Raw genomic sequence first — 57,671 nt, 5'->3', positions numbered from 1 at the left:
GACGGCCCTGCCCGTGTTCTCTACGAGAAGTTCGGTTTCGCGGATACCGCGACGCACGATTCGATCGGTATGTACCGGGTGATGGGCGCCTGATGACGGGGAAGCGGAAGGCCGGTCCGGCGGAGGGGGCGTCGGCGCCACTGATGTGAGGGCCGGGCTGGGAGAGCTGCCGGGCCTGTGGATAGGGAGTTTCGGTCAGTGATCACTGATTGGGCGGGACCGACTCGCGGTTTCTTTCGTCTTCGGCCTGCCACCGTGCCGTGTCCCGCCGGTGTGCCTGTACGACGGCGCCGGCCATGAGCACGACCGTGGCCGCGAACGATGCCGCCAGGGCGGGGTTGAGCCAAGCGGGGACGACCTGGCTGTTGAAGAGTCTTCCGTCCGTGGTGCGGCACATGATGTTCAAGGGGATCAACCGCACCTCGTGCCCCAACACTTGCGCGTCCTGCGGGCGATTGGGTGTGTAGCGGCATTGGTGCATGGGCGTGGAATCCGCTCCTTCCCCGACCTGGCTGACGGTGAGTCCGACCAGCAGGAGGCCGAGGAGGTATACGCAGGCGGTGACGACGGCGGCGAAAATCGCCGTGCCGCGTATGAATGTCGAGTCACTTCGGTCAGGCTGGATCACGGGCTCACAGTATCGGTGTGGTGGACACACCTCATACGCCTGCCGCCGGGCTCCAGGTTGTTCTGGCCTGATCGTTCCTCTACTACGACGCCGACGGACTGATCGAGGCGCGGCTCCCGCGCGACCGCGAACTGTACGAGTGCCTCGTCAAGGCCCTTCTCGCGTGGACCGGCGAGGACATGGTCGCGACGCGCGACTATGGGCGGATCGCGCTTCAACTGACCTGCCAGGCCCGGACGGTCGCCTCCGACGTGCGGTGTTGGGGGTTGGTGTGGTGGTGGAGGAGTTTGGTGTTTGGGTGGGTGGTTGTGGGGATGTGGTGGTGTCGGCTCAGTTGGCGCGTTGTCGGGCTTTGTTGGCTTCTGGGGGTGAGGCGGGGTGGTGGTTTGAGGAGGCGTTGCGTCGGCATGGGTGTGTGTCTGGTGATTTTGAGCGTGGTCGTACGTTGCTTCTTTATGGGCATTGGTTGCGGCGTCGTCGCAGGACTCGTGAGGCCAGGGGGCCGTTGCGGGATGCTCTTGTTGCTTTTGAGCGGTGTGGTGCGGATTTGTGGTTGGGGCGGGTGCGTGGTGAGTTGCGTGCTGCGGGTGAGGCGGTGTCCGATCCGGCGGGGGAGCGGTTTCGCGGGGTGGGTGTGTTGCGTATGCTGACGCCTCAGCAGCAGCGGATTGCCCGTTGTGTGGCGGAGGGTGCCACTAATCGTGAGGTGGCGCTGCGCTTGTCGTTGAGTCCCCGTACGGTGGATCACCATCTGCGTAATGTGTTCGCTACCCTGGGCATCCGTTCCCGCATCGAACTCGTCCGGTGGCTCGACCAGGCCTAGGGGGTGTCTTTCTGGTCATCGGGTTGTTGGTCTGGTCGTGAGGGGTGGGGAGATTTCTGATGCTGTGTGGGCGGTGATTGCGCTGTTGTTGCCGCCGGTGGGCCGGGGTCGTGGCCGGTGGCGGGGTCATCGCCAGGTCCTTGGGGGCATCGTGTTCGCGTTCCGCATCGGGCTGTCCTGGAGGGATCTGCCCGAGCGGTTCGGTCCGTGGCAGAGCGTCTACGGACGTTTCGGCCGCTGGGCCGTCGACGGTACCTTCGGCCGCCTGCTGGCCGCGGCGCTGGCGCGGTCGGAGGTGGGCTGGCTGGTTGCGATCGGTTCCACGATCGTGTGCGCGCACCAGCACGCGGCCGTCGAAGGGGGCTTGAGGAACGCGGACCGGGATGCTCCCGCGGGGGGCTGACCAGCTTGCTCGACCTTGTCTGCGGCGGCCGTGGCCGGTTCCTGGCTTTCCTGGTCACCGGCGGCAACGGTAACGACTGTACCCGGGCCGGAGCTGTCATCGGCGGGATCCGCGTGCCGCGGCCGGGCCCGGGAGGGCCTGGGACCCGGCCTGGCCACGTTGTCGCTGGCAAGGGCTACTCGGCCCGTGCTTTTCGGGCTTGCCTCCGCCGGCGTGGGATCAAGGCGACGATTCCCGGACGCGTTGAGCAGGTCGCCGGACGCAGAGGACGCCGCGAACGGCCCTGCCGGTTCGACTCGGCCGCCTACCGGCGGCGCAACGTCGTCGAACGCTGCTTCCACCGCCTCAAGCGATGGCGCGCCATTGCTACCCGCTGCGACAAACGCCCAGACCGCTACCTCGCCGCCATCACCCTCGTCAGCACACTCATCTGGCTCAACACGTGATCGACAAGACACCCCCTGGGGCGTGTCCGCGAAGTGGGTTCTGGCTCGCGGCGTCTGGCACGCGGGCTTGCGGCGTTGTCGGACCCACTCCGTACATCCGGTACGGGGTGGGTCCTCCGCCTTGCGATCGTACGCACCGGGCGCGGCGGGCCAGGCCCTGCGGGCGGACGGCCCTACTTCGCGGACACGCTCTGGGCTGTGGGGCATCCTCTGTGGTGCTGGAAGCGGGTGGGGTTTTCGGGTGTGTTGTCCGGGTGTGGGGTGAGGTCGTTCGTCGGTGAGGGAAGTTGGTGTGCTGCGTTCGGGCCCGGTGAACGCTTTTCCGTCCTTGCCTGTCTGGCGGGTATGGGCCGTATGCGTGGCGTGGGCGCCCGGGCGGTGTCCGGCCGGGCGCGTCGTCTCCTGGACCGCGTGGTGTTCGTGGCGCTGTGCGTTTGGTGGCCGGCCGGGGTGCGGGCGGGGCGGCGGCTGGGTGTTCTTGTGGGTGTGGGTGTGGGTTTAGGTGGGTGGTGTGTGTTGGGTGTTGGTGGGGTTGGGGGGTGGGGGGTAGTGGCCTTGGTCGATGAAGAATTGGATGTAGGTGGTGAGGAGTTGGGGGGTGATGGGGGGGCAGTGGATGTTGGTTCCGGTGAGTGCCCGGGTTGTTTCTGTGGTGTCGATGGGGGGGTAGAAGGCGTCGGTGTGGTTGGTCATCATGTCGAAGGCGTGGAGGAGGGGTTGGAGGGCGTTGTCGGGGTTGTTCTGGATGGTTTGGGTGAATTGGTGGCGGGTGGTGTTGTGGAGTGGGTAGCCGAGGGTGCGGAGGTGTTCGATGCAGTCGGTGAGGGTGAGGGGGTGGGGGTTGTGGAGGTGGTAGGTGTGGCCGGTGGTGTGGGGGTTGTCGGCGAGGGCGAGGATGGCGGCGCTGACGTAGTCGGCGGGGAGGAGGTGGAAGCGGCTTTGGGTGTGGGTGGGGGCGGTTTGTGTCTGGAGGATGCCTTTGAGGGTGAGCCAGACGAAGTCGCGGGTTTGGCAGGCGCCGTTTTTCTGGTCGCCGGAGATGACGTCGACGCGGTAGGTGGTGACGGGGATGCCGCGGGTGCGGGCGATGTCGAGGATTTGTTCGGCGACCCATTTGGTTTTGAGGTAGCCGCTGGGGAGGTGTTGGGGGGGTCCGGTGGGGTCGGTTGGTTTGAGGGGGGTGCCGGGTGTGCGGGGGCCGTTGAAGACGCCGACGGTGGAGACGTGGTGGACGGGGATGGTGTGGTGGCGGGTGGCGAGGCGGAGGATTTCTTGTGTGCCGCCGACGTTGGCGGGTTTGAGGGTGGTGTAGGGGTGGAGCCAGTGGACGGTGGCTCCGGCGTGGTGGATGACGTCGAGGGTGCGGGCGAGGGTGTTGAAGGTGTTTTCGGTGAGTCCGAGGAGGGGTTGGGCGAGGTCGCCGGGGTGGACGGTGAGGCGCTGGGGGTCGATGTCGTCCCAGACCCGGTACCACTTCAGGCTGGTGGTGAGGCGTTGGAGGGCGGTGGTGGTGTCGGTGCCGCGGACGAGGCAGTGGATGTGGGCGGTGGTGGTGCGCATGAGGTCGCGCAGGAGGAATGTGCCGAGGAAGCCGGTGGCGCCGGTGAGGAGTATGTGGCGTGGTGGGGTGGTGCGGGGGGTGTGGGGGGTGGTGGGGCGGATGTCGTCGTCGAGGTGGATGTCGGCGGTGTAGTCGGTGGTGTCGGGGGTGTTGGTGGTGTCGGCGGGTTGGGTGCTGGTGGTGTGGGGGGTGAGGCGGGTGAGGAGGTGGGTGGCGAGGGCGTGGGGGTGGGGGTGGTCGAAGACGAGGGTGGCGGGGAGTTTGAGGTGGGTGCGGGTGGTGAGGCGGTTGCGTAGTTCGACGGAGGTCAGGGAGTCGAGGCCGAGTTGCTGGAAGGGGCGGTGGGGGTCGATGTGCTGGGGGGTGGTGTGTCCGAGTGTTCCGGCGATTTCTTCGAGGATGGTGCGGGTGACCGCTTCGTGGCGTTGTTCGCCGGTGAGGTGGGTGAGTTGTTCGGTGAGCGGGGGGGTGTGGGGGGTGTCGCTGTGGACGTGTGGGCGTGGGGGGCGGTGGGCGAGGGTGGTGAGGACGGTGGGGATGTGGGGTTGTGCGCTCAGGGCGGTCAGGTCGAGGGGGGTGGCCACGGTGTCGGGGCGGCCGGTGCGCAGGGCGAGGTCGAGGAGGGTGGGGCCCTGGGTGGTGGGGACGGGGAGCAGGCCGGTGCGGGCGATGCGTTTGAGGTCGGTTTCGCTGAGGTTGCCGGTGAGTCCGGTGCTTTGGGCCCATAGGCCCCAGGCGATGGAGGTGGCGGGCAGGCCGGTGGCGGCGCGGTGGTGGGCCAGGGCGTCGAGGGAGGCGTTGGCGGCGGCGTAGTTGGCCTGGCCGGGGCCGCCGATGAGGGCGGCGACGGAGGAGAACAGGACGAAGGCGGTGAGGGGGAGGTGGCGGGTGAGGTCGTGCAGGTGCCAGGCGGCGTCTGCTTTGGGGGTGAGGACCGCGGCCAGGCGTTGGGGGGTCATCGCGGGGATGAGCCCGTCGTCCAGGATGCCGGCGGTGTGGATGACGCCGGTCAGGGGCCGGTTTGCGGGGATCGCGTCGATGAGGGCGGCGAGCTGGTCGCGGTCGCCGGCGTCGCAGGCTTTGATCGTGACGCTCGCGCCGAGGCGGTTGAGTTCCTGTGCGAGTTCCTGGGCTCCGTGTGCCCGGGGGCCCTGGCGGCCGGCGAGCAGGAGGTGGCGTACGCCGTGTGAGGTGGCGAGGTGGCGGGCGAAGAGGGAGCCCAGGGTTCCGGTGCCGCCGGTGATCAGGACGGTTCCCCCGGGGGTGAAGGCGGGTGTGGTGGGGGGCTGGGGGCGGGTGGCCCGGGTCAGGCGGGGCACGGTCATGGTGCCCTGGCGGATCGCGGCCTGGGGTTCGCCGGAGGCGGCGGCCGCGGCGATGAGGGCGGGGTCGGTGCCGGGTTCGGCGTCGATGAGGATGATACGGCCGGGTGCTTCGGACTGGGCGGAGCGCAGGAGGCCCCAGGCCGCGGCGGCGCCCGGATCGGTGATCGGCTCCCCGGGGGTGGTGCTGACGGCCCCGCGGGTCAGGACGGTCAGGGTGTGGGTGCTGTCCTCGTCGGCGAGGTGGCGCTGGGCCAGCTGGAGTGCGCGCAGGGTCGTCTCGTGCAGCGAGGCCAGGGGATCGGCCGGGTCGGCGGAGCGCAGGCGCTCGATCACGTTGCCGGCCGGCATGCCACCGGCCGGCATGCCACCGGCCGGTACGCCACCTGCCGGTATGCCGTCGGCCGGTACGCCACCTGCCGGTGCGCCGGCGGCCGGCGTGTGGGTGGCCGGTATGCCGTCGGCCGGTGTTCCGCCGGCCGGTATGCCGTCGGCGGGTGTTCCGTCGGCGGGTGTGTGGGGGGCGGGTGTTCCGGTGGTGGGGGTGAGGTGGTGGGGTGTCCAGTCGAGGTGGAAGAGCGCTTCGTGGTCGCGGGCGGCCGCGGCCGCGAGTGCGGTCAGGTCCAGGGGCTCCACGGTGACGGCCGTGATGTCCGCGACGGGCTGTCCCGCGGGGGTGGCCAGCCGTACGCTCGCGGTGCCTTCGCCGCCGCGGGCCAGGTGTACGCGCAGGGTGGTCGCTCCGGCGGCGTGGAGCCGCACGTTGTGCCAGGCGGTGACAATGCCCGCCCCCGCCCCCGCCCCCGCCTCGGTCTCGGCTCCGGCTCCGGTCTCGGCTCCGGCCTCGGCCTCGGCGTCGGCTCCGGCCTCGGCCTCGGCGTCGGCTCCGGCCTCGGCCTCGGCGTCGGCTCCGGCCCCGGTCTCGGCTCCGGCCCCGGTCTCGGCTCCGGCCCCGGTCTCGGCTCCGGCCCCGGTCTCGGCTCCGGCCCCGGTCTCGGCTCCGGCCCCGGTCTCGGCTCCGGCCCCGGCCTCGGTCCCGGCCCCGGCCCCGGCCCCGGCCCCGGCCTCGGCCTCGGCCCCGGTCTCGGCTCCGGCTCCGGCCTCGGTTCCGGCTTCCCCGGCCCCGGCGTCGGTCTCGGCCTCGGTTTCCCTGTTCCCTGTGTCGGTTCGGGTTTCCCCGGCTCCGGTTTCCCCGGTCTCGGCTTTTGGTTGGGTGCTGGTTTTTGTTGGGGTGGGGGTGAGGAGGGGGAGCAGGGCGGCGTCGAGGAGGAGGGGGTGTAGTGCGTAGGGGTTTGTTTCTGTGGGTGTGCCGGGTGGCAGTTCTACTTCGGCGTACAGGTCGTGTCCGTGTTGCCAGAGGCGGGTCAGGGCCCGGGTCTGTGGGTCGTGTGTGATTCCGTTTTTGGTGGATTGTTCGTAGAGGGTGTGGGGGTCGAGGGGGGTGGCGCCGGCGGGTGGCCATGGGCCGGGGTGGGGTGAGGGGGTGTTGGGTGTGGTGGCCGGGGTGGGGTGGGGTGTGGTGCTGAGCAGGCCGTGGGCGTGGGGGGTCCAGGGGGTTTGGGTGTGGTCGGGGCGGGTGTGGAAGGTGAGGGTGCGTTGTCCGTTGGTGTCGGGGGCGCCGAGGCGGATCTGGAGGTGGATGGCTCCTTCGGCGGGCAGGGTGATGGGTTGGGTGATGTGGAGTTCGTCCAGGGTGGTGCAGTGTGCTTCGTCGCCGGCGCGTATGGCGAGTTCTACGAGGGCGGATTCGGGCAGGACGGGGATTCCGCCGCGGGTGTGGCCGGCCGGCCAGGGGGTTGTGGTGCGGGTCAGGCGGCTGGTGAACACGGTTTCCTGGGTGCCGCTGAGGGGGAGTGCGGCACCGAGCAGGGGGTGTGCGGCGGGGAGGAGTCCGAGTCCGTTGGCGTCGGCGGGTGTGGTGGCGGGGTCGATCCAGTACCGCTCGTGCTGGAAGGCGTAGGTGGGCAGGGGGATGTGCCGGGCGCCGGTGCCGGCGAAGTAGGCCTTCCAGTTGGGTCCTGCTCCGGTGTGGTGGAGCCGGCCGAGGGCGGTGGCCAGTGTCCGGGCCTCGGGCCGGCCGTGGTGGAGCAGGGCGGTGGTGGTGAGGGTGTCGGGGGTCCCGTGGAACGCGTTTTGTGCGAGGGCGGTGAGTACGCTGTCGGGTCCCAGTTCGACCAGGGTGGTGACGCCGCGTTCTTTGAGGGTGTGGAGTGCGTCGTTGTAGCGGACGGTGTGGCGGACCTGGTTGGCCCAGTAGTCGGGGGTGCGCAGGTCCTCTCCCTCGGCGGGGCGGCCGGTGAGGGTGGAGACGACGGGGATGGCCGGGGGGTGGTAGGTGAGTTGTTTGGCGGTGGTACGGAAGTCGTCGAGCATGCCGTCCATATGAGGGGAGTGGAAGGCGTGCGACACCGTGAGCCGCCGCGTCCGGTATCCCTGTTCGGCCAGCCGGGCGGCCACCTCCTCGGCTGCTTGTGTGTCGCCGGAGATGACGACGGAGGCGGGCCCGTTGACAGCCGCGACACCGATCTCGCTCTCGCGTCCCGTGAGGAGGGGGCGGACCTGGTCCTCGGGCGCCTGGACGGCGATCATGGCCCCGTTGGGGGGCATGGCCTGCATGAGGCGGGCCCGTGCGGTGACGAGGCGGGCGGCGTCGGCCAGGGTCAGGACACCTGCCAGATGAGCCGCGGTCACTTCACCGATGGAGTGCCCGGCGAGGTAGTCGGGGACGATGCCCCAGCTTTCCACCAGCCGGTAGAGGGCGGCTTCGAGGGCGAAGAGGGCCGGCTGGGTGTGGGCGGTGTCGTCGAGGCCTTCACCGGTGGTGATGATCTCCCGCAGGGGGCGTGGGAGGTGGGGGTCGAAGTGGGCGCAAATAGTATCGAAGGCTTCGGCGTAGGCGGGGTAGGCGGCGTAGAGTTCCATGCCCATGCCGGTGTGCTGGGCGCCTTGCCCGGTGAACAGGAACGCGATCCGTCCCACCGCCGGCCGCCCGCCCCCCGCCGGCACCCCTTCCGCGAGCGCCCGTAGTTCCGCGAGGAGTTCGTCGCGGGTGCTGCCGGTTATGACGGCGCCGTGGTCGAGGGTGGTGCGGGTGGTGGCCAGCGAGTACCCGATGTCCCCCACGCGCAGCGAGGCATCGGCCTCGACATGCGCCAACAGCCGTTGTGCCTGCCCGGCAAGCGCCTCCGGGGTCTTGCCGGAGAGGATCCAGGGCACCACCCCCGCCGGACGCACCACCCCGGCGCCCGGCTCCCGCGACAGGACCGACAGGGCTTGCGGGGCCGCCACTTGCGGGGCCGACAGGGCCTGCGGGGCTTGCGGGGCCTGTGGGGTTGGTGGGGCTTCCTCCAGGATCACGTGCGCGTTGGTGCCGCTGACTCCGAACGCGGAGACGGCGGCGCGCCGGGGTTGGCCGCCGCGGGTGGGCCAGGGGCGTTTTTCCCTGAGTAGTTCCACGGCGCCCAGGGACCAGTTGACCATGGGGGTGGGTTCGTCGATGTGGAGGGTGGGGGGCAGGACGCGGTGGCGCAGGGCCTGGACCATTTTGATGACGCCGCCGACGCCGGCCGCCGCGACGGTGTGGCCGATGTTGGATTTCAGTGAGCCGAGCAGGAGGGGTTGTCCGGTGGGGCGGTTCTGGCCGTAGGTGGCGAGGAGGGCTTGTGCTTCGATGGGGTCGCCGAGGCGGGTGCCGGTGCCGTGGGCTTCGACGGCGTCCACATCGGTGGGGGTGAGGCGGGCGTTGGCGAGGGCTTGGCGGATGACGCGTTCTTGTGAGGGGCCGTTGGGGGCGGTGAGGCCGTTGCTGGCGCCGTCCTGGTTGACGGCGCTGCCCCGCAGCACGGCGAGCACCCGGTGGCCGTTCTTCTGGGCGTCGGAGAGGCGTTCGATGACCAGGATGCCGGCGCCTTCGGACCATGAGGTGCCGTCGGCCGCGGCGGCGAAGGATTTGATGCGTCCGTCGGGGGCCAGGCCTTTTTGCCGGGAGAAGTCGACGAAGCCGCCGGGGGTGGCGGTGATGGTGGCGCCGCCGGCCAGTGCGAGTGTGGATTCCCCGCTGCGTAGTGACTGTGCGGCGAGATGCAGGGCGACCAGGGACGAGGAGCAGGCGGTGTCGATGGAGACGGCCGGGCCTTCGAGGCCCAGGGTGTAGGCGATACGGCCGGAGGCGACGCTGCTGAGGCGGCCGGTCATGAGGTGGCCTTCGAGTTCCTGGGGTCCTTCGAGGCCGAGGTAGCTCTGTTCCACCAGGCCCGCGAACACGCCGGTGCTGGAGCCTTTGAGTGAGGCCGGGTCGATCCCGGCGTCCTCCAGTGCCTCCCACGCGGTTTCCAGGAGCACGCGCTGCTGGGGGTCCATCGCCCTGGCCTCGCGGGGGGACACGCCGAAGAAGCCGGCGTCGAAGAGGGCGGCCCCGTCGAGGAATCCGCCTTCCCTGGTGTAGGAGGTGCCGGGGGTGTCGGCGTCGGGGGAGTAGAGCTGTTCGAGGTCCCAGCCCCGGTCGGTGGGGAAGCCGCCGATGGCGTCGGTGCCTTCGGCGACCAGGTCCCACAGGCCGTCGGGTGAGGTGACGCCGCCGGGGAACCGGCAGGCCATCCCGACGATGGCGACCGGTTCCTCACCGGCGTTCTCCAGCTCGGTGATGCGCTCACGGGCCTTTTGCAGATCCGCGGTGACCCACTTCAGGTAGTCGACCAGCTTCTGCTCTTTGGACGGGTCAGCGGACATGCGGGATCAGTCTCTCCTCGTCGGTGCCGGTGGGCCGGTAGGCCGGCGGGCCGGTGCCGCCACCAGAACAGCAGTGGTGGCGGCGGTGGCGGAAACGGCGGCGGCGGTGGTGGCAGTGGTGGGGGTGGGGGTGGTGGCGGAAACGGCGGCAGTGGTGGGGTGGTGGGGTGTGCTCCGGGCCGGTGGGCCGGTGGTGGCCGGGTGTCAGCCGGTACCGCGGCCGAGTTGGTTGTCGATGAAGTCGAAGATGTCGTCGGTCGAGGCGGCCGCGAACGGCTCGCCGGGTTCCCCGCCGTCCCCTTCGGGTGTTTTGGCGTTGAGTTTTCCCAGCAGCGCGTGCAGGCGTACGGAGAGGGCGGGGCGGGATTCGTCCTGGGGTGGCAGGGCGGCCAGGGAGGCTTCCAGCCGGTCGAGTTCGGCCAGGACGGTTTTGGCGGGGTCTTCGGCGGGGGGTGCGGCCAGGGTGAGGAGGAACGCGGCGAGTGCCGCGGGGGTGGGGTGGTCGAAGACGAGGGTGGCGGGCAGGGGGAGGCGGGCGGCGGCGCTGAGCCGGTTGCGTAGTTCCACAGCGGTCAGGGAGTTGAAGCCGAGTTCCTGCAGGGGCCTGCCGGGGGTGAGAGCTGTGGCCGAGGCGTGGCCCAGTACGGAGGCGATCTCCTTGGTGACCATGGCGGACAGGTACGGTTCCCGTTCGGTCGCGGGGAGGTTCGCGAGCCGTTGGGTGAGGGCGGCCGGTGCGGTGCCGGCCGGTGCCCGTGCGGGGCCCCGCACGGGGGCCGCCGCGCTCACGCCGGCGATCAGTGCCGGGCGTCCTGAGGCCAGGGCGTCGTCGAGCAGGGCCAGTCCCTCCTGGTCGGTGAGGGCCCGGAAGCCTTCTCGCGCCGAGCGGGTCAGCTCTCTCTCGTCGAGGTCCGCGTTGATTCCTCCTGTTTGCCACAGGCCCCAGGCGACGGAGGTGGCGGGCTGGTTGTGGGCGGCGCGGTGTTCGGCGAGCGCGTCGAGATACGCGCTGGCGGCGGCGTAGTTGGACTGGCCGGGTGCGCCGAACACCCCGGCGGCCGAGGAGAACAGGATGAACGCGCTCAGGTCCAGGTGCCGGGTCAGTTCGTGCAGGTGCCGGGCGCCGTCGGCTTTCGGTGCGAGGACCGCGGCCAGGCGCGGGGAGGTCATCGCGGAGAGGAGGCCGTTGTCGAGGATGCCCGCGGTGTGGACGACCGCGTTCAGGGGGTGGCCGGCCGGGATGTGGGTGATCAGTGCGGCGAGCGCGTCGCGGTCGGTGACGTCGCAGGCGGTGACCGTGACCGTGGCGCCCAGAGCGGACAGTGCGGATACCAGGTCCTGTGCCCCGGGGGCCTGGTCTCCCCGGCGGCTGGTCAGCAGCAGGTGGCGCACGCCGTGTGAGGTCACGAGGTGGCGGGCGACCAGCGAGCCCAGGGTCCCGGTGCCGCCGGTGATCAGGACGGTGCCGGCGGGGTCGAACACGGGGGCGGAGGGGGTGGTGGGGGTGGTGGGCAGGGGGCGCAGCCGGGGTGCGAGGACCCCTTGGGGGCGTATGGCCGTGCGGGCGTGGCCGGAGGCGACGATGGCGTCCAGGACGGCGGGATCCGCGTCCTGGGAGGCGTCGATGTCGATGAGGATGATGCGGCCCGGTGCCTCGGACTGTGCCGAGCTGAGCAGTGCCCAGGCGGCGGCGGTGTACGGATCGGGGACCTGGCCGGCGGGGACGGCGTTGTCGGTCAGCACGATGAGGGGGATGTCCGCCAGCCGGTCCTCCGCGAGCCACTGCCGGGCGAGAGCCAGTGCCTGGTGCGGTGCCTCCTTGGAGGCGGTGAGGTGGTGGAGTACGGCGGTGGGCCCCGCCCCGCCTTCTGCCTGGGCCGCGAGGTCCGCGACCCGCGAGAAACGCGCCGCCCCCACCAGCACCCCGGCCGGTGTCCCGCCCAGCGCCCCGGCCGGTGTGCCGGGTTCTTCCGGGGTCAGTACGGCCCAGCGCGCCGTTGCGGCGGGCTCGGGCAGTTCGAGGGGCTCCCAGGTGCGGTGGACCAGCCCGCCTTCCTGGGCGCCGTCGTCCGCGGCGGGGATTTCGGGTGTGAGCCAGAAGGGTTCGTGCTGGAAGGCGTAGGTGGGCAGGGGGATGTGCCGGGCGCCGGTGCCGGCGAAGGAGGCCTCCCAGTCCACCCGTACCCCGCTCAGATGCAAGGTGCCGATCGCGCCTGCCAGGGTCCGGGCCTGCGGCTGCCCCCGGCGCAGTGCCGGCACGGCCGTCAGCGCCTCGGGCCGCTCCGCGCCCGCCACCGCGAGCGCGCTCAGCACACCGTCGGGCCCCAGCTCCAGCAGCGTGGTGACCCCTTGCGATTGCAGGGTGTGGAGTGCGTCGTTGTAGCGGACGGTGTGGCGGACCTGGTTGGCCCAGTAGTCGGGGGTGCGCAGGTCCTCTCCCTCGGCGGGGCGGCCGGTGAGGGTGGAGACGACGGGGATGGCCGGGGGGTGGTAGGTGAGTTGTTTGGCGGTGGTGCGGAAGTCGTCGAGCATGCCGTCCATATGAGGGGAGTGGAAGGCATGCGACACCGTGAGGCGCCGCGTCCGGTATCCCTGTTCGGCCAGCCGGGCGGCCACCTCCTCGGCTGCTTGTGTGTCGCCGGAGATGACGACGGAGGCGGGCCCGTTGACAGCCGCGACACCGATCTCGCTCTCCCGCCCTGCGAGGAGGGGGCGGACCTGGTCCTCGGGCGCCTGGACGGCGATCATGGCCCCGTTGGGGGGCATGGCCTGCATGAGGCGGGCCCGTGCGCTTACGAGGCGGGCGGCGTCGGCCAGGCCCAGGACACCGGCGACATGAGCCGCGGTCACTTCACCGATGGAGTGCCCGGCGAGGTAGTCGGGGACGACGCCCCAGCTTTCCACCAGCCGGTAGAGCGCGACCTCGAGGGCGAACAGCGCCGGCTGGGTGTGGGCGGTGTCGTTGAGGCCTTCACCGGTGGTGATGATCTCCCGCAGGGGGCGTGGGAGGTGGGGGTCGAAGTGGGCGCAAATAGTATCGAAGGCTTCGGCGAAGACGGGGTAGGCGGCGTAGAGTTCCATGCCCATGCCGGTGTGCTGGGCGCCCTGCCCGGTGAACAGGAACGCGACCCGTCCCACCGCCGGCCGCCCGCCCCCCGCCGGCACCCCTTCCGCGAGCACCCGCAACTCCGCGAGGAGTTCGTCGCGGGTGCTGCCGGCTATGACCGCACCGTGGTCGAGGGCGGTACGGGTGGTGGCCAGCGAGTACCCGATGTCGGGCACGGTGAGCGAGGCATCGGCCTCGACATGCGCCAACAGCCGCTGTGCCTGCCCGGCAAGCGCCTCCGGGGTCTTGCCGGAGAGGACCCAGGGCACCACCCCCGCCGGCCGCACCCCCCCGGCGCCCGGCTCCCGCGACAGGACCGACAGGGCCTGCGGGGCCGCCACTTGCGGGGCCGACAGGGCTTGCGGGGCTTGCGGGGTTGGTGGGGCTTCCTCCACGATCACATGCGCGTTCGTACCGCCGAAGCCGAAGGACGACACCCCGGCGCGCCGCGCACGCCCCGTCTGGGGCCAGTCGGTGGTCTCGTTCAGGAGTTTGACGGCGCCGGAGTCCCAGTCGACCATCGGGGTCGGCTCGTTCGCGTACAGCGACTTGGGCAGGACACCGTGGCGCAGGGCCTGGACCATCTTGATGACGCCCCCGACCCCGGCCGCCGCCTGGGCGTGCCCGATGTTCGACTTCAGCGAGCCCAGCAGCAGCGGTTGTCCGGCGGGCCGGTCCTGCCCGTAGGCGGCGAGCAGGGCCTGGGCCTCGATGGGGTCACCCAGGCGGGTCCCGGTGCCGTGCGCCTCCACCGCGTCCACATCGGCCGGGGTGAGGCGGGCGTTGGCGAGGGCTTGGCGGATGACGCGTTCCTGGGCGGGGCCGTTGGGGGCGGTGAGGCCGTTGCTGGCGCCGTCCTGGTTGACGGCGCTGCCCCGCAGCACGGCCAGGATCCGGTGCCCGTTCCTCTGGGCGTCGGAGAGGCGTTCGACGAGCAGCAGGCCCACCCCTTCCGACCAGCCGGTCCCCTCCGCGCCGGCCGCGAACGACCGGCAGCGCCCGTCCGCCGCCAGCCCCCGCAGCCGCGAGAACTCCACGAACGCGACCGGCGTCGACATCACCGTCGCACCCCCCGCCAGTGCCAGGTCGCACTCCCCGTTGCGCAGCGCGTTCGCCGCCAGGTGCAGTGCCACCAGCGAGGAGGAGCAGGCGGTGTCGACCGTGACCGCCGGCCCCTCGAAACCGTAGGTGTAGGACAGGCGGCCCGAGGCGACGCTGCCCGCGCTGCCGCTGAACAGATACCCCTCGAAACCGTCGGCCGGCAGGTGGGGGCGGGAGCCGTAGTCGTTGTACATCACCCCGGTGAACACGCCCGTCCGCGAACCGCGCAGGGCCCCTGGGGTGATCCCGGCGCTCTCCAGTGCCTCCCATGTGGCCTGGAGCAGGAGCCGCTGCTGGGGGTCGGTGGCCAGGGCCTCGCGGGGGGACATCCCGAAGAAGTCCGCGTCGAAGCCGTCCGCGTCGTGGAGGAATCCGCCCTCGCGCCCGTAGGAGGTGCCGGGGTGGTCGGGGTCGGGGTCGTAGAGGCGGTCCAGGTCCCAGCCCCGGTTGGCGGGGAACTCGCTGATGGCGTCGGTGCCTTTCGCGACCAGGTCCCACAGGTCCTCGGGCGAGGTGACGCCGCCGGGGTAGCGGCAGGCCATGCCGACGATCGCGATCGGCTCGTGCTGCCGGTCGTTCGCCTCGTGGAGCTGTCTGCGTGCGTCACGGGCATCCGCGACGGCCTTCTTGAGGTAGTCGCGGAGTTTGTCCTCGCCCGCCATGGTGTTCTCCACTCCTGTGGGATCGGTCTGCTGCGTCGTGGGTGCGCGTGCGCCGGGAGGGTGCGCGGGTCATTCGAGGTCGTCGAGCAGGGCGAACAGCTCCTCGTCGGTGGCGCCCGACAGATCGGCTTCACTGTCCCCGGGGGCGGCGGGCGCCTGCGCGGCTTCCGCGGAGTCCAGCAGTTCCCGCAGCCGGGCGATGACCCGCCCGCGCGGCCCCCCGTCCCCGCCGTTACCCCCGCCCCCGGCGTTCCCGCTGTTCCCGGCGTTCCGGGGGGTTCCCCCGTTCGTGGTGAGGGCGGTGATGGCGGGGGTGAGGCGGGCCAGTTCGGCCAGTACCGCCTCGTCCGGGGTGGTCTCCTTGACCGCGAGCCGTTCGCGCAGATGAACGGCGAGGGCGCCGGGGGTGGGGTGGTCGAAGGCGAGGGTGGTGGGCAGCCGCAGTCCGGTCGCCTCGGCGAGCCGGTTGCGCAGCTCGACGGCGGTCAGTGAGTCGAAGCCCAGTTCCTGCAGGGCGCGTTCGGGTGCGATCGCGGTGGGGTCCGGGTGTCCGAGTACCTCGGCGACCCGTGCCCGTACCAGGTCGGTGAGGATACGGCTCTGCTCGCCGGCCGGTACGGCGGCCAGGCGTTCGACCAGGGTGGGTCCGGCCGCGGGCCCGCCGGCCGTGGTGGTGGCGCGTTGGGGTGCCCCGCGGACCAGGCCGCGCAGCAGGGGGCCGGGCCGTTCGCCGGAGGCCCGCTGTGCGGCGGTGTCCAGCCGGGTGACGGCGAGCAGGGCCTGGCCGGTGGCGGGTACGGCGTCGAGGAGGGCCAGTGCGTCGTCGGTGGCCAGCGGCCGTAGTCCGGAGCGGGCCAGCCGGCGCAGGTCGGCCTCGGCGAGGTGCCCGCTGAGCGTGCTGGCCTGGGCCCACAGGCCCCAGGCCAGCGAGGTGCCGGGCAGGCCCAGTGCCCTGCGGTGCGCGGCCAGGGCGTCGAGGAAGGTGTTCCCGGCCGCGTAGTTGGCCTGTCCCGCGGTGCCCAGCAGCCCGGCGACCGAGGAGTAGAGGACGAACGCCGACAGGGGCAGGTGCCGGGTCAGTTCGTGCAGGTGCCAGGCGGCGTCGGCCTTCGGGCGCAGGACGGTGTCCAGGCGTTCGGGGGTCAGGGCCTGGAGGGTGGTGTCGTCCAGGACGCCGGCGGTGTGGACGATTCCGGTCAGCGGGTGCCCGGCCGGCACGGTGTCCAGGAGGGCGGCGAGCTGGTCGCGGTCGGCGGTGTCGCAGGCGGCGAACCGTACGTCGGTGGCGCCCGCTTCCAGGAGTTCGGTACGCAGGCCGGCCGCGCCGGGGGCGTCGGCGCCGCGCCGGCTGACGAGCAGCAGGTGGCGTACGTGGTGCCGGCGTACCAGGTGCCGTACGAGGACCGTGCCCAGGGCGCCGGTGGCGCCGGTGACCAGGACGGTGCCCTCGCCCCAGACCGGGGCCGTGGCGGAATCCCGGTCCTGGGCCTGGGCCTGGTGCGGGGTGGTGGGCAGGGCGCGGGCCAGCCTCGGCAGGAGGATCCGCCCCTGGCGCACGGCCAGTTGGGGTTCGTCGCCCCGCAGGGTGTCCAGGAGCGGGGGGCTGTGCGGGCCGCCGTGCTCGCTGCCGTCGAGGTCGGCGAGCACGATCCGGCCCGGGTTCTCGCTCTGTGCGCTGCGCAGCAGTCCCCAGACCGGGGCGTGCACGAGGTCCGTTTCCTGTGCGGGGGTGGTGGCGACGGCGTTGCGGGTGATCACGGCGAGGCGTGAGGAGGCGAACCGGTCGTCCGCCAGCCATTGCTGTACCTGTGCCAGCAGGTGGTGCAGTACGGTGCGGACCGCGTCCGGCACCCCGGGCCCGTCCGCGGCTGTGGTGTCCGGGAGGGGGAGCAGGACCAGGGAGGGTGCCTGGTTGCCCTGGCCGAGGGTGTCCCGCAGTTCGCCGAGCGAGGTGTGGGCGGTCGCGCCGGGGGCCCAGGGGGTGTGGGCGGGGTCGCCGATGACGGCCACCTCTCCTCCCGGTGGGGTGGCGGGTTCGCCGGCGGGCGGGGTCCAGTCCACCTGGAACAGGCCGTTGGTGGTGGTGTTGTCCGCCGGGCGCAGGAGGTCCGCGGACAGGGGGCGCAGGGTGAGTGCCTCGACCGTGGCCACCGGTGTTCCCGTGGTGTCCGTGACGCTGAGGGCGTAGGCCGGTGAGCCCGGGTCCGTGCCGGGTACGGGGGTCAGCCTGACCCGCAGGTCCGCCGGGCCTGTGGTGGTGTGGAGGGTGACGCCGGTCCAGGAGAACGGCAGCAGGGGGGTGCCGGGGCGGCCGGTGACGGCGGGCAGCAGGGGGTGCAGTGCGGCGTCCAGGAGGGCGGGGTGCAGGGCGAACCGGCCGGCGTCGGGGCGTAGTTCCCCGCCGAGTGAGACCTCGGCGAACAGGTCGCCCCCCGGGCCGGTCCACAGGCGCCGCAGGTTCTGAAACGCCGTGCCGTACGCGTACTCCTCCTCGGCGAGCCGTTCGTAGGCCCCGCCCAGGTCGCTCTCGGTCGCGCCGGGCGGCGGCCATACCGCCGGACCCCCACCAGCACCACCAGCAGCAGGACCGGTGGTGGTGTCGGTGGTGGGGGTGGTGGTCAGGCGCCCGTGCGCGTGCAGGGCCCATTGCCCGGAGGTGTCGGTGTCGTCCGCGTCGGGCCGGGTGTGGATACGCACGGTCCGCCCGCCGTCGTCCTGCGGGGCCGATACGGATACCTGGAGGTGGAGGCCGCCGTGTTCGGGCAGGACGAGGGGTGCGGCCAGGGTGAGTTCCTCCACCACCGGGGTGGCGCTGTGTGCCCCGGCTTTGACGGCGAGTTCGAGGAGTCCGGTGGCGGGCACCAGGACGGTGCCGGCGATGGTGTGGCCGCTGAGCCAGGGGTGGGTGTGCCGGGAGAGCCGGCCGGTCAGTACGTGTTCGTCGCGGTCGGCCAGCATGACGGCGGCGCCGAGGAAGGGGTGGTCGGCGGCGAACATCCCGAACCCGGCCGCGTCACCCGCGCCGGCGGGGGCGTCCAGCCAGTAGCGCCGGTGCTGGAAGGCGTAGCCCGGCAGGTCGGCGCGGCGGGCGCCGGGGAAGACGTTCTCCCAGCGCACCGGGGCGCCCCGCAGGGCGAGGCGGGCCAGGGCGGTGGCGAAGACGGCCGCCTCGTCCCGGCCCCGGCGCAGGGCCGGCACGAGGGCCCCGGCCGCCGTGTTCGTGGGGCCGCCCTCCTCCTCTTCTTCCAGGCACTGGCGTACCAGTGAGGTGAGGACGGCGTCGGGGCCCAGCTCCAGCCATTCGGTGACGCCCAGTTCGGTGAGGTGGCGGACTCCGTCGTGGAACCTGACCGCTTCGCGGATGTGCCGTGCCCAGTACTCGGGTGAGGTGAGCTGTTCAGTGGTGGCGAGGGTGCCGGTGAGGTTGGAGACGACGGGGATGCGGGGCGGGTGGAAGGTGAGGTCCTGGGCGATGGTGCGGAATTCGTCCAGTACTTCTTCCATGTGGGGGGAGTGGAAGGCGTGGCTGACCGGCAGCCGGGTGGCTCTGCGGCCCCGTTCGCGCCACAGGGTGCTGAGCTGTTCGACGCTCTGCGCGTCGCCCGAGATGACGGTGGAGCGGGGGCCGTTGACCGCGGCGATGCTCACCGTGCCGGCCTCCTGGGCCAGGCTCTCGCGTACTTCTTCCTCGGCGGCCTCGATCGCGGCCATCGCGCCGCCCTCCTTGGCGGCCTGCATGAGCCGCCCGCGCTCGGCGACCAGGACGCAGGCGTCGGGGAGGTCGAGGACCCCGGCGAGGTGGGCGGCGGTGACCTCGCCGATGGAGTGGCCGAGGAGGAAGTCCGGGGTCAGGCCGTGGTGTTCGGCGAGGCGGAACAGGGCGCTCTCCACCGCGAACAGTGCCGCCTGGGTGAAGGCCGTCTGGTCGATCAGCGCCGAGTCCGCGGACCCCTCGGGTGCGAAGAGGACCTGTTTGAGGGGGCGTACCAGCTCGCGGTCCAGGTAGTGGCACACGGCGTCGAAGGCGGCGGCGAACACGGGGGAGGACGCGTACAGTTCGCGCCCCATGCCCAGGCGTTGGGCGCCCTGCCCGGTCAGCAGGAACGCGGTCTTCCCGCGCGGGGCGGGGGGCCCGCCGCGTACCACTGTGGCGGAGGTCTGTCCCTGGGCGAGGTGGGCCAGGCCCTCCAGCAGGCCCTCCCGGTCCGCGGCGAGGATCGCGGCGGAGTGTTCGTGCAGGGTGCGGGTGGTGGCCAGGGACAGGCCGATGTCCGCGAGAGCGGCGCCGGGCCGGTCGGTGAGGTGGGTGTGCAGGCGTCCGGCGGCCGCGCGCAGGGCGTCCTCGCCGCGCGCGGAGAGCAGCCAGGGCACGACAGGCAGAGCGGCAGCGGGGGTGGGGGTGGTCTGTGGCCGGGGGGCGGCCGGGGCGGGGGTGTACTGCTCGATGATGACGTGGGCGTTGGTGCCGCTGATGCCGAAGGACGACACCCCGGCGCGCCGCGCACGCCCCGTCTGGGGCCAGTCGGTGGTCTCGTTCAGGAGTTTGACGGCGCCGGAGTCCCAGTCGACCATCGGGGTCGGCTCGTTCGCGTACAGCGACTTGGGCAGGACGCCGTGGTGCAGGGCCTGGACCATCTTGATGACGCCGCCGACCCCGGCCGCGGCCTGGGCGTGCCCGATGTTGGATTTCAGTGAGCCGAGCAGGAGGGGTTGTCCGGCGGGGCGGTCCTGCCCGTAGGTGGCGAGGAGTGCCTGGGCCTCGATGGGGTCACCCAGGCGGGTGCCGGTGCCGTGGGCTTCGACGGCGTCCACATCGGTGGGGGTGAGGCGGGCGTTGGCGAGGGCTTGGCGGATGACGCGTTCCTGGGCGGGGCCGTTGGGGGCGGTGAGGCCGTTGCTGGCGCCGTCCTGGTTGACGGCGCTGCCCCGCAGCACGGCCAGGATCCGGTGGCCGTTCTTCTGGGCGTCGGAGAGGCGTTCGACGAGCAGCAGGCCCACCCCTTCCGACCAGCCGGTGCCGTCCGCGCCGGCCGCGAACGAGCGGCAGCGCCCGTCGGCGGACAGGCCGCGCTGGCGGGAGAACTCGACGAAGACGCTGGGCCCGGCCATCACCGTCACACCCCCCGCCAGTGCCAGGTCGCACTCCCCGTTGCGCAGCGCGTTCGCCGCCAGGTGCAGTGCCACCAGGGAGGAGGAGCAGGCGGTGTCGACGGTGACGGCGGGGCCTTCGAAGCCGTAGGTGTAGGACAGGCGGCCCGATACGACGCTGGAGAGGTTCCCGGCCAGCAGGAAGCCCTCGTACTCCGGCGGGCTGGCGGCCAGCCGCGACACGTAGTCGTCGTACATGGCCCCGGCGAACACGCCCGTACGCGAACCGCGCAGGGTGCCCGGGTCGATGCCCGCGCTCTCCAGGGTCTCCCACGCGGTTTCCAGCAGGAGCCGGTGCTGGGGGTCGGTCGCGGTGGCCTCGCGCGGTGAGATCCCGAAGAACTCCCGGTCGAACTGGTCGGCGTCGTGGAGGAATCCGCCGTGGCGCACGTAGGAGGTGCCGGTGTGGTCGGGGTCGGGGTCGTAGAGGCGGTCCAGGTCCCAGCCCCGGTTGGCGGGGAACTCGCTGATGGCGTCGGTGCCCTTCGCGACCAGGTCCCACAGGTCCTCGGGCGAGGTGACGCCGCCGGGGTAGCGGCAGGCCATGCCGACGATCACGATCGGCTCCTCGGTCGCGGCGGCGGCGCCGGCCGGGGCGGGCCGCGCCGCCGCCGCACCGGTACCCGTGCCCGCGGCCAGGGTGACCAGGCGGTCCGCCAGGGCCTGCGGGGACGGGTGGTCGAAGACCACGGTGGCGGGCAGCCGTGTCCCGGTGGCGGTGTTGAGCCGGTTGCGCAGTTCGACCGCAGCCAGTGAGTCGAAGCCGATCTCGTTGAAGGCGCGGCGCGGGTCGACGGCCGAGGCACCGGTGTGCCCCAGCACGCCGGCCACGGTGGAGCGCACCAGTTCCAGGACCGCCTCGCGGCGCTTGTCCTCCTGGAGTGCCGCCATGTCCCGGGCCCAGCCGGTGCCGCCGCCCGCGGCCGCCGCGGGGGTGCGGCGGGGGGCGGGGGCGACCAGGACGCGCAGCAGCGGCGCGGGTGCTTCGGTACGGGCGCGCAGGGCGGCCAGGTCGAGGTCCACGGGCACGCTCAGCGCCCCTCCGCCCGCCAGGGCGCGGTCGAACAGGGCCAGGCCGTGTCGCGGGGTGAGCGGGCGGACACCGGCCCGGGCCCACCTGGCCGCACCGGCCTCACCGAGTGTGCCGCCCATGCCGTGGGTGGCGTCCCACAGGCCCCAGGCCAGGGAGGTCGCGGCGAGGCCGAGGGTGTGGCGGTGCGCTGCCAGGGCGTCCAGATAGCTGTTGGCGCCGGCGTAGTTGGCCTGTCCCGCGGTGCCCAGCAGCCCGGAGACCGAGGAGAAGAGGACGAACGCCGACAGGGGCAGGTGCCGGGTCAGTTCGTGCAGGTGCCAGGCGGCGTCCGCCTTCGGGCGCAGGACGGACTCCAGGCGTTCGGGGGTCAGGGCCTGGACCGTGGCGTCGTCCAGGACCCCGGCGGTGTGGACGATTCCGGTCAGCGGGTGCCCGGCCGGCACGGTGTCCAGCAGGGCGGCCAGCTGGCCGCGGTCGGCCACGTCACAGGCCGCGAAGGTCACCCGGGCGCCCAGCTCCTCCAGCGAGGAGCGCAGTTCGCCCGCGCCGGGGGCGTCGGGTCCGCGCCGGCCGGCCAGGAGCAGATGCCGTACACCGTGCGCGGTGACCAGGTGGCGGGCGAAGAGCGCGCCCAGGCCGCCGGTGCCGCCGGTGATCAGGACCGTGCCGTCGGGGTCCAGCGGGGCCGCGGGGGTGCCGGTGTCCGGTGCGGCCCGCACCAGCCGGGGCGCGCGCAGGCCGTCTTCGGCCAGGGCGAGCTGGGGCTCACCGGTGGCCAGGGCCGCGGCGATCTCCAGGTCGGAAGGCCCGGCAGAGTCAGAGGGGCTGGGGTTGGGGGTGGGGGTGTCGAGCAGGACCAGGCGGTCCGGGTGCTCGCTCTGCGCCGAGCGGACCAGGCCCCATACCCCGGCGCCGGGAAGAGCGCCGGCTTCCTCGGGGTGAGAGGCCCCGGCCGCCCCCCGGGTGAGGAACACCAGGCGGGTACGGGCATACCGGTCGTCGGCCAGGAACCGCTGCACCACGGCCAGGGCGTCCTGTACGGTCCCGTGCACCGCCGCCGGCCGGTCCCCGGCGCCGGCGCCGGCGCCGGCGCCGGGGCCGAGGTCTGCCGTGCGGACGACAACGGCCTCCAGCCCTTCCTCTTCGGGGAGTTCGGTGCCCCGCGCCCACCCGATCCGCGGGCCCGGGCCCGCGCCCGCAGGTGCGGGGGCGGGCGGTACGGTCATCCACTCCACCTGGTACAGCCCCTCGGTGTGCCCGGCGGCCGCGGTGGCGAGCGCCTGCCGGGGGACCACGCGCAGGGCCAGGGACTCCACCTCGGCCACCAGGGTGCCGGTGGTGTCGGCGAGGGTGAGCGCGAAGGTGTCCCGGCCCGCCGGGGAGATCCGCACCCGCAGCTCGGTCGCGCCGCTCGCGTACAGCTGGGTGCCCGCCCACGCGAACGGCAGCCGCAGGCCGCCGTCGCCCGCCGCGTCGGCGGCGTGCAGGACCAGGGGGTGCAGCACGGAGTCCAGGAGCGCGGGATGCACGGCGAACCGGGCGGCCTGCGCGTGCTGGTCGCCGGGCAGGCGCACCGTGGCGTACAGGTCCTCGCCCGCCGACCAGAGACCGGTCAGCCCCCGGAAGGCGGGGCCGTAGTGGTATCCGAGGTCCGCGAGCCGCTCGTACACGCCCTCCAGCGGCAGGTCGGACGCCCCGGCGGGCGGCCACTGCGCGAGATCACGTGTGCCGGTGGTGGTGGGGGCGGGTGGGCCGCCCAGGACACCGGAGGCGTGGCGTGTCCAGGGCACCTGGCCGTGCCCGGTGCCGTCGGGCCTGGCGTGCACGGCGAAGGGCCGGGCGCCGTCGGGGCCGGGGGCGCCCACCGAGACCTGGACCCGCACCGCGGTGTCCCGCGGCAGTGGCAGCGGCGCCTCCAGGGTGAGGTCGCCCACCCGGTCCGCGCCGGTCCGCCCGCCGGCGGCCAGGGCCAGTTCGACGAAGGCCGTGGCGGGCAGGAGCACCCCGCCGCCCACCGTGTGGTCGGCCAGCCAGGGATGTGCCGCGGCCGACAGCAGACCGGTCAGGACCAGGCCCTCACCGTCCGCGAGGTCCATGGCGGTGGACAGCAGCGGGTGGTCCGCGGAATCCAGGCCCAGGGTCCGTGCGTCACCGGGGGCGTGGGGTGCCAGCCAGTAGTGCTCGCGCTGGAAGGCGTACGTCGGCAGATCGACGGGGCGGCCGCCGGGGAAGAACGAGGCGCCCTCCAGGGGCGCCCCGTGGACCCGGGCGCTCGCCAGGCCCGTGACCAGGGTCCGCGGCTCGGGCCGCCCGGCGCGCAGCAGCGCCACGGTGTGGGTGTCCTCGCCGCTCAGGCAGCCCTGGGCCAGCGGGGCGAGGACCGCGTCGGGGCCGATCTCCACGAACACGGTGGCGCCGCGCGCCTGTAGTTCCCGGGTCGCGTCGAGGAACCGTACGGCCTCGCGGATCTGCCCGGCCCAGTAGTCGGGCGAGGTGAGTTCACCGGTGGTGGCCAGGCGCCCGGTGACCGTCGAGACGATCGGTATCCGCGGCGCGTGCCAGGTCAGTGCGGCCGCGACGGCCCGGAACTCCTCCAGGACGCCGTCAATGTGGGGGGAGTGGAAGGCGTGGCTGACCTGGAGGCGGCGTGTCCTGCGGCCTTGTGCCCGCCACCGCCCGGCGAGTTCCCCGGCCGCGTCCTGGTCGCCGGAGATGACCAGGGAGGCGGGGCCGTTGACCGCGGCGATGGACAGCCGGCCGCCGAACTCGGCCAGGTCGGCGGCCAGTTCGCTCTCCTTCGCCTCGATGGCGACCATGGCCCCGCCGGCCGGCGCCGACTCCATCAGCCGCCCCCGGGCGGCGACCAGACGCGCCGCGTCCCGCAGGGAGAGCACGCCCGCGCAGTGCGCGGCGGCCAGTTCGCCGATGGAGTGCCCGGCGAGCAGGTCGGGGGTGAGCCCGTGGTGCGCGGCCAGGCGGAACAGCGCGACCTCCACGGCGAACAACGCGGGCTGGGTGTACGCGGTGCGGTGCAGCACCGCCGCCTCAGGGGTCCCCTCGGCGGCGAACAGCACCGTGCGCAACGGCTGCGGCAGATGCGCGTCCAGCGCGGCGCAGGCGTCGTCCAGCGCCTGGGCGAAGACCGGGTACGCCTCGTACAGTTCCTGTCCCATGCCGGTGCGCTGGGCGCCCTGCCCGGTGAAGAGGAACGCGGTCTTGCCCGGGGCCGCGGCGCTGCCGGTGACGACCCGGGGGTCCTCCCGGCCCCCGGCGAGCGCGTCCAGGCCGGCCAGGAGGTCCTGCGGGGTGGCGGCGAGGACCGCCGCCCGGTGGGGGAGCGCGGTACGGGTGGTGGCCAGCGAGAACCCGGTGTCGTACGCACCGGCTCCGCCGGCGGTCAACGCGCGGATGCGGGCGGCCTGTTCACGCAGCGCCGCCTCGTCCTGGGCGTACAGCAGCCAGGGCGCGGGCCCGGACCACTCGTGCGCGGGGGCGGGCTGCGGGGCGGGCGGGCCCTGTTCGAGGATGACGTGGGCGTTGGTGCCGCTGATGCCGAAGGAGGAGACGGCGGCCCGGCGCGGGCGCCCGGTCCGGGGCCAGTCGGCGGCCTCGGTGAGGAGTTTCACCGTGCCCCGGGACCAGTCGACCATCGGGGTCGGCTCGTCCACGTGCAGGGTGCGGGGCAGGACGCCGTGGCGCATGGCCTGCACCATCTTGATGACGCCGCCGACCCCGGCCGCGGCCTGGGCGTGCCCGATGTTCGACTTGAGCGATCCGAGCAGGACGGGGGCGCGGTCCCCGCGCTCGTGCCCGTAGGTCGCCAGGAGCGCCTCGGCCTCGATGGGGTCGCCCAGGCGGGTGCCGGTGCCGTGCGCCTCCACGGCGTCGATGTCCGCCGGGGCCAGGCCCGCGTCCGCCAGCGCCGCGCGGATGACCCGTTCCTGCGCGGGGCCGTTGGGCGCGGTCAGGCCGTTGCTGGCACCGTCCTGGTTGATCGCGCTGCCGCGGACGACCGCCAGGACCTGGTGCCCGTTCTTCCGTGCGTCGGAGAGCCGTTCCAGGACCAGCAGGCCCACGCCCTCGGCCCAGGAGGTGCCGTCGGCCGAGGCCGCGAACGACTTCGACCGGCCGTCGGCGGCCAGCCCCCGCTGGCGGGAGAACTCCACGAACATCCCGGGGGACGACATGATCGTGGCGCCGCCCGCGATCGCCAGCGCCGACTCGCCCGAGCGCAGCGACCCAAGGGCCAGGTGCAGGGCGGTCAGCGACGACGAGCACGCCGTGTCGACGGTCACCGCCGGGCCCGCCAGGCCCAGTTGGTAGGCGATGCGCCCGGACATCACGCTGGGGGTGGTGCCGGTCAGCAGATAGCCCTCGACGCTGTCGGGCGCGTCCTGCATCCGGGGCCCGTAGTCCAGGGTGGTGGCGCCGATGAACACGCCCGTACGGCTGCCGCGCAGCGCGTCCGCGTCCAGCCGCGCCCGCTCCACCGCCTCCCAGGCGGTCTCCAGGAGCAGCCGCTGCTGGGGGTCCATCGCCAGCGCCTCGCGCGGCGAGATCCCGAAGAAGGCGTTGTCGAAGCGGGCCGCGTCCTTGACGAACCCGCCCTCGCGCACGGTGCTGTGCCCACCGCGGGCCGGGTCGCTGTCGTACAGGTCCTTTTCCCAGCCGCGGTCGGCGGGGAACGCGGAGACGGCGTCCCCGCCGCCGGCCACCAGCCGCCACAGGTCCTCGGGCGAGGTGACGCCGCCGGGGTAGCGGCAGGCCATGCCGACGATGGCGACCGGTTCGTCCGGCCCGCCGGGCAGCGCCGGCCCCTCTGCCCCCGTGGCGTCCTTCCCGGCGAGGAGGGACTGGAGGTGGCTGGTCAGGGCGCCCGGTGTGGGGTGGTCGTAGAGCAGCCCGCCGGCCAGGCGCAGCCCCGTCGCGGAGGCCAGCGCGTCGCGCAGCTCCACCGACATCAGCGAGTCGAAGCCCAGCTCCTTGAACGTGGCGTGCGGGGGCACCCGCCGCCCGGCCGGATACTCCAGCACCCGCGCGACCAGCCCGGCCACCAGCGCGTCCGCGTCCACCGCGGCCCCCACCCCGGCTACATCGCCCGCCTCCCGGCCGCCGGGTGCGGCTTCCCCCGTGACGGGAGCCTGCGGCGCGCCGGGCGTGAGCTCACGGGCGGCAGCGGTGCCCGAGACCCAGTACCGCTCCCGCTGGAAGGCGTAGGTCGGCAGCGGTACGCGCCGGGCGTCACCGTAGGAGGGGATCGCACCCCAGTTGACGTGCGTACCCCGCACGAAGGCCGCCGCCAGGGCCGCCAGCAGGGTCCTGGCCTCCGGCCGCCCCCCGCGCAGCGCGGCCACCGCGAGCACCGCGTCCGCCTCCCGGACACTGTCGCGGACCATCGCCGAGCAGACCCCGTCGGGCCCCAGCTCCACGAACGCGGTGGCGCCCGCGTCCTCCAGGGCCCGCACCGCGTCCCCGAACAGCACCGGGCGGCGCACCTGCTCCACCCAGTACGCGGCCGACGACCAGGCCTCGCCCACAAGCTGCCCGGTCACCGACGACACCGCGCCGATGCGGGGCGCGCGCAGGCTCAGCCCGTCCACGACCGTACGGAAGTCGTCGAGCATCGGGTCCATCAGCGGGGAGTGGAAGGCGTGCGAGACATTCAGCCGCTTCGTCCGCCGCCCCTGGCCGCGCAGCCGCTCCGCGAGCGCCAGGACGCTCTCGCGCGCACCGGACAGGACCACCGAACGGGGCCCGTTGACCGCGGCGATGCCCACCTGGTCCTCATGGCCAGCCAGGAGCGCGGACACCTCACCGGGTGTGGCCTCGACCGCGACCATCGCACCGCCGGGCGCCAGCGCCTGCATCAGCCGCCCGCGCGCGGCGACCAGCCGCGCGGCGTCGGGCAGGTCGAAGACCCCCGCGACATGCGCGGCGGCGATCTCACCGATGGAATGGCCGGCGAGCAGGTCCGGCACCACACCCCAGGACTCCGCCAGCCGGTAGAGGGACACTTCGAGGGCGAAGAGCGCGGGCTGGGCGTACCCGGTCTCCTCCAGGCCCTCCCCGGAGGCGATCACCTCCAGCAGCGGCCGCTCCAGCAGCGGGTCCAGCTCGGCGCGGACCGCGTCGAAGGCCTCGGCGAACGCGGGGAACGCCCCGTACAGCTCCAGGCCCATCCCGGCACGCTGGGCGCCCTGCCCCGTGAAGACGAAGGCGAGCCGCCCCGGGCCGGCCGCGCCGCGCACCACATCGGCCGACGATTCGCCCGCGGCGAGGGCGTCGAGCGCGTGAAGGAGGCCGGGACCGCCGCCGGGCGCGGCCAGTGCGACCGCCCGGTGCTCGAAGACGGTACGGGTGGTGGCCAGGGACCAGGCGGCGTCGGCGGTCACCGGCGCGCCCTCGCCCGTCAGGGCGTTCCGCAGGCGGGCGGCCTGGGCCCGCAGCGCTGTTTCCGAGCGCCCGGAGAGCACCAGCGGGACCACACCGGGAGTACCGGCCGCCCGGTGGGCGGGAGCGCCGGGTGCCAGGGACACCGGGCCCTCGGTGAGGACGACGTGCGCGTTCGTGCCGCCCATGCCGAAGGAGGAGACCCCGGCCACCAGCGGCCGCTGGGGCGCGGGCCACTCGGTCAGCTCCCGCTGCACCTCCAGTCCCAGCTCCTCCAGGGGGATCCGGGGGTGGGGGGCGGCGAAGTTGAGGCTCGGGGGCAGCCGCCGGTGGCTCAGCGCCAGCAGTGTCTTGAGCACGCCGACGATGCCGGCCGCGCCTTCGAGGTGGCCCACGTTGGTCTTGGCCGAGCCGACCCGCAGCCCCGCGCCCGGGGCCCGGCCCGCGCCGAGCACCGCGCCCAGCGCCGCCGCCTCCACGGGGTCGCCCACCGGGGTCCCGGTGCCGTGGAGTTCGACGTACTGCACGGCGGCCGGGTCGATGCCGGCCTTCTCGTACGCCTCGCGCAGGACACGTTCCTGCGCCGGCCGGCCGGGGACCGTCAGGCCCGCGGTCGCACCGTCGTTGTTGACCGCGCTGGCGCGGATGACCCCGTAGACGCGGTCGCCGTCCGCGACCGCGCGGGCCAGCGGCTTGAGGACGAGGACCGCCCCGCCCTCGCCGCGCACGAAACCGTTGGCGCGGGCGTCGAAGGCGTAGGTCGTGCCGTCGGGGGAGAGCCCGCCGAACCGCTCCCCGGTGGCCGCGCTCTCGGCGAGGATGTTCAGGTTGACGCCCGCCGCGATCGCCGTGTCGCTCTCGCCGGAGCGCAGGGACTCGCAGGCGAGATGGACGGCGACCAGCGAGGAGGACTGCGCCGAGTCGACGGTCAGGCTCGGTCCGTGCAGGCCCAGGTGGTAGGAGACCCGGTTGGCGATGACGCCCCGGTTGACGCCGGTCATGGTGTGCTGGGTGAGCGCCCGGTCGCCGTACTGGTAGAGCAGTGCCGTGTAGTCGTCGCGCAGGGTGCCCACGAACACGGCGGTACGGCTGCCGCGCAGCGCGGCCGGGAGGGTGCCGGCGTCCTCCAGGGCCTCCCAGGCCAGTTCCAGCACCAGCCGCTGCTGGGGGTCCATGGTGGTGGCCTCGCGCGGTGAGATGCCGAAGAAGTCCGCGTCGAAGGTGTCCACCCGGTCCAGGAACCCGCCCCGGCGCGTCCCCGGCTCCGCCGCCTGGTAGGCCGGTTCGCCGGAGGCGGGCAGCCAGCGCCCGCCGGGCACCGGGGTGATGGCGTCCGAGCCGGTGCGCAGCAGGTCCCAGAAAGCCCCGGGGGTGTCCGCGCCGGGAAGCCGGCAGGACACTCCGACGACCGCGATGCCCTCGCCGGGCCCCTCGCCCTGCGCGGCCCTGTGGAAATGGTGCTGATTCGTCATCGCGCTCGACTTCCCTTTCCAGTGAATCCGGCCGAACTGGGCGACCTTGAAAGGCATTTCGGTGACACTGCTTCCAGATCGTAGGCAGGTGGTCCTCTCGGCCCTCTCAGCGCGGCTCCACCGGGCGGTAACCACCCCGGCCACATGCCGGGAGACCGCCGCATTACCCGTTCATGGGCGGGACGTTGATGACCCCGCAATAGTGTCGGCGTACGAAAGGGCGGCACCCGGCTACAAGAGAAGGCAGGTTGGATTTCGTCATGTCACAGCTCACCGACGACGTGGAAAAGCACACAAGTCAATATGTTGAGGCTTTCAACGCGGGCGACTTCGAAACCATGGACAGCTTCTACACGGCGGAGTCCGTCGCAGTCTGGGAGCCGGGCAAGCCGCTGACGGGCGACGCGCGCCGGGAATACCAGCGGGAATTCCTCAAGAACCGGCCGACGATGACCGCCGTGCCCCGGCAGACGTTCGTGACCGGCGACACGGCCCTGCTGATCGTCGACTGGACGATCGACACGGTCGACGCCGAGGGGAAGCCCGAGCGGCTCACCGGCACGGGCGTCGACGTCCTGCGGCTGGGCGAGGACAAGGTGTGGCGCTACGCCATCGACGACCCGTACGGCCAGGAGGACTGACCCGGGACCGCACCGCCCCCCTCCCTCCTCCCCCCTCCCACGGAAAGGACCGACCGATCATGGCGTACACCTTCGATGTCGACTTCGACCCGGCGAACCCCGACCTCACCGCCGACACCGACACCCAGAACGACATCTTCATCCAGGCGTTCAACTCCGGTGACGGAGCGCTGTTCGACAGCCTCTACCGGGAGGACTCGATCTCGAACTTCTCCGGTGAGCCCCTCACCGGCGAGGCACGGCTGGCGTTCTTCAAGGAGTTCCTCGGCGGCAAGCCCGACCTGCGCGCCACGGTGACCCACGCGTATGTCGCCGGCGACGTCGCGCTGATCGGTGTCAACTACGAGATCGACACCATCGAGGCGGACGGACAGCCCGTACAGCTGCGGGGCGTGTGCACCGACGTCCTGCGGCGCGGGGAGGACGGCCGCTGGCTGATGTCCATCGACCGTCCCGTGGCCGCGACGGGCCTGGTCGCCGGCTAGGCCGTGTCCGCGAAGTGGGGCCGTCCGCCCGCAGGGCGCGAGCCGGACACCATTTCGCGCACACGCCCCGGGCGGTCCGGGCGCGAACGAGGGGCACGACCGCGAACCCCCCTGGGACCAGGGGGGTTCTGGCGTCAAAGACGGCACATCCCGTGTATTGCCCGTGTACTCCACGGCACTTCGAGGAGAGAAAAGTGGCCACGCAGGAAGAACTGACCTCTGTACTGGACGCGGTACGCGACGCCGTGCCCGCCCTTCGCCGCAACGGGGCCGCCGCGGAGGAGCAGCGCTGGATACCGGAGGAGAACATCGAACTGCTCCAGAGGGCGGGGGTGTTCCGCACGGCCGTGCCGCGCGAGCACGGCGGTCTCGACTTCGACGTGGCGCAGCAGGCCCAGGTCATCGCCGAGGTGGCCCGGGGGTGCCCCTCCACCGGCTGGCTGACGATGGTGTGGCTCACCAGCGCCTGGTGCGCGACCCTCTACCCCGACCAGGCGCAGAAGGAGGTCTTTGAAGGCAGCGGCAGGGTCTCCATCGTCTTCGCCCCCACCGGCACCCTCGAACCGGTCGAGGGCGGCTACCGCCTCGACGGCACCTGGCGCTTCAACTCCGGCTGCCGGGGCGCGGACTGGGACCTGCTGGCCGCGGTGGTGGAGCAGCCCGACGGGACGGCCCAGGAACTGGTCGCGCTGGTGCCCACCTCCGAGCTGGCCTTCGCCGACGACTGGCACGTCTCGGCCGGCGCCGCCACCGGCAGTTCCACGACCACCGCCACCGGCGTCTTCGTGCCCGCGCACCGGGTCGTACCGCTGGAGGAGGCCATGGTCTCGGCCACCGGCAACCGCTCCAACACCGGTGCCACCGGCCGTAATTACGGTCTGCTGGGCTACATCATGTCCAGTGTCTCCGCGACCTTCGTCGGGATGGCGCGCGGCGCGTTCGAACTGTTCCTGGAGCGGCTGCCCGGACGCGGCATCACCTACACCCAGTGGACCGAGCAGAGCCACCACCCGCTCACCCAGCAGCAGGTGGCCCTCGCCTCCAGCAAGATCGAGGCGGCCGCGGCACTCTCCCACTCCTGGCACCGGGTCCTGCAGGGCGCGGCCGACGCGGGCCTCCAGCCCTCGGACGAGGAGAAGGCCGTCATCCGCGGCAGGACCGCCTACGCGGCGCAGCTCTCCAAGGAGGCCGTGGAACTGCTCTTCGCGGCCAGCGGCGGCTCGGTCATCCGCCGCGAGGTGGACCTCCAGCGCTTCCACCGCGACATCCAGGGCTTCTCGCTGCACGCCCTGGTCCAGCTCAACGCCAACCTGGAGGTGCAGGGCCGGGTCCTGCTGGGCCTGGAGCCCGGCACGTACTTCCTCTGATCCCCCCCGCGGGCACGGTCCCGCACCCACCCACGCAGAAGGCCCGGGCCGCGCTCACCGCCCCGGGCCTTCCGCGTACGTACGGCGCCGGGCCCTGAACGGCCCCGGCACGGACGGCTCTCCGCACACCGGGCCCGCAAGACCCCCACACCCTCTCACCCGCCGCGCCCGAAACGGCGGCCCGCCCGGCACCCGGGCGGGCCGCCCACCGCTCCGGCACACCCGGCGGCCCCGGGTGTGCTCCGCAAGAGACGCCCTAGGGGTCGTCTTCAAAGGTCATATCCAGAGGAAGATGGAGGCGATGGTGACGGTGGCTTGGTAGGACTCGCGGGTTTTGTCGTAGCGGGTGGCCAGGCCGCGCCATTGCTTGAGTCGGTTGAAGCATCGTTCGACGACGTTGCGGAGCCGGTAGACCCTCCTGTCGAATGTGGGTGGGCGGCCGCCGCGTGAGCCTTTGCGCAGGCGGCCTGTGGCCTGGTCGATGCGTTCGGGGATGGTGTGCCCGATACCGCGTCTGCGCAGGTAGGCGCGGATCTTGCGAGAGCTGTAGCCCTTGTCGGCGATGACGTGGTCGGGTCGGGTGCGGGGACGTCCCGGGCCGGTGCGCGGAACACGGATGGCGTCCAGGACGTCTTCGAAGCGGGTGCAGTCGTTGGTGTTGCCGCCGGTCAGGACGAAGGCGAGGGGCCGGCCGTGTCCGTCGCAGGCCAGGTGGACCTTGGTGCTCAGTCCTCCACGGGATCGGCCGAGGGCGTGATCACCCGCTTCGTCCCGGTCGGCAGCCCCCTTTTCCCACCGGTCGCGTGCTGGTGGGCCCGCACGATCGTGGAGTCCACCGACACCAGCCAGTCGATGTCACCCGCCGCGTCCCTCTCCGCCTGGATCGCCTTCAGCATGCGGGAGAAGGTTCCGTCCAGCGCCCACCTGCGGAAACGCGTGTACAAGGTCTGCCAGGAACCGTAACGCTCCGGCACGTCCCGCCAGGCCGAACCGGTCCGCAGCTTCCACACGATCCCGTTCAGCACCACCCGGTCATCCGACCGGGGCCGACCAGCCGTCCCCGAACTCGGCAACAACCGCGACAACACAGCCCACTCAACATCCGACAACTCATGACGACGCACCACACCCGCCATAATCCCGCATCGCACAAACAGCTTTGAAGACGACCCCTAGTGGCCCGGGGCCGGGGCCGGGTCGGGCCTGCCGAAGCGGCCGTCGACGAAGAGCAGCCCGTCCTCGCCGCTGCCCCGGCCGGCCGCCAGGACCGTCCCGATGAAGATGGTGTGGTCGCCGAAGACGTGCGAGTCGCTCAGCTCGCACTCCAGCCAGGCCACCGAACCGCCCAGCAGGGCCGCCCCGGTGTGTTTCCCGGCCTCCCACGCCACCCCCTCGAACTGGGCCGCCCCCAGCGTGCGGTGCTTGTCGGCGAAATGCCGCGCCAGGGGCTCCTGCCGCACGCCGAGTATGTTGACGGCGAAGCGGCCCGCGGAGGCCAGCGCGCCGTGCATCACCGCGCCGTGGCTCACACTGCACAGCACCGACGGCGGATCGAGGGAGACCGAACTGAACGCGTTCGCGGTCATGGCGTGCACGTGCTCGCCCCCCACGGTGATCACCGTGACACCGGTCGCGAAGCGGGACATCACTTCCCTGAGCCGGACGGGTTGCACCGGCTGTGGCCCCGGACGCACGGCCGCGGGATCGAGTTCAGTGGACGCGGAATTCATGCCACCCTCTCCGAGGTATTTTGAGCAGCGCACATCACGTGCCATCCGTGGGTATCGCGTGGTTGTCCCTGGGTCCCGCCGGCCGGTGGCCTTCAACGTACCCGCGCCGGCCCCGCCGTCTCCCACCCCCGGGTAACCGCCGCGCCACCTGCCCGTACCCCTCGCGGATGACCCCGCGGTGACCGCTGGTTGACCGGACGCGAGCACCCTGTGGTGCATGGATCACACCAACACCGCAACCCCGTCCAGAGAACTGGCCGAACCTTTTCTCCGCGAAGTGCTCGCCGGTGCCGGCCTGGCCGTCGAATACGTCCGCGCGAAGGGCAATACCCTCTACCAACGGGACGGCGAGGGCGGCGAGATACCCGTCGCCGACTTCGCGGGCGGCTACGGATCCGTCCTGCTCGGGCACAACCGCCCCGAGATCGTCGCAAGGGCGCGGGAACTGCTCGACGGCGACACCCCCGTGCACGCCCAGTTCTCCAGCCACCCCTACGCCAACGCCCTCGCCGCCGAGCTGAACCGGATCATCCACCGGGAACTGGCCACCGAGGAACCGTATTTCGCGGTATTCGCCAACAGCGGCGCGGAAGCGGTCGAGGCGGCGGTCAAACACGCCGAACTGGACCGGGGGATGCGCACCGCCGCCCTCCTGGAGGAGATCCGCGCACACAACGAGACCGCGCGCACCGCGGTCGCCGACGGCACCGCCGTCCTCGCCGGGCACACCCTGGAACGCCTGGGTCTCACCGCCCCGGCGGACCCCCGCGAGGCCTTCGCCCTGCTGGAGGCCGAACTCGCCCGGCGCAACGCCGAGCAGACCGCCAGGCCACCGCTGTTCCTGGCACTGGAGGGCGGATTCCACGGCAAGCTCGCGGCGAGCGTGCAGCTCACCCACAACGAGGGGTACCGCGCCCCCTTCCGGTCGCTCGCCGCCCAGGCCCGGTTCGTCCCCCAGGACCGGCCCGACGTCCTCAAGCAGGTGCACGCCAAGGAACGGGGCGTCCTCCTCGGCGCGCGGGCCGTCGACGGCCAGGTCACCCTCACCGAACGGGAGTTCCCGGTCTTCTGCGCCTTCCTGGTGGAACCCATCCAGGGCGAGGGCGGAATCCGCGTGCTCTCCCGCGAATTCGCCGAGGAAATCCAGCAGTTCTGCGAGTCGATCGGCTGCCCCCTTGTCGTCGACGAGATCCAGAGCGGAATGGGCAGGACCGGGACACTCCTCGCCAGTGCCCCCCTCGGACTGCGCGGCGACTATTTCACCCTCGCCAAAACACTGGGCGGCGGTATCGCCAAGACATCCGTGATGCTGGTGCGCGAGAAGTACTACCGGAAGGAATTCGAGATCGTCCACAGCTCGACCTTCGCCAAGGACAGCTTCTCCTGTCACATCGCCCTCAAGGTCCTCGAACTGCTGGAGGCCGACGGCGGACGGGTCTACCGCGTCGCCCAGGAGCGGGGAGCCGCGCTGCGCGCCGCACTGGACGGCGTACGGGCGGACTTCCCCGACGTCGTCGCCGACGTCCGGGGCCGGGGCCTGATGCTGGGCCTGGAATTCCTCGACCAGTCGGGGTCCTCCTCACCGGTGGTCCGGGAGATCGCGGGCGGCGGTTTCTTCGGCTACGTCCTGGCCGGACACCTCCTGCGCCGCCACCGGGTGCGTACGTTCCCCACCGCGAGCGCGCTCAACACCCTGCGCTTCGAGCCCTCCGTCGAGCTGACCGACGCCGAGATCGCCCAGCTCGACACCGGGCTGCGCGACGTGTGCGAGCTGCTGCGGGCCGGCGCGGGCGAAGCACTGACCGCGCCCTGAGCCCACCGGCCCACCCCCGGGCGTGGCATTCGGATTAAAGACCTGGTCAAGGCAGGGGATGGTCAGCGATGATGCGGGCACGGGCGCGACTCCTGTGAGGATTCTTCAGCGTACAGAACTGAAAGATCATCAGGGGCCGCGCCCGCTTGACAAATCAAAACCGGAATTCCGGCAGCAGACCGGAACCATGCCGGGGCCATGACAATCACCATGGCCGGTGGCCATTGAACGGGGGAGTTCATGCGATTTCGTGTTCTGGGCGCGTTGGAAGTCAATGATGATCACGGCTTGGTGGAACTCGGCGGTATAAGGCAGCGATCCGCTCTCGCCTACCTCCTCCTCCACGCCAACGAGGTGGTCTCCACCAGCCGGTTACTCGGAGCGCTCTGGCCGGCCGACGACGCGCCCATGACCGCGCGGAAGATCCTCCAGAACGCGATCTGGCGGCTGCGCGGAGTCCTCGCCGGGCTGTCCCCCGGCGAGCCGGCCCCCGAACTGCTGACCTGGTACCCCGGGTACATGCTGCGGGTACGGCCCGAGCAGGTCGATCTCCTGGTCTTCCAGCAGCGGGTCGCCGAGGGCCGGGTGGCCCTGGCCGCCGGCCGCCCGGCCGCCGCACGCGACCTGCTGACCGAGGCACTCGCGCTCTGGCGCGGCCCGGTGCTCGCCGATCTCGCCGAGGAGGGCACCTACTGGGCCGAGGTCACCTCCATCCAGAAAAAACGCCTCGACGTCATGGAGGACTGCTTCGAGGCGGAGCTGGCCTGCGGCGGCCACCAGAGCGTGCTCCACGAACTCAAGGCACTGGTCGAGGCCGAGCCCCTGCGCGAGCGCGCCTCGCGCCAGCTCATGCTCGCCTTCTACCGCTGCGGCCGGCAGGCCGACGCCCTCGCCGTGTACGGGAGGGTACGGGAGGCCCTGGTCGAGGGCCTCGGCCTGGAGCCCAGCCCCGAACTCCAGCAGCTCCAGCGGGCCGTCCTCACCCAGGACCCGGCACTGGACCTGCCCCGCACCGCCCAGCTCCCCCGCCCCGGGCAGACCCAGCTCCCCCCGCCCGGGCAGACGGCACGGCCCCCCCGGCCCGGACCGCCCGCGCAGCACACCCCGCCCCCGCGGCAGCACATCGCGCCCCCCTCCCCGCACACGGCCGAGCCCACGGCGGCACGCGCCGCCTTGCCGGGCGAGTACCGGCAGGCCAGTGTGCTCCTGCTGCGCTTCGGGCTCGGACCCGAGTTCGGCACCCTGCCACCGGAGGACGTCGACCGGGTCCTGGACGCGGTGACCCAGCTCGCCCGCGAGAAGATCGAGGCGGAGGGCGGCATCGTCGCCTCGGCGCTGGGCTCCGTCCTGCTCGGCCTCTTCGAGGACACCGCCACCGACACCCCGGCGAACGCGGGCGCGGTGCGCGCGGTACGGGCCGCCGCGGCCGTACGCGACTGCCTGGCCATCGCCGCGGACACCCTGCACTCCACGGGGGAGGCGCTCTCCGCGCACGGCGCGGTCTCCACCGGGCAGGTCGTCGTCTGCCGCTGGCCCGGTGCCGGTGTGACCCCGCCGTGGATCGGCGGCCATCTCGTCGACGACTGCCGCACGGCGCTGGGCATGGTCCCCGCGGGGGAGGTCCATGTCTGCGAGGCCACCCGCCGGCTGACCGATGGCCGCATCACCTACCGCGGCACCGGCACCGGCACGGCCCCCTGGAAGCTGATGGCCGTCGGCGACGGCTTCACCAACCAGTGCGGGACCTCGGCCGGCGACCGCGAGTGCGAACTCGACCTGATGCGGGCCGTCCTGCTCAGGACCCGGCACCGCTCCACCCCGCACCTGGTGACCGTCCTCGGCCCGCCCGGCCGCAAGGCCCGCCTGCTGCTGGAGTTCCAGCGCCTGGTGCGGACCGGCACCACCGAGCCCGTACGGGTACTGACCGGCACCGTCGCCCCCTCGCGCGGCGGCATGTCCGCGCCGGCCCAGATGCTCGCCTCCTACGCCGGGACCGGCCCGGGCGACACCCCCGGATCCGCCTCGGCCAAACTCGACACGGCCCTCGCCGGGCTCACCGACGACCAGGAGACCCGGGCCGCCCTGCTGGCCGCCCTGGGCCCGCTGATCTACGCGCGTGGCCCGGTACGGCGCGCGGTCCTGGGCGCCTGGCGGGACTTCCTCGCCCTGGCCGCGGCCAAACACCCCCTCGTGGTGATCTGGGACGATCTCGAGCGCGCCGACGAACCGCTGCTCGAACTGGTCGAGGAACTGGCCGACCCGCGCGCCGACCTGCCGCTGCTGAACGTCGTCGGCGCCGACGCCAGGCTTCTCGCACGCCGCCCCGGCTGGGCCGCCGGCCGCCCGCAGGCGATGACCATCAGCCTCGGCCCGGTCGCCGACGACGCCCTCGACCAGCTTCTCGAATGCCTCCTCATATCGGGCCGGGCAGCAGTGGTCGCCTAGGGCGTGTCCGCGAAGCGGCGTCCGGCACGCGGCGCCTGGCACGCGCTCGCCGCGTTGCCGGACCGGGCGAGTACCTCCGGTACACGCCCGGTCCTCCGCCTCGCGATCGCACGCACCGGACGCCGCGGGCCCCGCCCTGCGGGCGGACGACGCCACTTCGCGGACACCCCCAGGACATCCGCGAAGACATCCGCGAAGCGCCCTGCGGTCCGCCAGCGCCCCGCACGCGCCGCGCTGGCGGACCTGCCCCCCCCGCGTCCGCTACGGGCAGGCCCCCCGCCCCGCGACGCCCCCCCCGCGGCCCGGGGCGCGGGAGGCACCCCCCGCCCCGGACAACGCGGCCTCAGCCGGCAAGATCCGAAAGAGACGGCCCGGCCCGCACCACCCGCGCCGCCCCGGTGCCGCCCGCCCCGGTGCCGCCCGCCCCGGTGCCGCCCGCCCCGGCCGGCCCGCCGGCGCGGGCCAGTGCCCGGATCACCTCCAGGCACCGCGGCGCCTGGGGCGGCAGCGTGTGCGCCGCCGACTCGATCAGCAGGGATATCGCGACCGCGTGCTGGGAGGCCGCGCCCCGGGGGAAGGGCGGCACGTCCCCGCCCCCCGGACACGGGGTCCGGCCCGCGGCGGCCAGCACCCGCCCCGCCCACCGCGCCACCGACACCCGTGTCCCGCGGTGCGCCAGCACGCCCGGCGCGGGAACGGCCAGCAGGTTCCGCTCGAAACGGCGCAGGATCGCCCCGGAGTACTCCGCCAGCAGGGATCCGCCCGGCGCCCCCTCAGGAGCCGGGGCAGGACGGCGGACAGCGGGAGCACCCTCACCGGACACCGTGGTCCGGGACGTGACCCTCGCCCGGCGCAGCCCCTCGGTGAGGGCCACGGCGAACTCCCTGCCGACGAACACGGCGAGTGTCGCCTCGTCCTCGAAGGGCTCCTGGGCGGCCCGCGACGAGGACCCGGAGCCGGGGTGCTCGCGCTGCGTACGGCTGTTGTCCATACGAGCAGCCAACCAAGTCCCGTACACCGCGTGCCCACCTGCCGCTCTGCGCGCCGGCCGTGGAAAGACCGTGACCGGCCGGTTGCCACACCCGGCCGCCCACCCCCGCCGCGCCCGTACGGGCCCCGGCCGCGGCGGAACTCCTAGGCCTCGCCGCCGGACACCGCCTGGAGCGGCAGCCCGCCCGGCCCGGAGAGCCGGGTGAGGCTGAGCGTACTGGTGCTGCGCTGCCCCACCCCCCAGAACGGGCGCTTGCCCAGCAGCTCGGGCCGCGCGCACGCCACGATCAGCAAGGGGCAGCCCTCAGCCGTCGTGGCCAGCTCCTCCACCCAGTCCAGCACCGCGTCCGAGGCAAGATGCAGATCGTCCAGGCACAGCACCAGCGGCTGCTGCCGCGCCCGCAGGGACAGCAGCTCCGCCCAGCCGTTCATCACCGGACGGGGATGCACGCGCGACAACGGACGGTCCGGTACGACCAGGTCCCGGAGCAACCGGTCCGCCACCGGTCCGCTGCCGGCCGTCCCGTGCACCAGACGCATGAGCAGTTCGCCCTGCGAGGTGCCGGGGGGAATCGACGAGAACTCCCGCCACGCGTCCAGCAGCGCACCGGCCAGCGTGCCCGCGCCGCTCACGGGCGCCGAGGGCCGCAGCACCAGCACCCCGCCCGGACTGCGCGTGATCCGGTGCTCGAACTCCGCCAGCAGCCGGGACTTGCCCGACCCCGGCTCGCCCAGGACCGTCAGCAGACACGGCACACGATGATGCCGGGAGTGCGCCAGCAGACTGTTCAGGATGTCCAGTTCATGTTCCCGCGGGAACCCCGCACCCCCCGGCCCCCCGCCCGCGACACCGCCCGGAACCTCCGCCCCGCGCCCCTGCGGATAGACGGCGCAGGCCTCCCGCACATCGAAGACCATGCCCGCCTTCCCCCGCACCCGCACATAGCGCACCTGGCTGTCCGTGCCGACCGCCGCCTTCCGGCTCACGTACACCCTGCCCGGCGGCACGTCGGACAGCAGGCGCTGCGCCGTGTCCAGCAGCGCCCCCACCACCGAGACCCCGCCGCCGGGCGCACCGGGCACATCACGCACCAGCACCCCGCCGGTGGTGACCACCGAACGGACCGCCAGATCCGTCACGTCCCCGAACCTCTCCCGTACGGCCAGCGCCGCCCGCACCGCGTCCAGCGACGCCGCCGAAGGGTCCCCCCGCAGCCCGAACAGCGCCGCGGAGAGATGGCCCACCGACCCCACGACGGTGCCGCCGTGCTCCTCGACGCACTGCGCCACCAGGGTCACCGCCCGGTGCAGCGCGGCATTGAGCTGCTCCGCGTCCAGCGGCTGCTCCGCCGGGGTGCCGGTCTGGATCAGCAGTACGGACACCTCCTGGCGCCTGTTCGCCGGCGCGCCGCCGCCCGCCGCCCGCGCGGCCGGTGTGCCCTCCTCCTGCGCCGGGAGAGCGGGGTCCTTGCCACCGATCACCGCGACGGGCACCCCGGCCGGCACCGGCGCCGCCCCGGAGGGATCCGCCCCTGAGGGGTCCGGGACGGGCCCGGCCGCCGCGGGCCGCGGCACATCCCCCAGCGGCGCCCCCCTCATCCCTGTCACCTGCGCCACCTCCGCCGGCTCCTCGGCGGGCGCCGTCAGCGAGGGGTCGTGGTGCAGGATGTGCTGCTGGAGGGTCTGGAGGTCACGGGAGGGTTCGAGACCGTACTTCTGGACCAGTTCGAGCCGCACCCGGCTGAACACGCTCAGCGCCTCGGCCTGCCGCCCGCAGCGGTACAGCGCGAGGATCAACTGCCCGCACAGCCGCTCGCGCAGCGGCTCCGACTCCGCCAGCGAGACCAGCTCGCCCAGCACGGCGTGGTGCCGCCCGCAGGCCAGCTCCGCCTCGAAGCGGTACTCCATCGCGTCGAGCCGCAACTGCCGCAGCCGCGCCACCTCCGGCCAGTCCAGGCCCTGTTCCACCAGATCCGACAGGACAGGGCCGCGCCACTCGTCCAGCGCCTCGCGCAACAGCTCGGCCGCCAGGGCCGGTTCGCCCGCGTCCAGGAGCCTGCGGCCCTCGGCCACCCGCCGGTCGAAGCGCGAGACGTCAAGGGTGTCGGGGGCGACCTGGAGGATGTAGCCCGGGGACCGGGTGAGCAGCTCCGGGGCCGGCGCCCCCGGCACCTCCAGCAGCGAGTGCGGCCGCGACAGAGCCGCCCGCAGCCCGGACACCGCGTTCTGTATGATCTTCCTGGCCGTCACGGGGCGGCTCTCCTGGGACCACAGGGCGTCCAGCAGCTCGCTGGTGGCGACCACGTGATTGGCCCGTAAGAGTAACTTCCCCAGAACCGCACGCTGCTTGAAGCCGCCCAGAACCAGCGTACGGTCCAGGGACTGGACTTCCAGCGGACCCAGAATCTTGAATTCCACGTTTTCTCCCGCGAGTTGACCAACCGACCGTCGGTGACTGGGGCTCGCGCTACCTGCCCCCTTGCGTGACCGCGTCCCGCACACCGCGCAGCACCAGCCCGGCCACGGCGTCGAGGTTCTGGTCCAGAAAGAAGTGACCGCCCGGGAAGACCTCCAGCTCGAACCCCGCCCGGGTGAACTCCCGCCAGCGCGCCGCCTCTTCGACCGCGACGACCGGGTCCTCGCGCCCGGCCAGCACACTCACCGCGATCTCCAGCGGCGCACCACCGCCCCAGCGGTAGGAGGCGAGCGCCCGGTAGTCGGCGCGCAGCGCGGGCAGCGCCATCTCCACCAGCTCCGGGTCGGCGAGCACGGCGGCACCCGTCCCGCCCAGGGAGCGGACGGCCGCCAGGATCTCCCGGTCACCGGCCAGCACGTCGTGCCGGTCCGGGAAGGGGCCGGGCGCCCCGCGCGCCGAGAGGAACAGCCGCACCGGCAGCGGCGCCCCCGCGGCCGCCAGGGCGCGGGCGCTCTCGTAGGCGAGCAGCGCACCCATGCTGTGGCCGAAGAAGGCGTACGGGCCGCCCGGCGCCGCGCCCAGCTCCCCGGCGATCCGCCCGGCCAGCTCCACGATGCCCGCCGGCCCCGCCTCGTTCCTGCGGTCCTGGCGCCCGGGATACTGCACGGCCAGCACATCGACGCCCGGGCCGCCGGGAACACCGACCGCACCCGGGCCGCCGGCCCCGGCCGACAGCCGGCGCGCCAGAGGGACGTACACACTGGCCGAACCGCCGGCGTGCGGGAAACAGACCAGCCGCACCGCGCCGGGCCCCGCCTCCGCGAACCGCCTGAACCACTGACTGTTCATAGTGTTCTCAACTCCTGTGCGTGCGATCGGGGTTGCTCGTAGGATTCCTTGAGCGCGGGCCGGGCGCGGCGCACGGCCCCACCCGCCCACCGGCCGGCCACCCGGGCGCCCCGGCATGCCACACCCCCCGGCGGACCGGGAGAGCACACCCCCCGGCACCCGGGCACCACCACACACGCGCCGGCCACGGCGCAGGGTCTTCGGCCACCCCCGGCCCCGCTCCCCACAGGAGCGGCCGCGGCACCGGGCCGCCGGGCCGTGGCCGCGCCGGTCCCGCCCCTCGCGTCTCCCCGCACCGGACTCCCCTCTGGCGCCCTCGGTCCGGTCCCACAGTCGCGGATGGTCCTTCGGGTTTGCTTCGGGTCCGGTTCGGGGCGCCCGCCCCGTTCTCGGCCGGCCCCGGTTGGAGCCCGCTTGAGGCCTCATCACTCCGCGAGTCGATCGGGTTACTGTGTGATCATGCGATTCGGGGTGCTGGGCCCACTGGAGGTGTGGAGCGCCGAGGGGAGCCTGGTGCCGGTTCCCGAGGTGAAGGTCCGTACGCTCCTCGCGGACCTCCTCGCCCACCACGGCGAAGTCGTACCCAAAGGACGGCTCATCGAAGACCTCTGGGGCGGCTCCGCCTACACCGCCCGCCCCACCTCATCCTTACAGGCCAAAGTCTCACAACTGCGCCGGGCCCTGGAGAACGCCGAAACCGGAGCCCGCTCCCTCATCGCCCACCAGGCACCCGGATACACCATCGACATACCGGCCCAGGCACTGGACGTCGGCCGGTTCCGCGCCCTGGTCGCCGAAGCCCGCACCTGCGACGAACCCCGCGAGAAGGTCACCGTCCTGACCGAAGCCCTGTCCCTGTGGCGCGGCCCCGCCTTCGCCGACTTCGCCGACCAGCCCTTCGTACGCTCCGCCGCGGCCACCCTGGAGGAAGAACGCCTCGCCGCGGTCGAAGTCTACGCGGAAACCCGCCTGGAACTGGGCGAACACAGCGCCCTGGTCGGCGAACTCACCGCCCTGGTCGAGCGCTTCCCCCTCAGAGAAGGCCTGCGCGTCGTACAGATGCGCACCCTCTACCGGGCCGGACGCCCCTCCGAAGCACTCGACAGCTACGCCGACCTGCGCCGCCGCCTCGACGAGGAACTGGGCCTGATGCCAGGACCCGCGCTCGACGCCCTCCAACAGGCGATCCTGCGCCACGACCCCCAACTCGCCCGGCCCGACTCCCGACCCGCCCCCGCCACCGCCGCCCGCGCCCGCACCAACCTCACCGCCTCCGTCAGCACCCTGGTCGGCAGGGACGAGGCCATGGACGAGGTGCGCCGGCTCATCTCACACCGCCGCCTGGTAACCCTCACCGGCCCCGGCGGAGTCGGCAAGACCCGGCTGGCCACCGCCATCGTCGACGGCCTCACCGCCCAATTCCCCGACGGGACCTGGCTGGTGGAACTGGCCGGCGCCCGCGCCCCGGAACGCACCATCGGACCGGAACCACTCGCCGAACGGATCATGGCCGTACTGGGAATCAGGGAATCCGCCTCCGACAGCCCCGCCGCCGGAGCCACCCAGCGCCTCGCCGGCATCCTCGCCTCCCAGCGCCTCGTCCTCATCCTGGACAGCTGCGAATACGCGATCGACGACGTGGCACGCCTCGCGGGCCCCCTCCTCGACAGCGCCCCGGGCCTCCACATCCTCGCCACCAGCCAGGAACCCCTGCGCATCAGCGGCGAGACACTCTGGCCCGTGCCCTCCCTCGGCCTCCCGCCCTCCGGCGAGGAACGGTTCGAGACCGTCCTCGCCTCCAGCGCCGTACGACTGTTCGTCGAACGGGTCCGCGCCACCGACCCCGACTTCTCACCCGACGCCGCCACCGTCCGCAGGATCGCCGGGATATGCCGGCGCCTCGACGGCATCCCCCTCGCCCTCGAACTGGCCGCCACCCGCGTCCGGGCCCTGGGCGTGGACGAACTCTACGACCGGCTCGACGACCGCTTCCGCATACTCACCAGCGGATACCGCGACGCACCCCACCGCCACCGCACCCTCCAGGCCACCATCGACTGGAGCTGGAGCCTGCTGGACACCCGCGGACAGACCGTCCTGCGCAGACTCTCCGTCTTCGCCGAAGGCTGCGACCTCGAAGCGGCCGAACAAGTCTGCTCCGGCACCGGCATGACGGCCCAGGACGTGGTCGACGCACTCGCCGTGCTCGTGGACCGCTCACTGGCACTCAGGAGCGACAGCCCCGCCGGCGCACGCTACCGCCTCCTGGAATCCGTCGCCGCCTACAGCCAGCAGCGCCTCGGCGAATCCGGCGAGTCCCACGACCTGGCCGCCCGCCACCTGCGCTACTACACCGAACTGGCCGAACGCGCCCAACCCCACCTCCACGGCCGCGACCAGCGCCGCTGGCTGCGCCGCCTCGACGCGGAGGCCGCCAACTTCCAGCGCGCGCTCCAGGAAGCAAGGCGCACCGAGGACGCCCACCGCGCGCTGCGCCTGGCCAACGCGCTCAGCTGGTACCGGTTCCTGCGCGGCCGCCTCGGCGAGGCCCGCAGGGCACTGGCGACCGCGCTGGCCGTCGACAGCGAGGCCACCGGCGGCAAAGCGGTCCCCGCCGAACGGGCCGAGGCAGCCTGCTGGCACGCCGGCTTCTCCATGCTGCTGGGCGAGGGCGTCTCGGACCCCGGGCCCCCCGCCGCCCGCGGCGGCCCGGCCGGGCACGAGGTGGGACAGGTCAGGGCCGAGTGGTTCCTCGGCGCCGCCCACTGGAGCGTGGGCGTCCTGTCCGCCGGCGAGGACGGCGTACGGCGCGCCCTCCACAACTCCCGCGCCCTGCACGACAGCTGGGGCACCGCCGCGGCCCTCAGCAGCCGCGCCGCCCTGGCCCTGGCCCGCGGCGACCTCGACGCCCTGCGCGACAACGCCCTCGAAGCCCGCGCCCAGTTCACCGAACTCGGAGAACAATGGGGACAGCTGAAGGCCGCCGAAGTACTGAGCGTACTGGCCGAGATCAACGGCAACTACGAACAGGCCGAACAACTCCACCGCGAAGGCCTGCGCATCGCCGAGGCCCTCGAACTGTGGCCCGAGGTCTCCCGCCAGCTCTCCGGACTCGGCCGCATCGCCATCCTCGAATGGCGCTACCGCGAGGCCGAGGACTTCCACACCCGCGCCCAGCGCCTCGCCGTCGAGCAGGGCAACCGGCCCGCCGAGCAGTTCGCCGCCCTCGGCCTGGCCCTCGGCGCCCGGCGCGAGGGCAACCTGGACGTCGCCGAGGCCCGGCTGCGCCCCTGGCTCACCTGGAACCGCAGCCGCTACGACGCCCCGGGCCTGGCCCTCGTACTGGCCGAACTGGGCTTCATCGCGGAGCAACGCGTGGACGCCGCACAAGCCCTGACACTGCATCAGGACGGCCTGGCCACCGCCACGGCCACCGGCGACCCCCGCGCCGTGGCCCTGGCACTCGAAGGCCTCGCCGGCGCCCACTCCCTGGCCGGCCGGTGGGAAAGGGCGGCCAGACTCCTGGGCACGGCCGCCGCCACCAGACGGCGCACAGGCGCACCCCAGCCGCCCGCCGAACAGGCCGATGTGGAGCGCATCGCGGCGCGCCTGCGCAACGTGCTCGGCGAGGAGGCGTACGCCGTGCAGTTCTCGGTGGGGGAGCGGACGGACCATGTGACCCAGGCCGCCGCCGAGATGGAACGCTCCCCCTCTCCCAAGCCCCCTGACACCACACCGGCCGGCCGGCCCCCGGACACCCGGTAACCCCCCCCGGGGCGGTCACCGGCCGGCAACCACCCGGTAACCGCCCACCGGACAGCGGGTGTTCAAGCGGTCAGGATGCCCGGGACTCGAGCTTCGCACGCTGGTCGTACTCACCGCGGGCGACCGCGATCTCGTGCTGGTGCGCCTCCGTCCACGCCACCAGGGCCTGGATGGTGTCGTGGAGCGTCGCCCCCAGAGGAGTGAGTTCGTAGTCCACCCGGGGAGGCACCACGGGGTGTACGGTCCGGCGGACGAGCCCGTCCCGTTCGAGCTGACGCAGTGTCACCGTCAGCATCCGCTGGCTGATCCCCTCGATCCTGCGGCGCAGTTCCGTGAAGCGCAGGGTCCGCCGTTCCAGCAGTGCTATGACCAGCAGCGACCACTTGTCGGCGACGCGGTCGAGGATCTGCCGTACCTCGCAGCCCTCCCGCGTGTCCCACTGGAGGATGTCGTAGTCCCCATCGGTACCCGTGCAGTGCGTCGGTGACTTTAAAGTGCCTTCTTCCATGGCCAGTCAGCTTGCCGGATGATTCCGGGAGTTACAAGTGGGAACCGGCGGGCTCTCCCGTAACCGGACTCCGTGGCCGGGGAACCGCACACCGCCTCCCCCGGGCGCTCCACCTGCGCCGGACAAGAGCGCGGGCGAATTCCCTTTCCTCATTCCTGCGTGCTTTCAAGGAGACTTCCTGTGTCCACAGTGCAAAACCCGTCGGGCAGCGGCACCGACCGCATGAGCGGGCGCGCCTGGGGCGTGCTGTTCGTGCTGTGCGGCGCGATCTTCCTGGAGGGCATCGACGTAGCGATGCTCAATGTGGCGCTTCCCTCGATCCGTGAGGACCTGGGCCTGTCCACCGGCACGCTCCAGTGGGTCATGAGTGCCTACGTGCTCGGCTACGGCGGCTTCATGCTGCTCGGCGGCCGGGCCGCCGACCTGTTCGGGCGCCGCCAGATGTTCATCTTCTGGCTGGTGCTGTTCCTGCTCTTCTCCGGCCTCGGCGGCCTGGCCACCGAGGGCTGGATGCTGATCACCGCCCGGTTCGTCACCGGTGTCGCGGCGGCCTTCATGACCCCGGCCGGCCTGTCGATCATCACCACCAGCTTCGAGGAGGGCCCCAAGCGCAACAAGGCGCTGCTCGTCTACTCGGGCACCGCCGCCGGCGGTTTCTCCATCGGCCTGGTCGTCGGCGGCCTCCTCGCCGCGGTCAACTGGCGGTGGGTGTTCTTCGCCCCGGTGATCCTCTCCTTCCTGATCCTGGTCACCGCCATCGCCCTCATCCCCAAGTCGGCCCGCCCCCGGCGCGACGGCCAGCCCGTCGACCTGGCCGGCGCCATCACCGTCACCGGCGCGATCCTGCTGCTCGTGTACTCCGTCGAGCGCGCCACCCACGTGGCGGCCCCCTGGACCGTGGGCACGGTCGCCGCCAGCCTGGCGCTGTTCCTCGCCTTCACCGCCATCGAGCGCAAGTCGGCCTCACCGCTGGTGCGGCTCGGGATCTTCCGCAACTCCGCGCTCGTACGCTCCAACATCGCCGGACTCCTCTTCGCGGCCGGGTTCTTCGGCTTCCAGTTCATCGTCGTCCTCTACCTCCAGGAACTGCGCGACTGGTCGACCCTCCAGACCAGCTTCGCGATGATCGTGATCGGGATCGACGCGGTCCTCTCGCCGACACTGACGCCCAAGCTGGTCGAGAAGTTCGGCAACGCCCGGGTGATCTTCGGCGGCCTGGTCCTGGCCTCGCTGTCGTACGCCCTGTTCCTGCCGGTCCAGGCGGACTGGACGTACGCGATGATGTTCCCGAGCCTGATTATCCTCGGTCTCGCCTTCTCCCTGGCGTACGGCCCGCTCACCATCGTCGCCACCGAGGGCATCGAGGAGGAGGAACAGGGCGTCGCCGGCGGCCTGCTCTACACCTCCTTCCAGTTCGGAGCGGCCCTGGGGCTCTCCTCGGTGGCCGCGGTCAACATCGCCGCCACCGACGGATCCTCGCCCGCCGCCCAGCTCGACGGTTACCAGGCCGCCCTGGTCGTCCCCCTGGTCGCGGCCCTGCTGGCCACGGTGCTCAGCGCCTTCGGCCTGCGCAAGCGCTCCGGCGCCGCCGACGAGCCCCTCCCGCAGGCCGCCTCCGTCTCGTAACACCGCCCCCACCCCCCGGACGGGCCGCCCCCAAACGGCCCCCCCCAGCGCGACGCCCTGGCCGCGATTCCCCCGCCGGCCAGGGCGCCGCCTTTTCTCATGCCCGGCCCCGCCGCGAAGCCCGCCGGGGCCCGCTCCCATTGACGCTTGAGGTGAGACGCATTGGGCGGGGATTGGCGAATGACTTACTGATTACCGGTACGAGACCGCCCTTCCGGGAGAATGCTCGGTGCGTGCCGCAATCGAGGTCGATTGCTCTCGGTTGCTTTTGCCCAAGTTGCGTTGCGGTCCGAACCGCGCGGCGCGTATTGACCCGTTCGCATAAACGGGTCCGGTGACCCGCCGCCCGGCGGCGGCCCCCGGACCCGGCCTCCCACCTCCCCCGGGTGGGACGAGACTGCTCAGGAGGCAGAATGACTACGACGGACAGCGCCGTCGCCGCGGTTCTCGACGAGGTCACCGGTCTGGCCGCGACGCTTCGGGAGAGCGGTCCCGAAGCCGAGGAACGCCGTTGGATCCCGGAAGCCAACATCGAACTGCTCGACAAGGCCGGCGTGTTCCGCCTGTCGGTGCCCCGCCGCTTCGGCGGACTCGAGGCACCGCTCGCCGACCAGGTCAGGATCCTCACCGAGATATCCCGCGCCGACACGGCCACCGGCTGGGTGGCGATGATCTGGGTGTCCAGCTCATGGGTTCCCAGCCAGTTCTCCGACCAGGCGCAGGAGGAGGTCTACGCGAGCGGCTCCGCCCGCGTCTCCACCGGCTTCGCCCCCTCGGGCACCCTCACCCCCGCCGAGGGCGGCTACACCCTCAGCGGATCCTGGAAATGGATCTCCGGCTCCCGCGGCGCCAACTGGGCGCTCCTGTCGGCCCTGCTCACCGGACCGGACGGGACCCCCGCCCCCTACGCGGCCCTCGTGCCGTTCTCCGAACTGAGCATCGCCGACGACTGGCACGCCTCCTCCGCGGCCGGCACCGGCAGCTCCACCGTCACCGCCGACAACGTGACCGTGCCCGCCCACCGGGTGGCCTTCCTGATCGACGTGCTCTCGGGCGCCACGGGCGACCGCTCCAACACCGGTGCCACCGGCCGCAATTACCCGTTCATTCCCTTCTTCATGGCCCAGGGCGCCTCGGCGTACATCGGGATCGCCAAGGGCGCCTACGACCTGTTCCTGGACCGGCTGCCGGGCCGCGGCATCACGTACACCTCGTGGACCGACCAGAGCCAGTCACCGGTGACGCAGATCCAGGTCGCCACGGCCGCCAACAAGCTCGCGGCCGCCGAGGGCCTCCAGGAGGGCTGGCTGAGCCTGATCCAGAAGCACGCCGACGCCGGCACCCAGCCCTCCGTCGAGGAACGGGCCGCGGTACGCGGCAGGGCGGCGTACGCGATCCAGCTCGCCAAGGAGGCCGTGGACGAGCTCTTCGAGGCCAGCGGCGCCTCGGTCATCATGCGCGACGTGCCCTTCCAGCGCTTCCACCGCGACATCCGGGGGCTCGCGCTGCACGCGCTGTTCGCGTTCAACACCAACCAGGAAGTACACGGGCGCTCGATCCTCGGCCTCGCCCCCGACACCCCCTTCCTGTGAGCCGCTGAGCCGCGCCCCGGGGGGCCGGCTCAGGCCGGACACGCCGTCCGGGCCGCCCGCCGCACCGGCGGGCGGCCCGGACGGCCACCCTGTCATGCCCACGCCACACCGATCGATCCCCGTGCCCTTGCGCGCCGGCGACCCCTCGCGCATCCACGGTGGGGAAGGACTCCGCTGCTATGACCGACAAGACCGTTCTCGTCCTGGGAGGGACCGGCAAGACCGGCCGCCGCCTGGTGAGCCGGCTCACCCAGCGCGGCGCGCGCGTCCGCGCCGCGAGCAGATCCGGCGACGTGCGTTTCGACTGGGACGACCGCAACACCTGGGAACCCGCCCTCCAGGGCGCCGACGCCGCCTACATCGTCGACATGCAGGACAAGCCCGGCACCTGGGACGCGGAGACCCACATCCGTGAACTCGCCGAACTCGCCGTGGAGTCCAAGGTCCGCCGCCTGGTGCTGCTCCAGGCGCGCGTGACCGACCCGGTGGGCGGCAAGTCCCTGATCGCCGGCGAAAAGGCGGTCAAGGAGTCCGGCGCGGAGTGGACCGTACTGCGCCCCAACTGGTTCCACCAGAACTTCGACGAGGGTGTCCTGCTGGACGGCGTCAAGGACGGCGAACTGCGGCTTCCCGCAGGCGACGGCCTGGAACCCTTCGTGGACGCCGACGACGTGGCCGCGGTCGCCGCCGCCGCGCTCCTGGACGACGGGCACACCGGCCACACCTACGAACTGAGCGGTCCGCGCGCGATCAGCCTCGGCGAGGCGACCGACACGATCAGCGCCGCCGTCGGCCGCACCGTCCGCTACGTCCACGTCGACCACCAGGACTACGTCGACGAACTCGTCCAGTACGAGGTCCCCGCCGACTACGCCCTCTTCGTCGCCGACCTCGTCGCGCAGATCCGCGACAACAAGAACTCCGTCCCCACCGACACCGTGCGCCGCGTCCTTGGCCGCGAACCGCGCGACTTCACCGACTTCGTGGCGGACGCGGCGGCCCGCGGGGCATGGAACCTCTGAGCCCGTCCCGCACACGAAACGCGAACGAGAGATGCCTTGCGACAGGTACGGCAAGGCATCTCTCACCCCTGACGTATCCCCGGCGGTCCCGCACTCCCGCACAGTTCCGCACGGTATCGCGTAAGTGAGTGGGTGACTTTGAAGTGCCCTCTTCCAGGGGCCTTGTGGCCGATGCATGCTGGTTTCGTGTGACCTTCCACGGACCACCTTTCAGATCAGGTTAATTGCCAGGGACAGGAGCCCGCATGGCCGACAAGGTCGACTCGTTTTCCGAGCTCGCGGACAAATTCTTCGAATACATCCAAGACATTCGCTACTGCACGATGATTACGGTGGACAAGAAGTCCCGCCCGCGCGCCCGGGTACTCCTGCCGATCTGGGAGACCGTGGACGGCAGACCGGTCGGCTGGCTCGCCGCGTACAAGACCCCGGTGAAGGTCGCCCACCTCGCCAACAACCCCCACACCACCTACGCGTACTGGAGCCCGCGCCAGAACGCCGTCTACGTCGACAGCGTCTCCACCTGGGCCGAGGACATGGAGACCAAGACCTACGCCTGGGAGCTGTACCAGAAGGGCAGCCCGCCCGGAGTGGGCTACGACCCCTACAACTTCTGGCGCGGCGGTCCCGCCGACCCGAAGTACCACGTCCTGCGCATCGACCCCTGGCGCGTACAGGTACTACGGGGCACCGACCTGAGCAGCCGCATCTGGACAAAACCCGAGGACGACAAGAACTGACCACCCGCCCACCCGCGACTTCCGCGTTCCGGCGGGTGGCGACGAGGCCTCTGATCCGCGGTCGCCGGGAGCCCCGCTGATAAAGGTGGAGCACCTCACGCACCGGTGCGTGTCCGTGCTGCTCAGGGGCTTGCTGCCTGGCCCGGACCGGCGGTCGCCCGCGGGCGGGGCCCTGAAGGAGGCCGTCCGCCGGCCGCCGAGGCCGCGAGGACGGAACGGGAACGTCGCGCACGAAGCGGAACGGCCCATAGCCCCTGGCAGCCGCGCGCAGGATACGGATCCGGTTCTCGACGCCGGTGGGGCCGATGCCGTCCAGCCGGAACCGGACAGGGGACCTCGCAGATCCAGGCCGGCGGCCGGCAGGACCACCGTGACGCCGGGCACCGGTGAGAAAGTGAGCACGGCCTCGGTCACGGCCGGCGCGTGAGCGGCCCGCCCGCGCACGGCAGCCGGATCGGCCACACATCTCGGGCCACCCGGCAACGAGTCGCACATCTTCCCCAACCGCTCGCCGTACGGCCGCGCTGGTCCTCGCCGCCGGCGCCATGGTCGGGGTCGCGGCCCTGCCGGCGCTCCCTGAGCGCAGAGTGGGTCGAGGTCACCAACACCACCCGCCGTACGGTCAACCTGGACGGCTGGACCCTGTCCCACAGCGACGGCAACAGCTACCGCTTCGACGACCTGCGCCTGGCCGGAACGCTCCAGCGTCCGCGTCCACACCGGCGTCGGCAACGACACCCGCACCGACGTCTACCAGGGCGGCCGCTCCTGCATCTGGTCCAACCCCGCCGACACCGCGACTTTGCGCAACGACCGCGGCCGCACCGTCGACTCCGAGTCCTGGGGCCGCGGCAACCACCGCTGACCCACAACCCGCAGCAGACCGACGTACCCCCGGCGTGGCCGCGCCGGGTGTACGCCCGCGTTCCCGGAAAAGAGCGTCTGACCGCAGCTCGCCGAGATGCGGGCGGACACGGACAAGGTGACGGGGCTGGGTGTACAACGCGGACCCTGACGACCCGGATCCGCGACCGCGGCAGGCACGCGTACCGGGAGCTGGCAGTCGTCGCGTTGAACCGGACGCCACCGGCGCGGCCCTGAGGCGCAGGGGGTTCTCCTGCGGCTTCAGTTGACGCGCCCGGAGATCATCATCGTCCGAGCCAACTCCGCCCTGGGCTTTGAGAGGGCTCCGGCTTCTGGCCGTCCTCTTCGGCGAGGCGTGCGCAGAGGCCACCGTCCGGCAGGCTGCCACCAGCCATGCCACCGCAGGCACCGCAGGCACCCCGGGTACGGCGACGAGTCCGGGCGCTCGGTCAGGACTGAGCGGAGCCGCATTCCGTATGATGCTGGGTTTCTGGCGCAGGCGGGACTCATGGCCCGGGCCGGGCCTCCGGGCTCGGGCCGGCCCATGCATCGCGAGGAGAGAACAATGAACCGGATCAAACGGATATTCTTCGCACTTGACCGACGCTTCGCCGGGCACCTGCCCCCGTCCGAAGGCCGCAAGCGCGCCGTTCGGCATCCGCTGCCCTTCGGTTTCGTCGGTGCCGTGTTCTTCGGCGGGCAGCCCACGTGGGTGATGGGGCGGATCGAGCTCTCGATCGTGCTGTACGCGCTGGTCATGGGCGTGCTCGTCAGCCTTGGCGTCATCCTTGAGCGCAAGCGGATGATCCACTACGGCTTTCTGCCCCGGCCGGACCGGCCCGCTACGCGCCGCTAGCATGCCGCGCCTCACGGCCCGCCCCATCGACACCTACGAGTTGACCCATCAGGGGAGCTGACCGGAAGCGCAGGACAAGATCCTCGGTCTGATGGACGAGCACCATCGTAGGAACGTAGGAACGCATTCCTGACGCTGATCGCCAACGATGCGTGACCGGTGAGGGCAACACCTTTTCCCAGGTGTCGTGGTGCAGTGCGACGGCGGGAGGTGTTCCATCGGCAGCGGCAACACCTTCTGCCCCTCGACGCTGGTGATCGCCGCGAACGGCGGGCGGATCGACAGCGGGGACGAGTGTCCCCCGGCCCCGGCGGTGTCCAGATCAAGGCCAACCAGCCCGGCTCCGTACGGTCGGTCGGCAGCTGGCCGGAGGCGGCGACTTCACTGGCAGCGACCCCGACCACCGCGGCGCCGTACTCAAGGGCGCGGGCCTCGCGCGCGGGACCCGGCTCGAGGCCGACGACGTCGTGAACGGCCTCGGCGACTTTGCCGCGGCGACCGTCAAGCGCCAGCTCGCCCATCACCCGCGGAGCAAGTGATGAGCCGGACGCCAACCCACCGGGTTCGCGGAGTCGGGCTCGGGATCGGACTGACCGGTATCGGTCGGTCGTGGCCCGGCCCGGAGGCCGCCGCATGAACATCCGCTTTTTTGATACGGCCGCCGCCTACGGCAGGAGCGGGGGAGGTGCTCGGCGAGTAACCAGGGCAACCTGGCCACCGCCCGACGCGAGGAACTGGTGATCTCGACCGTCCACGACCTGCCCGAGGTGTCCGCGAAGAAGAAGACAACCAGGTCCCGCGGCAAGAGCGCCTGAGCGCCCGCGCGGGAATGCCGGCAGACATTGATGAACAGACGGTGCGCCGGGCGTACGGCGCGGCCCTCGACGACCTAAGTCCGCGGTCGTACGGGCTCCGGGCCGAAAGGCACGACCCGCGACCGATGCGGCAAGTACGCCTCGTACCTACGCTGACCGAAACGGTCCGCCACGGAAATGCCGTGACCCTTGGCTCGCCACCAAACATGCCGTTTCGAAGGAGAAGCCCGTGCCCGCCGACGGTCAGAGCCACATCCGCGTCGCCCGTCCGTCGCGCAACCTCGTCGCGGCGGAGGAATTCTGGGTCCGGGGTCTGGGGCTGAGCGTGCTCTACCGGGCCGAGGGCGGCGACGCGCCCGGAGAGCACGACCTGCTGATGGTCGGCTGGCCCGACGCCTCCTGGCACCTCGAACTCGTCCACGAGATGGCCGGGTTCGCCGAGCCGCAGCCCACTGTGGAAGACCTGCTCGTGATCTACCTCGACGAGCAGGTACCCGAAGAACTGGTAACCCGCCTCGGGACACACGGCGGCAGGTGTGTCCCGTCCCCCAATCCGTACTGGAACACGTGGGGCATCACCGTCGAGGACCCGGACGGATACCGCCTCGTGCTCTGCACACGCGCGTGGTCCAACGCCTGAGCCACACCCAGCTAGTCCGTCCCGCGCTCGCCGACCACGTGCGACCACCGAACCCCTTGGTACGCCGACGCGCAGAAAAAAAGACCAGTACCAATGGTTCGAGACCGCCTTTACGGATACCCCGCTGCGCCCCACTGCGGGCACCATGGATCCCTTCGTCTCACGCACCCCAATAGCATGCCCGAGCGTGATCCAGAAGGCTCTTGGAGGCGATGACCACACAGTGTCCTCCCCGCGATCCGGTCCGAGCGCGGGGTGACGCGGACCCGTACGCCGCAGCTGGCCTTGATCCGCCTCAGGTGACCCTTGGGGCGTAAGCGGGTGGGGACACGACGAGGAGGCCCTCATGTCCAGCGCATGCCGATCTTGGAGAGTTGCTCTGCCCGCTCCGGCGTCAGCGTGGCGGCCCGGCTCCGCTGGTTGCTGATCCAGGAGCCGAGCCGGAGCTCCCGCTCCTCCTGCCCCTCGCCGGCGACGGTCCGTTCGACGTGCTTGCGGGGGACGTGGAGGTGCCCTTCGCGCGCGTGGTACTGCTTGGCGGCCTGGTAGTGCGCTGCCCATTTGTCGGCCTGCGTGCGGCGCGGCTTCGGCTTCTCCTCCTCGGCTGCGGGTTCGATGCCGAGGACCTGTTCGCACATCCACTGTTGTACGGCCGTGAGGTGGTCCCACCCGAGCCGTACGGAGGTCACCCACCGCCCGAGGTCCTCACCCTGGCGTACGGTCTCGCCCACTCTGGTGGGCAGCGCTCCACCGGCGTCCAGGTGCATGCGGACGAGGCGGAAGCACCTCTGCCATGCTACCGGCCAGCCGGGGCACCAGGAGGCGTCGATCTCTTCCAGCTGCTCGCGCCGTTCGGCGGTCATGGCGCCGGCCGACGATTCCACCGGCAGGCCTTCGGCGCGCCGCCGTTCGTTCTCGTCAGCCTTCCGGGCGGCGGCCCGCGCGTTCTTCAACCAGATGCCGACCGCCGCGCCCTGGTAGGTGGCGTCCAGCGGCGCCAGAAGATGCCCTGCCTCGGCGGCCCACCCCTGAGCGGCGGCCAGGCCCTCTTCCCAGGCGACGTCGAAGTGGGACCAGATCATGCCCAGTTTCTCCAGCTGGGTGACGCGGTCCTCGTCCATCTTGCCGCGGGCGTAGAACCTCCGGGCGTCGGCGATCCACTGGCCCAGCGGGAACTCAGCGAGCGACGCCGGCCACCCTTCGGCTTCCTCCTCCTGGCCGTTGCCGCCGGGTACCCGGTACGTGAACGGCACCCTCAGGTCGCCGTGCTCTCGCACGTAGATGACAGCGGCCTCCACACCGCGCCGCCAGTGCTCGCGTTCCGGGTCGACAACCCGGAGGTTGATGAACGCGGCGAGCACGGCGGGGTCGCGCGGGGTGGAGAATTTCAACAACCTCCGGGCCGGCGCCGACGGGCCGGAGGCCTCGTTCCCTTCACCCCGGCCCTCCTGGCCCCGCGCGGCCTTCTGGACAGGCTTGTAGGCGCTCGGGGCCTGCTGCTCCGCCAGCTGCTCCACGATCCGGGCGTCGTGCGCCCGCAGCGCTTCCAGCAGCTTGGCGAGTCCGCCGTACGCCCGGGAGGTCAGCATGTTGTCGGCGGTCTCGCCGGGCCCGAGGAGTACGGGCACGACCAGGTTGGCCACTTTGCCCTCTCCGGGCTGCATGCGCAGTGCCCTGCCGACGGCCTGGACGAGGTCGGGCATGGAGCCGCGGACATCCGCCCAGTACACGGCGTCGCAGTTCTTGGTGTCGACGCCCTCGCCCAACACCTTCACCGAGGACAGGAAGCCCTTCTCCACGACGATGCCGTCGGTGGCGATCCCGGCGGCGAACTCGCCGAGGACCTGACGGCGGTGGAGCGGCTTGTGGTCGCCGCACAGCCAGTCCGCCCAGACTGTCTCCGGGTACAGCTCCGGGTCGCCGGCGTGCAGCTGCGAGGCCACGTCGGGGAGGCCGGCCGCGAACGCTTCGGCTTCCCTGACGACGTGGTGGAAGACCAGCGTGCGACGGAAGCTCTCCTCGGCCGACGCTTTCACCAGTGCGGTCTGGAGGGCGGCGAGCCGCGCCCCGCGCACCTCTGCCGACCGGCCTTCGGCGCCCAGGAGCTGCGCGGCCTGGAGCTGCGTGTCACTGATGTCCACGCACACAACCTGGTACGGCGCACAGATTCCCCGGTCGATGGCCTCGGAGAGCGTCAGGGTGAAGCAGCGGCTGCCGAACGGCCCGCCGGGGTCGTCGTCCATGCTCGCCACCAGCTCACCGGGTACGCCGGCCTCGTCCTCATCTCCGAGCTGCCAGAGCCTGGGCGTGGCCGTCATGTACAGACGACGCAAAGACGGGACTTTCTGGTTGTCGTGCACGACCGCCCACGGCTTCCCGATCCGCCCCGAGGTCCGGTGCGCCTCGTCGATGACGATGAGGTCCCAGCCGGGAAGGCCGGCGGCGTGCGCGCGCTCCAGCGTGCCGAGCCCGAGGCTGGCGTACGTGGCGTACACCGTCACCTTGTCTAGGCCCCGCGTCCACTCCACCAGCTCGTCCACGTCCGTGGTGTTGGGGAACGATGCCTCCTCGCCCCGCAGCGAGGACACCCCGATCATCGGCCCCCGGCGGCCGCCCTCACGCCACGCGGCCTCGGTCTGGGCGAGCAGGTCCAGCGAGGGTACGAGCACGAGCACCCGGCCCGCGCGGAGTTCCTCCGCGCTGCGGGCTGCCACGAGTGTCTTCCCTGACCCGGTCGCCATGATCACCTGTGTGCGCAGGCCCCGGTCAGGAACCCGTGATCTTGCAGGGATTTCGAGTGCCCTCCGCACTCTGTCGACCGCTTCACGCTGATGAGACCTCAGCTCTTTGTCCGTCACTCCCACTTCCTTCTAGCAATCACGCTCACAAGTCACCTCGAACATGCCTGGAGACAAGGGCATTTACGAGCTTAAGGGCCACGCATCGTGCCCGGCGGACCACGTGGGTTGAAGACGAGCGAACGAGTCCTTTCCCTCATCAGGCGTCCGCCTCTCAGTCCAGAGTCTATCCCAGATAGAGTTTGAAGCAGACGTCTCGCGCGAGCCCCGGGTGCGACACGGTTTCGAACCTCTTCCCGGGGGCAATCGGCCTGGCATGGAAATTAACGAAGGTGCCGAAGAAGTGATCGCAACCCAGGGGGATGAGCATCATGTCGTCCTCAGCGCCGACACCAACGGTGATGGAAAGCCCGATGTCTGGATGACAGACACGACTGGCGACGGCAAGGCCGACCTCTACCAGTTCGACACCACCGGTGACGGGAAGATCGACGTGACGGTGGTGGAAGGAGCCGAGGAGCCCGGCACCGACCGGCTTGTGGTTGAGGGCGATGGTGGCCACCCGCAACAAGTGTGAACCCCCACACAGCTACGACCAAGCCCCCCACATCTCCTTGCTGCCGGGCCGTCAGGCCCGAGGGGTGCGCCACGCTCCGCGTGGCGCACCAGCTGCTCGCAGCGCACTAGGGGGCTGGAGCGCAGCGGAAGCCTCCGGGCCGGCCTCCCGCTCGGGCCCGCAACGCGGGCCGTTACCTCTGCGGTTGGTCCTGCAGCGAAGCGGAAGGACCTGGCGAGCGAGCGGAGCGAGTCGCCTCCGCTCACGCGGAGCGTGAGCGGCCCGGGAGCGCCGCGACCTGGTTCGTTTTCTTCGGGCGCAGCCCGAAGG

At 72.3% G+C, this 57,671-nt stretch carries 24 protein-coding genes and 3 pseudogenes (1 of these 27 running past the window's edge); 16 read left to right on the top strand and 11 right to left on the bottom strand.

Going from position 1 to position 57,671, the window contains the following annotated elements; all coding sequences use genetic code 11:
- Positions 1–93, top strand: partial view of a GNAT family N-acetyltransferase gene (locus tag OG349_RS00140; protein ID WP_327232577.1) — the 3' portion only. 336 nt of this gene lie to the left of the window's left edge; 93 of the gene's 429 nt are visible here — the last part of the coding sequence; its start codon lies off the left edge, out of view; the stop codon is at positions 91–93.
- Between the two features lie 109 nt (positions 94–202).
- On the opposite strand, the gene OG349_RS00135 is transcribed toward OG349_RS00140, so the two are convergent.
- On the bottom strand, positions 203–628 hold the full coding sequence (locus tag OG349_RS00135; RefSeq protein WP_327232576.1) for a hypothetical protein: 426 nt from the start codon (positions 626–628) through the stop codon (positions 203–205).
- Between the two features lie 238 nt (positions 629–866).
- On the opposite strand from OG349_RS00135, the pseudogene OG349_RS00130 reads away from it, so the two are divergent.
- Positions 867–1,451 (top strand): annotated as a pseudogene (locus OG349_RS00130) (helix-turn-helix transcriptional regulator); the annotation flags it as partial.
- Between the two features lie 31 nt (positions 1,452–1,482).
- Positions 1,483–2,300, top strand: a pseudogene (locus OG349_RS00125) (IS5 family transposase).
- 498 nt (positions 2,301–2,798) lie between these two features.
- Here OG349_RS00125 and OG349_RS00120 read toward each other — a convergent pair.
- The 3 genes and pseudogenes from OG349_RS00120 to OG349_RS00110 form a co-directional block, all read right to left on the bottom strand.
- On the bottom strand, positions 2,799–9,911 hold the full coding sequence (locus OG349_RS00120; RefSeq protein ID WP_327232575.1) for a type I polyketide synthase: 7,113 nt from the start codon (positions 9,909–9,911) through the stop codon (positions 2,799–2,801).
- A 204-nt stretch (positions 9,912–10,115) separates the two neighbouring features.
- A pseudogene (locus tag OG349_RS00115) lies at positions 10,116–14,777 on the bottom strand (SDR family NAD(P)-dependent oxidoreductase); the annotation flags it as partial.
- A gap of 72 nt (positions 14,778–14,849) precedes the next feature.
- A complete protein-coding gene (locus OG349_RS00110; protein WP_327232573.1) occupies positions 14,850–28,823 on the bottom strand; it encodes a type I polyketide synthase in 13,974 nt (4,657 codons plus the stop codon).
- 260 nt (positions 28,824–29,083) lie between these two features.
- Between OG349_RS00110 and OG349_RS00105 the strand changes: the two genes are divergently transcribed.
- From OG349_RS00105 to OG349_RS00095, 3 genes are all read left to right on the top strand, one after another.
- Positions 29,084–29,464, top strand: a complete 381-nt coding sequence (locus tag OG349_RS00105) for a YybH family protein (RefSeq protein WP_327232572.1) — start codon at positions 29,084–29,086, stop codon at positions 29,462–29,464.
- A gap of 59 nt (positions 29,465–29,523) precedes the next feature.
- Positions 29,524–29,949 (top strand): YybH family protein, encoded by a 426-nt coding sequence (locus tag OG349_RS00100; protein ID WP_327232571.1) that lies wholly within the window; start codon positions 29,524–29,526, stop codon positions 29,947–29,949.
- 194 nt (positions 29,950–30,143) lie between these two features.
- Positions 30,144–31,316, top strand: a complete 1,173-nt coding sequence (locus tag OG349_RS00095; RefSeq protein ID WP_327232570.1) for an acyl-CoA dehydrogenase family protein — start codon at positions 30,144–30,146, stop codon at positions 31,314–31,316.
- A 276-nt stretch (positions 31,317–31,592) separates the two neighbouring features.
- Here OG349_RS00095 and OG349_RS00090 read toward each other — a convergent pair.
- Together OG349_RS00090 and OG349_RS00085 are read right to left on the bottom strand one after the other, a co-directional pair.
- Positions 31,593–32,440 (bottom strand): IS5 family transposase gene (locus OG349_RS00090; RefSeq protein ID WP_442806354.1). Its coding sequence is split into 2 segments (ribosomal slippage): positions 31,593–32,090 and positions 32,093–32,440, totalling 846 coding nucleotides; the frame shifts between segments, so codons are not numbered across the junction.
- A gap of 48 nt (positions 32,441–32,488) precedes the next feature.
- Complete coding sequence (locus OG349_RS00085) at positions 32,489–32,962, bottom strand: flavin reductase family protein (RefSeq protein WP_327232569.1); 474 nt, start codon at positions 32,960–32,962, stop codon at positions 32,489–32,491.
- A 301-nt stretch (positions 32,963–33,263) separates the two neighbouring features.
- Between OG349_RS00085 and OG349_RS00080 the strand changes: the two genes are divergently transcribed.
- Positions 33,264–34,859, top strand: a complete 1,596-nt coding sequence (locus tag OG349_RS00080; protein ID WP_327232568.1) for an aspartate aminotransferase family protein — start codon at positions 33,264–33,266, stop codon at positions 34,857–34,859.
- Positions 34,860–35,150: 291 nt separating this feature from the next.
- A complete protein-coding gene (locus OG349_RS00075; protein ID WP_327238383.1) occupies positions 35,151–37,304 on the top strand; it encodes a BTAD domain-containing putative transcriptional regulator in 2,154 nt (717 codons plus the stop codon).
- Positions 37,305–37,647: 343 nt separating this feature from the next.
- Here OG349_RS00075 and OG349_RS00070 read toward each other — a convergent pair whose 3' ends face one another.
- The 3 genes from OG349_RS00070 to OG349_RS00060 all read right to left on the bottom strand — a co-directional run bounded on the left by OG349_RS00070 (position 37,648) and on the right by OG349_RS00060 (position 41,559).
- Positions 37,648–38,295 (bottom strand): hypothetical protein, encoded by a 648-nt coding sequence (locus OG349_RS00070; protein WP_327232567.1) that lies wholly within the window; start codon positions 38,293–38,295, stop codon positions 37,648–37,650.
- A gap of 143 nt (positions 38,296–38,438) precedes the next feature.
- Complete coding sequence (locus OG349_RS00065) at positions 38,439–40,712, bottom strand: BTAD domain-containing putative transcriptional regulator (RefSeq protein ID WP_327232566.1); 2,274 nt, start codon at positions 40,710–40,712, stop codon at positions 38,439–38,441.
- A gap of 49 nt (positions 40,713–40,761) precedes the next feature.
- Complete coding sequence (locus tag OG349_RS00060) at positions 40,762–41,559, bottom strand: thioesterase II family protein (protein ID WP_327232565.1); 798 nt, start codon at positions 41,557–41,559, stop codon at positions 40,762–40,764.
- A gap of 459 nt (positions 41,560–42,018) precedes the next feature.
- Here OG349_RS00060 and OG349_RS00055 point away from each other — a divergent pair, with 459 nt between their 5' ends.
- Entirely contained in the window at positions 42,019–45,324 is a 3,306-nt protein-coding gene (locus tag OG349_RS00055; protein WP_327232564.1) for an AfsR/SARP family transcriptional regulator, read from the top strand.
- A 70-nt stretch (positions 45,325–45,394) separates the two neighbouring features.
- On the opposite strand, the gene OG349_RS00050 is transcribed toward OG349_RS00055, so the two are convergent.
- Positions 45,395–45,832 (bottom strand): winged helix-turn-helix transcriptional regulator, encoded by a 438-nt coding sequence (locus OG349_RS00050; protein ID WP_327232563.1) that lies wholly within the window; start codon positions 45,830–45,832, stop codon positions 45,395–45,397.
- Between the two features lie 222 nt (positions 45,833–46,054).
- Between OG349_RS00050 and OG349_RS00045 the strand changes: the two genes are divergently transcribed.
- The 6 genes from OG349_RS00045 (at position 46,055) to OG349_RS00015 (ending at position 53,987) form a co-directional block, all read left to right on the top strand.
- Positions 46,055–47,458, top strand: coding sequence for an MFS transporter (locus tag OG349_RS00045; protein WP_327238382.1), 1,404 nt, complete (start codon positions 46,055–46,057; stop codon positions 47,456–47,458).
- Positions 47,459–47,871: 413 nt separating this feature from the next.
- Positions 47,872–49,050 (top strand): acyl-CoA dehydrogenase family protein, encoded by a 1,179-nt coding sequence (locus tag OG349_RS00040; RefSeq protein WP_327232562.1) that lies wholly within the window; start codon positions 47,872–47,874, stop codon positions 49,048–49,050.
- Between the two features lie 179 nt (positions 49,051–49,229).
- On the top strand, positions 49,230–50,072 hold the full coding sequence (locus OG349_RS00035; protein ID WP_327232561.1) for an NmrA family NAD(P)-binding protein: 843 nt from the start codon (positions 49,230–49,232) through the stop codon (positions 50,070–50,072).
- Between the two features lie 245 nt (positions 50,073–50,317).
- Positions 50,318–50,812 (top strand): pyridoxamine 5'-phosphate oxidase family protein, encoded by a 495-nt coding sequence (locus OG349_RS00030; RefSeq protein ID WP_327232560.1) that lies wholly within the window; start codon positions 50,318–50,320, stop codon positions 50,810–50,812.
- A 1,429-nt stretch (positions 50,813–52,241) separates the two neighbouring features.
- Complete coding sequence (locus OG349_RS00020) at positions 52,242–52,532, top strand: hypothetical protein (RefSeq protein ID WP_327232559.1); 291 nt, start codon at positions 52,242–52,244, stop codon at positions 52,530–52,532.
- Positions 52,533–53,576: 1,044 nt separating this feature from the next.
- A complete protein-coding gene (locus OG349_RS00015) occupies positions 53,577–53,987 on the top strand; it encodes a VOC family protein (RefSeq protein ID WP_327232558.1) in 411 nt (136 codons plus the stop codon).
- A 344-nt stretch (positions 53,988–54,331) separates the two neighbouring features.
- On the opposite strand, the gene OG349_RS00010 is transcribed toward OG349_RS00015, so the two are convergent.
- Positions 54,332–56,845 (bottom strand): DEAD/DEAH box helicase, encoded by a 2,514-nt coding sequence (locus tag OG349_RS00010; protein WP_327232557.1) that lies wholly within the window; start codon positions 56,843–56,845, stop codon positions 54,332–54,334.
- Positions 56,846–57,101: 256 nt separating this feature from the next.
- On the opposite strand from OG349_RS00010, the gene OG349_RS00005 reads away from it, so the two are divergent.
- Positions 57,102–57,362, top strand: a complete 261-nt coding sequence (locus OG349_RS00005; RefSeq protein WP_327232556.1) for a hypothetical protein — start codon at positions 57,102–57,104, stop codon at positions 57,360–57,362.
- Positions 57,363–57,671 lie beyond the last annotated feature (309 nt).

Source organism: Streptomyces sp. NBC_01317, from assembly GCF_035961655.1.
Classification (GTDB): Bacteria; Actinomycetota; Actinomycetes; order Streptomycetales; family Streptomycetaceae; genus Streptomyces.
The sequence above is the reverse complement of the archived record's forward strand: the minus strand, read 5'-3'. Positions and strand labels throughout refer to the sequence as shown.

What these genes read in the sequence shown, in the direction of transcription:
- OG349_RS00060 (WP_327232565.1), bottom strand. Translation starts at nt 41,559, where the DNA reads ATGAACAGTCAGTGGTTCAGGCGGTTCGCGGAGGCGGGGCCCGGCGCG.
- OG349_RS00035 (WP_327232561.1), top strand. Translation starts at nt 49,230, where the DNA reads ATGACCGACAAGACCGTTCTCGTCCTGGGAGGGACCGGCAAGACCGGC.
- OG349_RS00045 (WP_327238382.1), top strand. Translation starts at nt 46,055, where the DNA reads ATGAGCGGGCGCGCCTGGGGCGTGCTGTTCGTGCTGTGCGGCGCGATC.
- OG349_RS00050 (WP_327232563.1), bottom strand. Translation starts at nt 45,832, where the DNA reads ATGGAAGAAGGCACTTTAAAGTCACCGACGCACTGCACGGGTACCGAT.
- OG349_RS00120 (WP_327232575.1), bottom strand. Translation starts at nt 9,911, where the DNA reads ATGTCCGCTGACCCGTCCAAAGAGCAGAAGCTGGTCGACTACCTGAAG.
- OG349_RS00080 (WP_327232568.1), top strand. Translation starts at nt 33,264, where the DNA reads ATGGATCACACCAACACCGCAACCCCGTCCAGAGAACTGGCCGAACCT.
- OG349_RS00030 (WP_327232560.1), top strand. Translation starts at nt 50,318, where the DNA reads ATGGCCGACAAGGTCGACTCGTTTTCCGAGCTCGCGGACAAATTCTTC.
- OG349_RS00020 (WP_327232559.1), top strand. Translation starts at nt 52,242, where the DNA reads ATGAACCGGATCAAACGGATATTCTTCGCACTTGACCGACGCTTCGCC.
- OG349_RS00085 (WP_327232569.1), bottom strand. Translation starts at nt 32,962, where the DNA reads ATGTCCCGCTTCGCGACCGGTGTCACGGTGATCACCGTGGGGGGCGAG.
- OG349_RS00100 (WP_327232571.1), top strand. Translation starts at nt 29,524, where the DNA reads ATGGCGTACACCTTCGATGTCGACTTCGACCCGGCGAACCCCGACCTC.
- OG349_RS00110 (WP_327232573.1), bottom strand. Translation starts at nt 28,823, where the DNA reads ATGACGAATCAGCACCATTTCCACAGGGCCGCGCAGGGCGAGGGGCCC.
- OG349_RS00040 (WP_327232562.1), top strand. Translation starts at nt 47,872, where the DNA reads ATGACTACGACGGACAGCGCCGTCGCCGCGGTTCTCGACGAGGTCACC.
- OG349_RS00055 (WP_327232564.1), top strand. Translation starts at nt 42,019, where the DNA reads ATGCGATTCGGGGTGCTGGGCCCACTGGAGGTGTGGAGCGCCGAGGGG.
- OG349_RS00070 (WP_327232567.1), bottom strand. Translation starts at nt 38,295, where the DNA reads ATGGACAACAGCCGTACGCAGCGCGAGCACCCCGGCTCCGGGTCCTCG.
- OG349_RS00105 (WP_327232572.1), top strand. Translation starts at nt 29,084, where the DNA reads ATGTCACAGCTCACCGACGACGTGGAAAAGCACACAAGTCAATATGTT.
- OG349_RS00005 (WP_327232556.1), top strand. Translation starts at nt 57,102, where the DNA reads ATGGAAATTAACGAAGGTGCCGAAGAAGTGATCGCAACCCAGGGGGAT.